This is a genomic window from Methylobacterium planeticum (assembly GCF_008806345.1).
Lineage (GTDB): Bacteria > Pseudomonadota > Alphaproteobacteria > Rhizobiales > Beijerinckiaceae > Methylobacterium > Methylobacterium planeticum.
The window spans coordinates 1-57,254 of sequence record NZ_VZZJ01000031.1 but is presented as its reverse complement, the minus strand read 5'-3'; the positions used below and the strand labels follow the sequence as shown (position 1 = coordinate 57,254).

The 57,254-nt window shown below is 68.1% G+C and carries 32 protein-coding genes and 1 tRNA gene; 12 read left to right on the top strand and 21 right to left on the bottom strand.

What is annotated here, in order from left to right:
• Nucleotides 1–75: 75 nt before the first annotated feature.
• Together F6X51_RS23650 and F6X51_RS23645 are read right to left on the bottom strand one after the other, a co-directional pair.
• Entirely contained in the window at nt 76–6,336 is a 6,261-nt protein-coding gene (locus F6X51_RS23650; protein WP_150966130.1) for a hypothetical protein, read from the bottom strand.
• Nucleotides 6,337–6,352: 16 nt separating this feature from the next.
• Nucleotides 6,353–13,567 carry a hypothetical protein gene (locus tag F6X51_RS23645; RefSeq protein ID WP_150966129.1) on the bottom strand — a complete coding sequence of 2,405 codons (7,215 nt, stop codon included), beginning with the start codon at nt 13,565–13,567 and terminating at the stop codon, nt 6,353–6,355.
• Nucleotides 13,568–13,734: 167 nt separating this feature from the next.
• On the opposite strand from F6X51_RS23645, the gene F6X51_RS23640 reads away from it, so the two are divergent.
• The gene (locus F6X51_RS23640) at nt 13,735–14,496 is read left to right on the top strand and encodes a hypothetical protein (protein WP_150966128.1); all 762 of its coding nucleotides are present in this window, start codon (nt 13,735–13,737) and stop codon (nt 14,494–14,496) included.
• On the opposite strand, the gene F6X51_RS23635 is transcribed toward F6X51_RS23640, so the two are convergent.
• Together F6X51_RS23635 and F6X51_RS23630 are read right to left on the bottom strand one after the other, a co-directional pair.
• Nucleotides 14,450–17,176: a hypothetical protein gene (locus tag F6X51_RS23635; protein WP_150966127.1), complete on the bottom strand. Its 2,727-nt coding sequence runs from the start codon at nt 17,174–17,176 to the stop codon at nt 14,450–14,452. The two genes, F6X51_RS23640 and F6X51_RS23635, sit on opposite strands and share 47 nt — an antisense overlap.
• 7 nt (nt 17,177–17,183) lie before the next feature.
• Nucleotides 17,184–18,476, bottom strand: a complete 1,293-nt coding sequence (locus F6X51_RS23630) for a hypothetical protein (RefSeq protein WP_150966126.1) — start codon at nt 18,474–18,476, stop codon at nt 17,184–17,186.
• A 497-nt stretch (nt 18,477–18,973) separates the two neighbouring features.
• On the opposite strand from F6X51_RS23630, the gene F6X51_RS23625 reads away from it, so the two are divergent.
• Entirely contained in the window at nt 18,974–20,386 is a 1,413-nt protein-coding gene (locus tag F6X51_RS23625; protein WP_150966125.1) for a hypothetical protein, read from the top strand.
• Between the two features lie 162 nt (nt 20,387–20,548).
• Here the strand turns inward: F6X51_RS23625 and F6X51_RS23620 are convergent.
• A tRNA-Ala gene (locus F6X51_RS23620) sits at nt 20,549–20,624 on the bottom strand.
• A gap of 115 nt (nt 20,625–20,739) precedes the next feature.
• Between F6X51_RS23620 and F6X51_RS23615 the strand changes: the two genes are divergently transcribed.
• Together F6X51_RS23615 and F6X51_RS23610 are read left to right on the top strand one after the other, a co-directional pair.
• Nucleotides 20,740–21,042, top strand: a complete 303-nt coding sequence (locus F6X51_RS23615) for a YggT family protein (protein ID WP_150966124.1) — start codon at nt 20,740–20,742, stop codon at nt 21,040–21,042.
• An 84-nt stretch (nt 21,043–21,126) separates the two neighbouring features.
• A complete protein-coding gene (locus tag F6X51_RS23610; protein ID WP_150966123.1) occupies nt 21,127–22,170 on the top strand; it encodes a MaoC family dehydratase in 1,044 nt (347 codons plus the stop codon).
• Nucleotides 22,171–22,198: 28 nt separating this feature from the next.
• Here the strand turns inward: F6X51_RS23610 and F6X51_RS23605 are convergent, their stop codons facing one another.
• Together F6X51_RS23605 and F6X51_RS23600 are read right to left on the bottom strand one after the other, a co-directional pair.
• Nucleotides 22,199–22,999, bottom strand: a complete 801-nt coding sequence (locus F6X51_RS23605) for a TSUP family transporter (protein WP_407658670.1) — start codon at nt 22,997–22,999, stop codon at nt 22,199–22,201.
• A gap of 289 nt (nt 23,000–23,288) precedes the next feature.
• Nucleotides 23,289–23,858, bottom strand: a complete 570-nt coding sequence (locus F6X51_RS23600; protein WP_150966122.1) for a L,D-transpeptidase — start codon at nt 23,856–23,858, stop codon at nt 23,289–23,291.
• A gap of 364 nt (nt 23,859–24,222) precedes the next feature.
• Here F6X51_RS23600 and F6X51_RS23595 point away from each other — a divergent pair, with 364 nt between their 5' ends.
• The 3 genes from F6X51_RS23595 to F6X51_RS23585 all read left to right on the top strand — a co-directional run bounded on the left by F6X51_RS23595 (nt 24,223) and on the right by F6X51_RS23585 (nt 29,496).
• Complete coding sequence (locus F6X51_RS23595; RefSeq protein ID WP_150966121.1) at nt 24,223–24,642, top strand: hypothetical protein; 420 nt, start codon at nt 24,223–24,225, stop codon at nt 24,640–24,642.
• A 338-nt stretch (nt 24,643–24,980) separates the two neighbouring features.
• A complete protein-coding gene (locus tag F6X51_RS23590) occupies nt 24,981–26,246 on the top strand; it encodes an efflux RND transporter periplasmic adaptor subunit (RefSeq protein WP_407658669.1) in 1,266 nt (421 codons plus the stop codon).
• 76 nt (nt 26,247–26,322) lie between these two features.
• The gene (locus F6X51_RS23585; protein ID WP_150966120.1) at nt 26,323–29,496 is read left to right on the top strand and encodes a multidrug efflux RND transporter permease subunit; all 3,174 of its coding nucleotides are present in this window, start codon (nt 26,323–26,325) and stop codon (nt 29,494–29,496) included.
• 3 nt (nt 29,497–29,499) lie between these two features.
• Here the strand turns inward: F6X51_RS23585 and F6X51_RS23580 are convergent, their stop codons facing one another.
• The 4 genes from F6X51_RS23580 to F6X51_RS23565 form a co-directional block, all read right to left on the bottom strand.
• A complete protein-coding gene (locus F6X51_RS23580; RefSeq protein ID WP_150966119.1) occupies nt 29,500–30,738 on the bottom strand; it encodes a cytochrome P450 in 1,239 nt (412 codons plus the stop codon).
• A 46-nt stretch (nt 30,739–30,784) separates the two neighbouring features.
• Nucleotides 30,785–32,065 carry an NAD(P)/FAD-dependent oxidoreductase gene (locus F6X51_RS23575; protein WP_150966118.1) on the bottom strand — a complete coding sequence of 427 codons (1,281 nt, stop codon included), beginning with the start codon at nt 32,063–32,065 and terminating at the stop codon, nt 30,785–30,787.
• Complete coding sequence (locus F6X51_RS23570) at nt 32,062–32,310, bottom strand: ferredoxin (RefSeq protein ID WP_150966117.1); 249 nt, start codon at nt 32,308–32,310, stop codon at nt 32,062–32,064. The genes F6X51_RS23575 and F6X51_RS23570 overlap by 4 nt, the downstream gene beginning before the upstream one ends.
• A gap of 209 nt (nt 32,311–32,519) precedes the next feature.
• A complete protein-coding gene (locus F6X51_RS23565) occupies nt 32,520–33,368 on the bottom strand; it encodes a Crp/Fnr family transcriptional regulator (RefSeq protein WP_150966116.1) in 849 nt (282 codons plus the stop codon).
• Between the two features lie 459 nt (nt 33,369–33,827).
• On the opposite strand from F6X51_RS23565, the gene F6X51_RS23560 reads away from it, so the two are divergent.
• Nucleotides 33,828–34,478 (top strand): hypothetical protein, encoded by a 651-nt coding sequence (locus F6X51_RS23560; RefSeq protein ID WP_150966115.1) that lies wholly within the window; start codon nt 33,828–33,830, stop codon nt 34,476–34,478.
• Nucleotides 34,479–34,827: 349 nt separating this feature from the next.
• On the opposite strand, the gene tcuC is transcribed toward F6X51_RS23560, so the two are convergent.
• Entirely contained in the window at nt 34,828–36,132 is a 1,305-nt protein-coding gene (tcuC, locus tag F6X51_RS23555) for an MFS transporter (RefSeq protein WP_150966114.1), read from the bottom strand.
• 136 nt (nt 36,133–36,268) lie between these two features.
• The gene (locus F6X51_RS23550; RefSeq protein ID WP_150966113.1) at nt 36,269–36,502 is read right to left on the bottom strand and encodes a hypothetical protein; all 234 of its coding nucleotides are present in this window, start codon (nt 36,500–36,502) and stop codon (nt 36,269–36,271) included.
• Between the two features lie 571 nt (nt 36,503–37,073).
• Here F6X51_RS23550 and F6X51_RS23545 point away from each other — a divergent pair.
• The 3 genes from F6X51_RS23545 (at nt 37,074) to F6X51_RS23535 (ending at nt 41,411) form a co-directional block, all read left to right on the top strand.
• A complete protein-coding gene (locus F6X51_RS23545) occupies nt 37,074–38,084 on the top strand; it encodes an NAD-dependent epimerase/dehydratase family protein (protein WP_150966112.1) in 1,011 nt (336 codons plus the stop codon).
• A 93-nt stretch (nt 38,085–38,177) separates the two neighbouring features.
• The gene (gene sseA, locus F6X51_RS23540; RefSeq protein ID WP_150966111.1) at nt 38,178–39,026 is read left to right on the top strand and encodes a 3-mercaptopyruvate sulfurtransferase; all 849 of its coding nucleotides are present in this window, start codon (nt 38,178–38,180) and stop codon (nt 39,024–39,026) included.
• 330 nt (nt 39,027–39,356) lie between these two features.
• Complete coding sequence (locus tag F6X51_RS23535; RefSeq protein WP_150966110.1) at nt 39,357–41,411, top strand: carbohydrate porin; 2,055 nt, start codon at nt 39,357–39,359, stop codon at nt 41,409–41,411.
• A gap of 52 nt (nt 41,412–41,463) precedes the next feature.
• Here the strand turns inward: F6X51_RS23535 and F6X51_RS23530 are convergent, their stop codons facing one another.
• The 8 genes from F6X51_RS23530 to F6X51_RS23495 are packed head-to-tail and all read right to left on the bottom strand — an operon-like array spanning nt 41,464 to nt 52,469.
• Nucleotides 41,464–42,384: an MJ1477/TM1410 family putative glycoside hydrolase gene (locus tag F6X51_RS23530; RefSeq protein ID WP_150966109.1), complete on the bottom strand. Its 921-nt coding sequence runs from the start codon at nt 42,382–42,384 to the stop codon at nt 41,464–41,466.
• 27 nt (nt 42,385–42,411) lie between these two features.
• Nucleotides 42,412–43,749: a polysaccharide biosynthesis/export family protein gene (locus F6X51_RS23525; protein WP_150966108.1), complete on the bottom strand. Its 1,338-nt coding sequence runs from the start codon at nt 43,747–43,749 to the stop codon at nt 42,412–42,414.
• 38 nt (nt 43,750–43,787) lie between these two features.
• On the bottom strand, nt 43,788–45,188 hold the full coding sequence (pelG, locus tag F6X51_RS23520; RefSeq protein WP_150966107.1) for an exopolysaccharide Pel transporter PelG: 1,401 nt from the start codon (nt 45,186–45,188) through the stop codon (nt 43,788–43,790).
• Between the two features lie 3 nt (nt 45,189–45,191).
• Nucleotides 45,192–46,733 carry a GT4 family glycosyltransferase PelF gene (gene pelF / locus F6X51_RS23515; protein WP_150966106.1) on the bottom strand — a complete coding sequence of 514 codons (1,542 nt, stop codon included), beginning with the start codon at nt 46,731–46,733 and terminating at the stop codon, nt 45,192–45,194.
• Nucleotides 46,717–47,718, bottom strand: coding sequence for a hypothetical protein (locus F6X51_RS23510; protein WP_150966105.1), 1,002 nt, complete (start codon nt 47,716–47,718; stop codon nt 46,717–46,719). Before F6X51_RS23510 ends, pelF begins: the two co-directional genes overlap by 17 nt.
• Nucleotides 47,706–48,800, bottom strand: coding sequence for a hypothetical protein (locus F6X51_RS23505; protein ID WP_150966104.1), 1,095 nt, complete (start codon nt 48,798–48,800; stop codon nt 47,706–47,708). The genes F6X51_RS23510 and F6X51_RS23505 overlap by 13 nt, the downstream gene beginning before the upstream one ends.
• A gap of 31 nt (nt 48,801–48,831) precedes the next feature.
• Nucleotides 48,832–50,208, bottom strand: coding sequence for a tetratricopeptide repeat protein (locus F6X51_RS23500; RefSeq protein WP_150966103.1), 1,377 nt, complete (start codon nt 50,206–50,208; stop codon nt 48,832–48,834).
• A complete protein-coding gene (locus F6X51_RS23495; RefSeq protein ID WP_150966102.1) occupies nt 50,205–52,469 on the bottom strand; it encodes a polysaccharide deacetylase family protein in 2,265 nt (754 codons plus the stop codon). Before F6X51_RS23495 ends, F6X51_RS23500 begins: the two co-directional genes overlap by 4 nt.
• Nucleotides 52,470–52,837: 368 nt before the next feature.
• Here F6X51_RS23495 and F6X51_RS23490 point away from each other — a divergent pair, with 368 nt between their 5' ends.
• The gene (locus F6X51_RS23490) at nt 52,838–56,989 is read left to right on the top strand and encodes a DUF4214 domain-containing protein (protein WP_150966101.1); all 4,152 of its coding nucleotides are present in this window, start codon (nt 52,838–52,840) and stop codon (nt 56,987–56,989) included.
• The last annotated feature ends 265 nt before the right edge of the window (nt 56,990–57,254 follow it).

Sequence of the window (57,254 nt, the reverse complement as noted above, 5' to 3'; positions counted from 1 at the left end):
CGTACCCAGCTTGCGAAGGGGTCCCAATTGCACGCCGATCCGGGGTCCCGTTCCAAAGCTTTTTGACATCCGCGATCAGGGAGCGTAGGTCCAATAGATCGGCTTCGACGTCCCGACGACACGTCCCTTCGCGTCCAGGGGATCACGCTCGATGTCCTCGCCGAGAACTTCGTTGAAAAAGTCGTCGGGGAAGACTGCCGGCTTGACCCGGACCAACCGATCGTCGGCTTCCTTTACCGTCACGTTCTGCAGCCTCTGCAGGGTCAGGAAACGGATGCGCCCCTCGTTAGCGGACGCGGGATCCGTCCGGTCATCGAGATTCGTCCAGACCGGGTCCGCCCCGACGCTCGCATCGAAGACACGCATGGGGAGCTCGCGTAGGCGATCGAACGCGTCATGCACATAGCGGGTCACGACGGCGGCGAGGCCGAACGCAACCTGAGCCCCGGCGGCGGTCGGGACAAGCGGGAGTATCTCCTTGAGCGGCGCCGATGCCGGGCCTGGTCCATCGAGCCTGTAGCGCGGCCGCCATCCGGGCCCGATGGTCACGGCAATGTCTTCGCACCGCACCTCTCGCACCTCATCGGTCCCGTCGATCACGACGCGCACGCGTGAGAACTGCTGGGCGAACTGGCACCAGACGGCCGGCGAGAAGGCGGACAGACGGACCGGACGAACCTTCACGTCCGTCTTCGGCCTCGGCTCGAATTGGATGCCGACGGCATCCAGCGGAGCCACCTCTACGACACCGGACAAGGGCAGGCATGCGATCGTGATCCAAGTGTTCTCGTGCTCGCGCACCAAGCCCTCCCCTTCACGCTGGATGAGCACGCGCAAGGCGAGGTCGAGAATCGGCTTGATCCGCGTGAGGCCGTCCGACGGGCGCTCACGCGGCGAGACGACGAGTCTGAAACGAAACGAGCTTCCTTCGGAAAGCGGCGCAATCCAGGTACCACTGCCGCCGAGGGTGGGGCCGAGCCTCACCGACAACCTATCGTCAGTCCTGGCCCAATCCACGGCAAGCTGCGATGCGCTCGCCTCCACGGTCGGAAGGGGACCGACACGGAGTACCAACCCGCCCTCGTCCGGCGGTGCGTCGACATCGAGCGCCAAGCCTTCGTGGACCGTTCCGAGCGCACGCCAGGGGGGGCGCCCCGGAGGAGCGGGCCTGCTCGCGACAGGATAGATGCTGCTTGCGTCACCCGCGACGGGCTCGGCTTCCAGCAACTCGGGATCCTCAAGGCGGCGGAAGCGCAGCTTTGCCATCATCCAGTCCGGCGCGGGACGCTCGGGGCTGACGACGCTGACGACGCAGCCCGAATGATTGAAGCGGGGCGCTTCCGCCTCCAAATCGTAGGTATAGCCGAGCGGACCGTCGATCCGGAGCGGGACCGGGCTTCCGTCGTGACCGCGCGCGCTAAGGACCGGGTCGGGCCCGATCTGGGGCCAGTAGCGCTGGGCAGGGCCGCCATATTCTTCCGGGATGGGATGACGGACGTAGTCGATCACCGCGTCGATCCCGTCGCCGATATGCGCGTTCGCGAACATGCCCTCCGCGAAGATGGCGAGGAGCGGCGGAACCGCCGTCTCGCTCATGAAGGGCTCCGTGAGCGGAAGCACGAGTGACAGTGGGGGCCGGGTCGGCACGCGTCCGGTGGGCCGGTCGAGCAGCGGGAGCAATGCCCAATCCGCCCGGGCCCTGGAAGGGGCGCGATGGCTGAATCGCGTAAGACCCGAGGCCTCGGGCCGCATGGCAGCGTAACGGCTCGTGAACCGCAGGCCGAACCGCCAGAGGTTGGCGCCGCCGCGATAGCCGAGATTCTTCTCGATGAGCGGGGAGCGCGTGGGCAGCGGCTCCCGCGAGAGATGGATGCGTCCGAGTTCGGCCTTCAGGACGATCCCGATGTCGTCGTCCCGTCGGCCGCTGAACAGGAGCCGGGTCGTGTCTTCGTCCACGTTGCCACAAGACGTGATCAAGGCCCTTTGGGGATGCGGGCGGCCCCTCCAAGTCCAGAGCTGGCTGAACAGGCCGACCCGATTGACGTAACGGAACAGCCGGTAGGCCTCGGCGTCGGTCGGACCAAGTGCCTGCCAGTTGAGCCTCACGAATGCGGCGTCATCCGTGAGTTCCTCCATTCCGCGACGCGCATGAATGGCGATCAGGTTGTGGCCGACCCGCTCGACGTCCGGCATTTCGTCGGTCGCGATCTCAAGGGTCAGGGACAGCGGAGCGCCGAGCCTGTATCCTGTCGTCCCGACGACGACCTTTCGAAGGGCATGCCGAACGGGTGCCGCGATCCGGTCAGCCGAGCGGCGGCCGGGGGCGATCGCTGGCTGTTCCTCCGGGACCGCGCCGTAGATCCGCAGTTCATAGATGCAGCCCGCGACGACCGTGACCGCATTTGGCGTCACCGTGGCCGCACCTCGCTTCACCACCTTGATCTCGACGTCGGTCCCGTTGCCACGCGAGGCGATGATGTCGGTGACGGTTTCCCGATTCGATCCGCCGAGGATCGTGACAGGATGGACGGTGGCGCCGGGGAAAATCTCGACGAGCTCGAACGCCAGGGCGACGACGGCGGGATCGTCGATCGTCATGTCGACCTGGTCGCCCGAAGAGCGCACCCGGGTCTGATGGCCGTGTTCCGCGTCCAGGCGCCCCCTGATCTCATGGGACAATGCCCAGTTGATCCATTGCGCATAGGTGCCGAAATCCGTGGCGGGCCTCCTGAGCCGCAGTTTGGCGGTCGGAAGGTTGCCTGGACCGATGCCGTCCAGGACCGCGACCGTGCGCTTCCGGTGGGCGACCTCGGGAGCGAGTTGGGGAAAGGCATCGAGGATCACGAGGTCCTCGGCCCGGGGCGGACTCGCGGGCGCATCGGGACCGCCTTGCCTGCTGCCGAACGCGACCGTCGGTGGCACCACATCGATCTCGGCGCTCGCTTGAAGCGCGACCGCGAAGGTGCCCCATCTGTCCAGGCTCTCCGCCGGCAGGCCACGAACAAGGTCATAGGAAGATGGTTCGTCCGCCATCAGGTCTGTTCGCGCGGCTTCGCGAAAAATCCCGATGCCGTGCGGCCCGACGGCGATCCTCAATCCCGCGGTCCCCAGCGGCCAGTCCGAGTTGTCGATCGAGATTTCGCAAAGGGGCGTGAGAAGGAACGCATTCTCAGCCACGCTTCCGACGATGCGAAGCGTCAGCCGGACGCCGGCGGCAAGCCCCACGCCTCCCAGATCGACCTGCAGGGCCCTCCGCGCCGGATCGGATGAGGCGAACTCGAGCGTCCCTTTAAGCGCCTCGAGGTCCATGTAGAACCGCGCTTCCTCATCAGCCGGTAGTGTGACCAGTGCGGGACGGATGGGCAGTTCGCCGGCGAGTGGCGTCACTTCCCCGGGCACGCCGAGGCTCGTCGAGGCCTTCGCGTCGAGACGCGGTGCGCCGATTGCGGCCGTGCGCAGGCAGGCAACCTGACGAATGGTGTCCCGGGTCTCGGCGTCGAGCGCGTCGTGCTCGATCTCGAAGGACTCCCCGGTTCCGACCCACCTAGGGCGTACCGGATCGAGGGGATCCCGCCGCAGGACGATCGGCAACGTCCCACCGTGCCCGATCAGGTACGGAAGCACGAAGAAGGCCTTGCCGAAGGACAAGGGCGGCAAGGCTCCGCCGGGAAGGCTTCGATCGCCGACCTGCAGCGCCCTCGGGAAGGCGTAGGCCTCCGGGCGGCGATAGGCCTGTAGGACGGCATCCTCGCTGTGCGAGACGTCGGCCGGCATCTCGCCGACCAGCGACCGGCTGTCGTAGACGAGGCTGGCGGCCCGCACGCCGCCGACCTCTGCGACCTGCATCGGGACCGGATCGACCCGGCGCGCCCAGTTGCCTGCGTCGAGCCGCTCCCGCCTACCGCCCGGCGCGGCCGGCACATGCAGGTCGGCGGCGTTGAGACTCCACCAACGGCTCCGGCTAGCGTCCGACCCATCCGGCAGCGCGGCGTCGAGCCGGTTCGCGCGCCCGATCAACGCTCCCACGCCGGCGAAGCGGCCCCAAAGATCATCTCCGACGGCGAAGGGCTGAACCTGGTCGATGGGCAGGACGATCGGTGCGGCGCGGGGTGTGATCCGCCCGCCGGCGCGCGTGATCGGCACGATGGAGCCGGCGCGGGACATGGCATCCGCGGCTGCCCGGAGGACGAGCTTCCCGAACAGGTCCACGACCGGGTCGGGCACCATGCCCTCTCCGCCCAGGGCAGCGATGGCGCGGTCCCGCAGATCGTCGTAGAGCGGTCCGACCAAGGCTGCGAAGCTTTTGACGACGCGATCGCGCGGATCTGCGTCGGCCATGCCGGAATCCGCACCCGACACGACATGCGGAAGGTAGGGCCCCGCGAATGCCCTGGCGATGGCGAGCCGCAGTGCGCCGGTCGTGACCCCCTTGTCGAGGTATGGGCGCAACGTATCCTCGATTTCCCCCGGGAGCGGGACCGATACGTCCGCAAAGGCGCCTTGGGTCGCGCGAACTCGGATCGTGGACCGCTCCGACCGGATCCGGGGAGCGTCCTCGCGGGGAGCGTGGTCGATGGCGCGACCGCCCTGCTCCGCACCGAGAACCAAGAGAGTCTCTGTCCCGTCTGGAACAAGAGTCAGGATCACGTCGACCGGCCGGGCCGCGTCGACGGGGCGCGGATCCCTCCCGCCCAAGGACAAGCCGTCCGCGTTTACGACGATCGAGACGGTGATCTCAGCGAGAGGCTGCGCCGCGACCTCGGGCGATCCGGGTACGCGTACCGCGACAGCGAGCGTCGAAGGGATCGCGGCATCGGCGAGGACCATCCGGACGCGGATCGAGGTGACGTCCGGCAGATGGGCCAGGTCGAGCTGAGGCCGCAAGCGCATGGCGAACCTGTTCGCGGCGTCTGGCGTCCACTCCACCTCCCTGTCGACGGCGATCCACCGGTCCGTCATCTCGGGCAGAGGCCGCTGCGACCGACCTTCCGGCTCCGACAGCCAACGGGCCAACAGCCAGGCCCGGAACGCGTCCTCCGTGTCGACAGGGCGAGTGTTACTGGCCTTGTCCTGTTTCCCTCCCTCATCGATCTCGTCCGCCGATGCGCCGACGAGTGCCGCAAGGGCGCCTCGCGAGCGCAGGCGGAACGTATCGGGCGCGGGCGCGTCCGGACGCCCGTCGCCGACCATGAGAGCCCCCTCCCGATCGCTCAGGGCCACGAGGACGGCGTGCATGGTCGCCGCGGCCGCAGCAACTCCAGGATCGTTCGGTGTTCCCGCTTGCGGGATAAGCGGAAGGAGCGAGGCCGGGGCCGCGACAAGCGGGGCCGAGGCGGTGGCGGGCGCCATGACCCGCCACGCAACCGTATCGATCAGACGAAGGAGTAGGGCGCGGCACGACCTGTCGCGCAAGACTTCGAGGGGGGCAGCTTCGGGACTCGTCGGATCGGCGCTCACCGCCCTGTGTATGATGGCGTCGAGCGCGGACAGGAGGCGCGGCGTCGGGTCGAGCGCTTCCGCGAAACGGTCGGGAAGCGCCGCCATCCAGTCCTCGTCGGCGGCGGCGGTCCAATCCTCCTGCCCGTCTCCGCGCCCCCTCGCAATCGTGAAGGCGGCTGTATCAAGTATCTGTGCGCTGGCCTTCTCGGGCGGGCGGGCACTGCGCACCTGAGCCGCCGCGTCCGGATGGGTGCCCGCAGCGGCCATGGATCGGTAGGGAATGTCCCAGGCGCCCGGTATGATCGTCCCATTGGCGTCACGGCCTGGGGTGAGCGCGTCCCCGTCGGCGATGGCAGGTTCAAGCCGGTAGGCTTCGCCGGCCGGGCCGAAGACCGGCAAGGCGAGGATCTCGCGCCGGTCGTCACCTGTAGAATGCGGTAGGTTCAAGCAAGACCAGACCTTGAAGGTGGCGGGATAGGGCGCCGGCAGCGCAGTCAGTCCCTCGACGAAGCCGAATAGCGTCGTACCCGCGACTTCACCCTGAGGGACCTCGAAGCGGCTCGGCTCGCCGATATCGTCGACGCGCCGCTCGGTTGCCGCCCATAGCCTGTCACCGCTGTCGAGGCGCTGAAGCCGGACGGGCGCGGCATCGGCGAGCGACGAGGCCTTGCCCCCCTCGACGGCGAAAACCTTCCAGGCTTCGGGTGCGTCGGGATCCCAGAAGCTGCCCGCGCCATCACTCCACCGCCAGGGGATCAGGTGGGCGCGGTCGGCCTCGGTGGCACGGTCAATGCCGTCGGGACGGATCGCGGCGCTCACCCTGACGCCCACCTGGCGATGGGTCGGCGTATCGGGCAGGCGGTCGACCTGGACGTGCAGGCTGATCGTGCGAGCCATGGATGCCCCCGCTCCGTCACTCGTAGGCTTCGGAGTAGGAACCGTCCGTGCCTTCACTACGCCCGGCGAAGACGTACTGCACGCGTTCCGATACCGAGAGCGTGAGGAACATGCTGACCCTCACCCGGATCGACAGCGTGCCGGACCCGATCATGTTGGCGCCGTCGTAGGCAACCTCGAGCAAGAGGTTGATCGAGGCGGTGATCAGGCCGGCGACGTCGACGTTGCCGCGAGCCAGGATGAAGACGCGGATCGTCGTGGCGGAGCCGCCGCCGGTCCGCCAGAGGAGTTGGACCGAGCAGCCCACCTGGAGCCAGACGCCGCCCGAAACGACGCCGAAGGAGAAGCCCAGGCCGACCCCTGCCAGGATGCCGATCTCGAGGCTGAAGGCGAGCAGCGGCGCCGGCCGCGCCGTGGGTAGAAATGACAGGCGCGAGGTGAGGAATCCGCCGCCGTTGAGGATCCAGACGTTCAGGGTGAACGGTGCCGTCTTGGTGGCGAGGAACAGTTCCGTGAACAGCTCGAAATCCGGAGCCGCTGCGATGCCGAACAGCACATGGAGCGATAGGTCGGAGATGCCGAAGGCGCCGGTCTGGATCGGCGGGATCGGCATGGTGAGAGACGCCGCGACACCCGCCGGCATGCCGCCGCGTAGAAAGGGGGTCACTTGTAGCCCACCCTTCTGCTTCGTGGCCTTCATGAAGTCGGTCAGGAACTTCAATGCATCCGCGAGTTCGACCCGGTCGGGCTGAATGCGAAAATCGAGTCGACCGGTTTCGTCGAAAAGAAGCCCTGTACGACGGAAAGTGAGGACGGTCTGGCCGCCCGCCATGACTCGCCAGTCGCCCGCGATGCGACCCGACATCCGACGCTCGCTGCCGTCGCGGCCGGCCGAGAGCCGCGCGGTCGATGTGAAGCGCGCGTCGTCGATCACGATCTTGACCGGGCCGTACTCGAGGAGGGTCGCCGCGTCGCCGAAAGGGATGTCGACGTCCGCCTCGAGCCAAGCTCTCAGTTCGGACTTGTCGTAGCCGTGCCGGATCTTGATCGCATCGGAATCGGGCAGGTCCGGGAAGGTGAGATTCTTGAACAGGCCATCGAGCTTGAGTCCGGCGAAATCGGGCAGAAGCCGCGAGACGTCGAGGTTGCGCAACTTGTCGGGAACGAGTTGGTCGGCGAGGCTTGAGGCAGGTAGGCGGACGCCAAAGGATTGCAGCAGCTTGTCGGCGGCCTCGGCGGCCGCCTCGGCCGCTGCGGCGGTGTCTGCGGCCCGGTTGATCAGGGCAACCGCCGGGGTCATGTCCACGAGCTTGTTCGCTTCCCTGAACAGGTAGGCGACCTCGGAACGGTTGAAGCCGAGACGGTCCGTCTTGGGCGGATCGCCGATCGCCCGGATCAGGCGGAGCGTGTCCGATCCCTGCTGGAACATGCGCGTGCCGTGGTCCGCCAGCTCGACAGGGTCCGCGCCGAGGGCGTCCCGAACGCCTTCCTGGATCGATCCGGCAAACTCCCGAGCCCGGCGCTCGACGTCGCCGGCGAGCTGCGCGACCCGCCGCTCCGCTTCGCGCCTGATCTCGCCCGCGCGCTTCCTGACGTCGTCGAGGTCGCCCTCGACCCGGTCGATCAACGCGTGAAGCTCGTGCCTCAAGTCTTCGCGATAGCCCGCGACATCGAGGTTCTCCTTGATCCAGTCCGCGGCCTTGCCAGCCGTCTTGCCAATCTCGTCCGCGAAGCCCTCGAACGTGGCGCAGGTCGCGTCCAGTGCCGGGACCAGCTTAGTGGCGAGCTCGGCCCGCACGGCCGTCTGCGCCGCGCGCAGGATGCTGGCCGAGATCGCCCCGACATCGCCGATGGCCGCGTCGAGGTCGGCACGGGCCGACCTGACCCTGTCCACGACCTCCCGCATCTTCTCCAGCAAGGGATCGCGCGGCTGCGTCGGGTCGATCGCCGTGATTGCGTTCCGCAACGGGGGCAGTGCCGTCCTGAGTGCCGCGCAGCCTTCGGCGACCACCATGCCGGCGCTGTCCAGGATGCCGTTGGTCAGACCTTCGATCTCGCGGAGGGCGGACCCGTCCGCCGTGGTGGCGAGCGCCTCGATGCGCGTTCGAAGGGCGTCCAGGAATGCCGAGAGCTTGCCCTTGGCCTCATCGATGGCCTGTGCAAGCCGTGCCCGGTCGGCATCGATGGCGACCGCGACGGCGGCGAGCGCCCGGTCGCCGCGGTCCAGGGTTTCGCCTGCGAGGACCAGGATGCGTCGCGCGACTGCGGGCGCACGGCCCGCGTCGACCTTCGCCAAGGCGTTGCGCGCCACCTCGATGTGCCCTCGGGCCACCTCCGCCGCTGCCTTGGCGCTGTCGAGCGGCTGTGACGCATCCTTGAGCACGGCCGAGGCAAGTTCGAGTTGCTCCCGCACCTCGCCGATCCCGCCCTGCAGATCGCCCTCGGCTTGGTCGATCCCTCCTGCGATCTGGTCGGCGATGCCACGCACGTCCGCCTGCGCGCGGGCGCGCTTGTCCTGCACGCTCCGCTCGATATCGTCGACGAGCGCGGCCAGTCCGTCGACGCCCGCCAGCAGGGCCTCCTTCAGCTCTCCCGCCTGCCTGTCGAGCACGTCCTCTGTGCCCACTAGGAAGGCTTGGGCCCGGCTCTCGATCGCCTGGAGCGGCTCCTTCATCGCGCCGACCGCGCCGGCGATCGCCGCCTCGCCCATTCGCCCGAATCGGTCGAGCTGCACCTCGACTTGCATGCGCACGCGGCCCTTGAGGGCCTCGCAGGCGTCGCCGAGCCTGAATTCCGGGATGGCGCGCAGGTCCGCGACCGCGTCGCCCACGCCCCTCTCCAGGTTCTCGACGAAGCTGTCTTCGAGCAGGCGGTCGACCGCGGCTTTCGCCTCTCCCTTCCAATGCCCTAGATCGCTCGCCCGATCGAGCTCGACGGTAGCAGCCGCAACTTGAGCGGCGGCGGCCCCTGCAGAGCGGTCGATCTCGCCGCGTGCACGAACGGTCGCCTCCGCCAGGGCCGTCCCCAGCCGTATGGCGCGCGTGAAATCGTCGTCCTTGGGCTTGATTTCCAGCGGAAGCGCGCGGCCGAGGGTGACATTGCGCAGGAGGGCGACCGGCCCATCCTCCTGTCGGCCATGGGTCAGCGCGGCCGCCTGCTTGGATTCCGAGAGACCAATGGTGAGCCGCTCGTATCCCGGCACATGTCTCGGCTCCGGGGGCTGGAGCGCATCGACGAGGTCGGCGTTGACCGGCTCGCGCTTTGGTCTTGCCGGAAGCGGCACGTCGACAAAATCGATGTCACGCACGGGGCGCCAGGCGTCGGTGTCGTCGCCTTCCCCCTTGAGCGTCGACGTGTAGAAGGCGAGCTTTTGAGGTTCGTCGATCTCGAGAGCGATCTCGCCGCCGCCCTCGCCGGCTACGAGAAAGCGAATCTGCGGCTTGGGATAGACGAAGGCGGGGTCGTCGGGGTTATCGGGCTCATTCTGAGATCCGGCGAAACGGGTGTTCCAGAGGGGAACCTGCCAGCCCTCGCGTCCGATGTCGCCGCCCCAGCGCGAGTCCACCCGGATGCGCTGGGTCCGGAAGTCGACACCGATCAGGCACCCGGCTGCCGAGACCGCGTTGCCGCTCTCCGGGTAGCGCCGGATTGGCTGGAGGATCTCGACGTATTCCTCCACCTTGCGCAGGATTGGGCGACCCAGAAGCTCGTCTTGCTCCCGTTCGACCGCGCCGGTTGGACCGACGTGGTAGAACTGCGTCGAGGGCACCACCGTCCGTTCGTAGATGATGACGTGCTTGGCTCGATTCCAAAGCGCACCGATCCGCCCGATCCGTTCGAGCTTGCAGCGGTGGACGCGACCCATGCCGGTCTCGGTCTCGATTGCCTGCCGGCGCTCATCGAAGAGCGCGCGCTGTCCACCCCAGGCGCCAAGTGCCGAGAGGTGAAGGTTCTGGATTCGCCCGCCGTCGGAGTCCGGGACTCCGTACACGGTCCTCAGGATGGCGGCCGATTCGAAGGCCCAGGACACGCCCCCGGGAAATGCCGTCTCGTCGTCCTCGTTCGCGGAGAACGCGGACGCGATGTCGGGGTGCAGGTCGCCAGGAAGGCCACCGGGAACCGGCCAGCGCAAGGGAGTGATCGGCCCGTGGTGTGTCGTGACCTCGGCGCCTGTCTCGTCGATTGTCTTGCGCTTGAAGGTTCGGCGCAGGCGAAACGTGATGCCTGCTTCCAGCGTGAGATCGCCGTCCGCGCGATCCTGCCAGAGCTTGTCGACGGCGAGCCGACGGCTCTCGAGGGCACGGAGGCGACGGAAGGCGCTGAGGTAAAGGCGGGCAGGCGCGTCGTCGGCGCCAGCCTGCTCGGCCGGCAGGCTCGCCGGCGCACCGATGGTGGCGCCGATCTCCGCCACCCGGACGCCGGCGTCCGGCCGCGCGCGCGCAATCAGCCCATAGGCGAGTTCAAGGCGTAGGTCCCGCAATCCGCTGCCCGGCGCCCGCTGCCCCGGCCAGCCCATCAAGCGGCGCAGGTTCCAGCCAGGCTCCACGTAGCGTGTGTCGAAATATGACGGATCGAGCGTCAGGACCGTGGCCGAGCCGAAGCGGGCAGCGGCCGGCACTTGCTCGTTCACGTCGGGGGGCAACCCCTGTACCGTCAGCCCGCCGTGCGGGTCCGCGGGGGCGGGCGGACCGATGTTTTTCTCCATGGCCTCGCCCAGCACCTGCGGCGGCAGCAGGAGGTGGACCGCCTCGCGCTCGTTGGCGAGGCGCCACGACAACCCGTTCTCACCCCCTGCATTCCAGACGGCGATCTCGTTGGAGCCGTCTGTCTGAAGCGCGGCGAACCGGCCGTAAGCGACGGCCGCGACCCGCAGCGGACGCGGGTCAAGGATGACGACACGTCCGTCGGGCTCCTTCGATTCGTTTCCGGCTCCTTCCTTGAATGCGCGCACCGCAAGGCCAAGCGTATGGTTGGCGTGGCGGGTAACGGTCTCGTCGGCGACGAGATGGTAGCGAGCGGTATCGCTTGGGGCAGCTGGGCCGACCGGAAACAGGAGGGGAGCATCCGGATCGGGATGACCTGACAATGCAAGAGGATCGCCTGCCCTCTGGTCAGCCTTGATCCGTGCATCGTCAGGCAAGTCGTCCTGCGCGCCGGGCTCGAGCCCGGCGAGCGGAAGCTTCAGCACCGCATCGATACCGGCCCGGCGCGCCGTGGGATCCCGCGCATCCGCGGCTAGCCGCAGGAGGCGAAAAAGACCCGTCTGGTCGGCGGGTGTACCAACCTCACCGACGATGTCCGCTGCCCCATGCGGGTTGAGCCCGCTGCGCTGCCTGAAGTCAGGAGCGAACCGCAGGCGCAGGGCGCCGATCTGGCAGAGGGGGGTGCGCGACCCCGAGACGGTCAATGCGATGACGCGGACGGAGAAGGTGGTTCCCGTCGGCGCTTCCGACGGATCCAGTTCAGAAATGGCGGGCTGCCAGCTAGGCGCATCCGTGCAGAGCGCCGGCTTGTCGGCGCGCGGGTTCGCCCTGAGCGGCGCAGAGATCGCGACGCTCAGGGCAGCCCGGTCTCTCCCAAGCAGCGCGACCCGCGACAGCTGTCCCGTTCCACGGGCCTCGAGGCTGCCCGAGACCCCATGCCCGAGCCACATGTCGGGAATGAAGCGTGGCTCAAGCGTTCTGAACGTCGCGACGACGTCGCCCCTGGCACTGAAGGCCCGCCGCGCTGGCGCAACATCGATGAGGAAGCCGACGTGGTGCCAGGGGAGAGCCGGGCCGTCACCCGTGAGAAGCGGAAGGAACGAGAGCGGGCCAGCGTCGCGGACCTCTCTCAGGGAGCGATGAACTCCGGCGACGGCTGCACGGCTAGCCTCCAGGATTTTCGGCGTGACCCGGTCGTTCGGTGTGGTTCCGAGACGGTCCGCCCGGGCAGTCAGCACCCAGGCGCTGCGCGTGCTTGGTTCGAGCGAGTCATTCACCGTGCCGCGCGGCTGCTCCTGTGCCAGGATGTAGCCTGGGTCGTCCGCCGGAAAGGCAAAGCCCGGTGGCACGGTGGGCTCCAGGATGCCCGATTGCAAAGCCTGCCCTATGGCGGCGAACGTCGTCTCAAGCCGTAGGATAAGCCTGACGACGCGCTTTTCCTTCATCTCCGCGGCCCGGAATCCAAGCTCGCGGGTCACGTGGTGGCGACGGTCTCGAGGCAGGCCGAGGGCGGCGCCGGCCGGGATGTAATTCGCCAGGGCAGCGGGATCGTTGCCGCTCCTCACGGCTTGCTTGTAAGCTCGCCGCTCGCGCCCGTACGAGGCCTCGTCGGAGGGCAGGAAGCCGCTCAGGTCCGCGTCCTTGATGAGGCTGCTGAAGACGCGATTGGGCCCCGCGTCGTTCCCGCCATGCCCTACGCTGAACCCGATGCGCAGACGGTCAAACTGGGCGCCGCCCGCAGCCCAATGTCCATCCATGTTCCAGAGACTACGAGGCGTCTTGTCGCTCGCCAGCTTTGGGCGGACGGCAAGGAGCCGCAGGAAGCCGAGCGTGTCGTTGGCCTCGTCGGCGGTCTCCGTATGGCTGCTCAGATCCGAGTTGTGCCCGTTGAGGGCGAGGCGAACCTGTCCCATGACGGCGAAGCCGTCGAGCAAGCCAGGATCGTCCTCCGGGTTCGCACGATTGCGGAACAGGATGACGCGAGAGCCGAGATGGACGAAGGCGGACCTCTCCGGCACCGGTGACGGCGGTGTGGGCTCTGGCGAAGACGGATTGGGCTCGTCGTGGCAGGTGTCCAGGGCGGCCAACGGCACGACCCGCGACCGACCGGGCTGATCGTCCCGTCGGTAGAAGATGAGTCGTGCGACGCTCCGGAACGGGAGGGCGAAGTCGATCCGCGCACGTTCCCCTGCGTCAGCTGGATCTGCCGCATTCAGGAACCTGCGGATGTGGGTGCCCGCGTCATCGAGCACGTCCTCGCGCTCGTTCGGGCGCAGGAGGCCGGTTTCCATATCCGGGTCGATGTAGAATCGCGGGCCGTAGGCTTGAAGATTCGCCGGCGCATCCAATGGATGTCGCGCGTCCGCGAGAAGCTGCTTCAGGTCGCCCAGATCGAAGATGACGTAGCGCCAGCGGGTGTCGTCGCCAAACGTGCCTATGACTAAAACGTGGCACCGCGAACCGGCTTTCTCGCCGCCGCGAACCGCCATCAGTGCGATCCGCCCGCCTTCCTGAGGCGTCGTCTGCATTGGCAGCTCCCGTCTCGGTAAGAACATTGGCAGCGTTGCACGCCGGCGGAGACTTGACAATTGCCGACATGCGAAAACTACTCAATATGGCCGTCGCTACATGGCGCCCGGAGTGACCCATCCGTTTTGTCGCACGTTCCGGCCCGATCAACTCTCAGGACGTTGCTATGTCTCCCGCCAAGACTGCTGCAAGGAGCGAGGCCGAGCTGTGGAGGGCGCAGCAGGCTGTCGCCGAGGCGGCCCTCAACTTCGTCAACGACTATCTGGGTTGCGGCATGGGAGCGGACGACACACCACTGACGTCCACCGGCAAGGCGCGCTTGCTCGCGATGCTGCGGGCGGTGTCGTTCGTGGAGAGCCGTCATGGGACCGCAGGTGCCAATCAGCCGGCACGGGATCCCATTCAGTGTGGGAATCCGAGGGACGCTTGGTGGAAGGAACTGACCGGTCAGTCCGGGACATGCTCCCGCTTGATCCGGGGGCAAGGCCTGAGCGCGGTGTGGGCCAATCAGGTCGCCGCGGCGGCGGAAGGGAGCGCCGGCTTCCCGGATGCTGCGGCGCTTGGCAAGCTCGCCGAGGCGAAAGCAGGACATCGGGATCCCGGCTTCTCGCCCATGCACAGCTATCTTTGGGGGGCGATCTATCTCATCCATCGAACGAACACGACCGCCGGCGACAGGACGTTCCAGTGTCGCGATCTGTCCTGCTCTCGGCTCGTCGATGGCGCGGTCGCCTACAATGGGGGCGGGGATCCGGCCTATCGCACAAAGATCGACGCGGCGCTCACTTCAGGCTGGGCTGGATCGCCACGTGGGGATCGTCCGAAGCGTCAGGATCGAGGCTTCATCGACTTGGCACGGGCGGTCGCTGCCCGTCGTCAGATCAACGCGGCACCGGTCTGTCCGATAGCTTTTCCAGGAGCGGGGTGAGGGATTGCCGCAGGTCCCGGTCAGCTTGCGCACGCTGTAGGTAATCGTCGCGCGTCCCGGCCGGGATGGAGCTTCCCAGTTTGGCGGCGGTGACGAGGATGGCCGCGTCGAGGCCGTGCGGTCCCAGGACTAGACAGCGTTCGAGGAGCCGGTCGACGAGTTCGGAGGCCTTGCCCGGGGGCAGTTCGTCGAGATGTGCCATTCTGTCGCCCAGCGCACCGTAGAAGACCAGGCGGCTCTCGCTGCGGATACTCTCGACATCGATTTCGGGGGTGTCCCGCGCGAGGGCGCGGGTGAGGAGCGCTAGCTCGATACCGTCTCGCAAGAGTGGGTTCGAAGCCGCGAGATGGAGCGCCGAGATCATGTCCTCGGTTCGCCCGAGACTCGCTGCCAGCATCTCACAGGCGTAAGCCCAGTTGTGGACCGTCGCTGGGACCGGCTCGGCCGCACGCGGAACCCCGATCGAAAAGGGGGCGAGGACGGAAGGGCGCTCCAGGAGCCGGCGCCAGAAGTCCAGGGCATCCTGAAAAAGCGGTGCCAGCCAGGTCTCGAATTCCTCTTCGTCGAGCGAGAGTCCGGCTGCCAGGGTCTCCTTCTCCGCTGCCAGGAGAATGAGAGGTTCGTAGGCCTGCGAGATGGCAATGCTTGGCTGGGCGGTGGCGGATGAGCGAATGACTTCCCGCAATCCGGACAATGCATCCTGCACTCCGGACCTGCCCGATGCGGCTGGTGCCAGGAGAAGCGCGACGATCTTGTCGACGACATCACTTCGCCGAATGTTCGTTGCTACCTCGCGAAGGTCTTCGATCGCTGGGCGAAGCCTCGTCACGACTTCCGGCTCGTTCAGGAGCGGTGGGTCGAAATCCCGGAGCGCAAAGATGAGGGTCGCGGCTTCGGATTCTTGCCCGAGGCCGAAACGGAGCACCATCTCGGCGATGCGGCGACGCAGCGTCGCATCGTGCCGTGCTGCTTCCTTGGTGTCCTTCGATACGAGCAGTTGCACCGCCGGGCGAACGATCACCCATGCGCTTGCTTCCGGCGTGAGGCGGTCGAATGCATCGAGGACGGCACGTACGACATCCCGAAGCGCATCCGGGTCGAACGCGCTCGCGAACGCTAGGGCCACGCCGAAGAGGGTGTGACCGTCATGGATGCCGAAACCCGAACGCATTGCAGCAGTGATGAGAGGGACCACGTCAGAAGCCGCGAGCTTTCGGAACTCGGGACGCCGGAGCGCCAGCCCGGCCAATGCCTCCCGGCTCTTGTTCGCGGTTCGACGGGCGGCCGCCGAGCCTCCCTCCCCGCCTCTCGCCCGTGAGAGGAGATGGCCGAGGATCGCCCGTGCGAGGCCGGTTCTGTCCGGTGGGATCAGATCGAGCCATTTCTCGAGGACGACGACCAGGACCGCCTCCCGGTCCTCGGCGGCCCCGGGAACGCCCCGGCTTGTCGACAGGGCTAGGTCCAGGGCCCCGTCATCGAGGTACGCCTCAACGGCGGGCCGAGGCCAGTCGACCTGTTCGGCAACGATGGCATCGCCTCCCTCAATGAGCAGTCGTGTTCCGGCATGGAATGCGGGGCGGCCGCTGCCGGAGGGGGCGTCGGTGCTGCCGATAAGGAACTTGCCGAATTGGGCCCGCGTGCCATCGCTCGCCGCAACGACACCCAAGGCGATCTGGCGCCTGAGTGTCTCCCAGAACATCAGCTGCGCGTGGTGGAGGTGGTTGCGGCTCGATGCTGCCAGGACCGCCCGCGAGACCGAGTGGGTCGGGCCGAGCAGGGGTGGTTCCACCACGACACCCCGGTTGTCCACCAACCCGGACCGGTCGTCCCCGGCCTTAAGGGTGAGTGCCAACGAGTCCGGAGCGGCGTTGATCGCCCTGAGCGGCTCGTGCGCCAGACCTAGCGAGGCGATCTCGCGCAATCGCACGCTCGCCTCGCGGGCGCCGAGCGTCTTTGCCTCGGCAGCGGCGATGGATTGCTCGAGGATCCCGCGGAATGTCGACACAAACCCGCTCCAGCACTCGCCGACGGATTCGGATGGGATGTGGCATGCTTGGGCGTAGAAGTAGCGCGCGCGGATCCAATCATCCGCCGATGCGAAGAGGTCGCCGATGTGTTTGACGATGACCGCTCGAAGCGGCTGATCGACCTCGGATAGTGCGTCGAGCGCTGAGACCGCCTGAGGGAACTCCGCGTCGCGGCCTTCGCCCGCCCTGCGCATCGCCTCGAGCAGTGCCCGGAAGCTCGGCTGGGACGCGATGCAATCCAGGGTATCGGCGGACCATCGCCGTCCGAGGTCCGCGCCGCCCAATTCGATCGCGACCCACAGGTCCCGCGGGGAGAGGCTATCGGACCTCTCTGCAGCATCGCGACCGCTGACCTGCCCCGACATGGTTCCGCCGGTGCGCACGAGGGCGAGGACGCATGCCTGCAGGTCCCTGTCGCGCCCGGAGCTGACCCGCTTCGGGCGGAGGATCCAGGTGCCCAGCTCGGCTGGCCCGCTGGGGACGACCTCCTCGAACAACCTGTCGAGGGAGACCTCGCCACCGCCGACTGAGCCAACGGCGGTCTCCGCGAGCTCGCGCAGCAGGCTGGCGTCGAGGAAATGCCGCACGACCGCCCAGGCCAGGCAGTTGCTGGCGAAATGACGCGCCCTCTGGTCTTTGCCGGATGAGCTCACTTCGGTCTCATGCCTTCCTGAACACGATGCGGCCGTTCTCGACCCTGCCCGTCAGGAGCCTGCACTCGGTCAGGCCGCCCGGCATCGTCCATGGTGTCAACTCCCGCGGCAAACGTGGCAGGGTGAAGCCGAACATCCTGGCGACGCCATCGCCGGTAGAATGGGGCTGGAGGGCCGCGAAGAAGCCGTCGGTTCTCCAACCAAGTGGCATGCTGCCATCCTCGCCCGCATATCTCCAGGCTCGCTCGGCGCCCCTGGGCTGGTCCGGTCGCCCGTAGGCCTGCGTCCACACGAAATTCGGATGCGCAATGGCTGCGGCCGTCGGCTGGAACAGGCCGGACAGGCCGGACAGGCCTCCGGCGGAGCCTAGCACGTCGAGGAAATTCGCGACGACGAACACCGATCGATGGTGCCGCTCGAATCCACCCGAGGAGGCGGCGCGAATGAAGGCTTGCCGGAATTCTGGGTGCCAGTTCCGCCGTCCGCCTTTGTGGACGTCAAGGGATGGTTGCGGCGTGCAGGTGGCGAGCGTCACGACGTCGACGTGATCCGGCGGATCCTCCCCGAGAACGCTGGCCTCCCTGTTGAGGGCGACGAGGGGGGCCGCGTCGGGCCGATCGGTCTGCAGGTCCAGCGCATCGGAGCACAGGATCGGCTGAAGCGTCAAAGAGGGTAGCCGCTTGTCGCGTGGGCGCAGGGTGATCACGCTGAGGAGTGAGCCCTCGGCCATGTGGTTCTCGGCTAGCACGTCGACCTCGAAGCGTGAGCGCACCGCCTTCGGATGGAGGCAAACCCGTAGTGCGTCGTCCGCGTCCCTTGCTATTACGCAACCGAGGTTCAGCGGCGCAGGCGAGTGCCTCGCCCGAAACCAGCGTTTGAACGCCGCGAGGTCGCTTCTCACCAGGGCCGGGACTTGGCTCAACGCCTTGAGCAGACGTCTCACCTCGATGGCCGTGAAGAGGTGGCTGTTCTCGACCGATGGGCGCAGGCCGACATGAATGCAGCCGAGCGAACCGGATGCCCGGGCTATCGCCGGCATGAGTGACACGAGGTCGTCCGTGGGCAGGAAGGCTTCCGGGAAGGTCACCAAGTCGAAGGCGATCGCCGGCGAGCGGGCGATCCTGCCGGTAGTCTCGCTTGGATTATGCCCGAACAGGGCAAGAAGAGCGGCCCGGAAGACATCGCCGTGCTGGACGGGCAGGTAGGCACCCGGCTCGACGGTGAAGGCTCTGAAGGGCCGGCCCGCACGGTCGACCGGCCAAACATGCCGATTGCCCACCCACTGCGATGTTGCCTGCACCGCGCCTCTCGCCCTCTCCTCGCCCGCGCGATGCCTGACCGTCGCGCCATCAAGCCAAGCCGTGGCCGTTGGGTTCCGCGGGCCTATCCAACATCATCGCGCGGAGCGCAAATCTGGCTTGCCGCGATGGCTCGAGCCGTACCATTCGCCCCGCACTGGGTTCGCCTCGGACATAGGACCCGATACGATCCCGACCTGAAGGCGGAATGACCAAGCCATGTGCCTCAATTCCACGACAGGCGATCCGCACTTCCAGGCATTCGTAGCCACCCGGCATACCCTCCAGACGGGCATGCATAGGCACCTCTCCTGTGCGCCAGTGGGATTCCCACGATTCGTAGATTCCCTCGCCTGGCACCTCGTCGATGACATGCCCGCCACATATGCGGATGTCGCTGGGGACCGGACGCACAGATCCGTCCACATCCCGGCATACCCGGCCGCAGCGACAAGCTTACACACGAGCGGCTCAGCCTGAGCACTGAAAGGGGGGGACGATGAGCGGGCAAGCCGACCTGGGTTCGAGCACACGGAGGCCTGAAGCGAGTCTCGTCGCAGAGCTGGAGCGAAACCTGTCGCGCGTCGAGCGAGCGGCTGCCGCTGTCTCGATCGCCATCCTGCTTCTCGTCGTCGGATATTCGATCGGAGTGACTCCGGCCGGGGCCTCGGTGCTGGTCCCGGCCATGATCATCGGCGCCGTCGCCCTCGCAAGCGCCCTGCTCGGGGGTCTCGCGGGATTTCTCTTCGGGATCCCGCGATTGCTCGCTCGTGATGCGCCGGCGGGAAACCCCTCGGACCCGCAGCCGTCCGGCGAGGCGGTCGCGAACCGTGCGGGTCGGGCGGACGGCGCGCGTCTTACCAAGCCGCTGCAGGCGAACTCCAACCTGGAGGAGATTTCCGACTGGATCACCAAGATCCTCGTCGGTTTGGGATTGGTGAACGCCGGCAAGGTCACCGATGCGGTCAGGGAGGGGGCGTCCCACGTTGCCTCACAGGGACTTGCCAGCGGGGCGGGTGCCGACATGGTGGTCCTGTCGATCGGGCTTGCTTCCTTCCTGCTGGGATTCCTCTTCTTCTATCTCCAGACCAGGACCCGGATCACGCTGATGTTGTTCGCCACGGAGGGGATGCAGGAGAAGTCCGCGTTGCCGCTGCTCTTGGTGGAGGCAGCGAACAAGGCATGGATCACCTCCGGCGACGGTGCGACGGTCGCGACCGCCATGTCCGCACGCATCGGTTGGGTGAAGAGCGCGGTCGAGCCGGTGCCGGCCGATCGAGAGATCCTCCGGGTCGGGTTCGATGACCTTCGCCGCCCTGAGGAGTTCGCTGCCTGGGGAGCGGCCCAGGCGCGCGCGGGCAACCTGGAGGCCGCCGAGACCTCGTTGCGGCGCGCCAACGCCCTCGCGCCAAGCGATCCGCGCATCCTGCGGCGAATCGCCGAAATCCGAGCGCTCCGGGGCGACCGCCGCGGCGCCGTCGAGACCTTGGGGGAGGCGCGCGAGAAGGCACCCAACAACTGGCGCATCAAGCGCCAGGAACTGTTGCTCGCGCTCTACCTGCCGGTCCCGGAAGGGTTCCGACGCGCCGAACCCCTCGCCGACGCGTTGGCCGGCCACTCCGAGGCGGGCAAAGACCCGATGGTCCATGTCTGGCGGGCCTGCGCGTACGGGCAGAAGCACCGCTGGCTCCGCGAGGGCGCCGCGGATGAGGCGAGCCTGCGACAAGCCCGCGAGGCGGCCCTCGCGTCCGTTGAACGGGCGGTCGAGCTGTCACCGGAGCCGACGAGCACGCCGAGGAAGCTTCTCCGCCGGCTCCTCGACCCGAAAGCGGAGCAAGGCGATCCGACCGAGAACGACCTCGAGGACTTCAAGGACGATGACGCCTTCCGGGCCATCGTCCGCGGCCGGTAGCCATGGAGGGCCGGGGGCACCCCTTGCTACTGGCGACGGGAGGCCACGAAATATTCCACAGGTCCCGGGTACGGAATTGGGGTACGTTCAGGGGTACGCAGGAAACCCAGCGTGGCCACCAACTCCTTCATAACAAACAATGATTTTGCTTGTTGAAGGTCCTGGTGGAGCTGAGGGGATTCGAACCCCTGACCTCCGCAGTGCGATTGCGGCGCTCTCCCATCTGAGCTACAGCCCCGTCGAGGCGCCGGCCTTGTAGGCTTAGGCCCCTCAGCCTGTCAATTCCCGAATCCCGCTGCCGACGCGCGTCCGCGCGGATCCGGCATGGGCCGACGAGGACATCAGATCCGCGCATGAATGCCTTCATCTGGCTCTTCGACACCGTTGTTCAGCTCTTCATCTACGTCCTCATCGCCAGCGCGGTCCTGAGCTGGCTCGTGGCCTTCAACGTGGTGAACGTGCGCAATCCGATCGTCGCCCAGATCGGCGAAGTGCTCTACCGGATCACCGAGCCGGTGCTGCGCCCGATCCGCAACCTGCTGCCCAATCTCGGGGGCGTCGACATCTCGCCGATCATCCTGATCCTGCTGCTGCTGTTCGTCAGCCGGCTGCTGCACGAGTTCGTGCCGGCCCAGACCTACGTCTACACCCGCTGAGGCCGGGGCGGCGCAGGGCCGCGAGCCCTGGCGCGTTCCGTTCCCGAGCCAGACGATCCCCGAAGCACGAGACGACCCGCGCCCATGAAGACCAATCCCGGCCGCTTCTTCGAGGATTTCCGCCTCGGCGAGACCATCCGCCACGCCACGCCCCGCACGGTCACGACCGGCGACGTGGCGCTCTACACCGCGCTCTACGGGCCGCGCTTTGCCGTGCAATCCTCCGACGCCTTCGCGCGGGCCATCGGATACCCGCAGAGCCCCCTCGACGATCTGCTGACCTTCCACGTGGTGTTCGGCAAGACCGTTCCGGACATCTCGCTCAACGCGCTCGCCAATCTCGGCTACGCCGAGGGCGGGTTCCGGCGGCCAGTCTATCCGGGCGAGACGCTCTCGACCGTCTCCGAGGTGATCGGCCTCAAGGAGAGCTCCAACCGCCAGACCGGCGTCGTCTACGTCCGCTCCGTCGGGTCGGACGCCGCGGGCGAGACCGTGCTGAGCTATTGCCGCTGGGTGCTCGTGCGCAAGCGCGACCCCGAGGCCAGGATTGAGCAGGAGCACGTGCCGAGCCTCGCCAAGGTCGTGGCGCCCGCCGACCTCGCCGGGGCCCTGCCCCGGATCGACGCGTCCGCCTACGACCCCGACCTCGCCGGCAGCCCGCACCGCTTCGGCGATTATCAGGTCGGCGAGCGGATCGACCACGTCGACGGCATGACGGTGGAGGAGGCCGAGCACCAGATCGCCACGCGCCTCTTCCAGAACACCGCCAAGGTGCATTTCGACGCCTTCGCCACCAAGGACACGCGCTTCGGCCGCCGCCTCATCTACGGCGGTCACGTCATCTCGCTGGCGCGCTGCCTCAGCTTCAACGGGCTCGCCAACGCCTTCTCGATCGCCGGGATCAATGCCGGGCGCCATGTCGGCCCGCTCTTTGCCGGCGACACGGTCTATGCCTGGAGCGAGGTGCTGGAGACGGCCGATGCGGGCCGCGACGATGTCGGCCTGCTGCGCCTGCGCACGGTGGCGACCAAGAACCAGCCCTGCGGCACCTTTCCCGACAAGCAGGGCGAGGGCTACGACCCCGCGGTGATCCTCGACCTCGACTACTGGGCCTTCATGCCGAAATGACGGGGAGCGGCGTCCCGGCGCGGCGCGCTCACCCGGCCGCGAAGTAGCCGAGAACTGCCTGCCGCAAGGGGTTGGCCGGGTCCGATAACAGGCGCAGCGCCATTCCGCAGGCGATGGTGACGAGGAGCGGACGGATCAGGCGCGCGCCCAGGCGCATCGCCAGGACCGAGCCGAGCTGGGCGCCGAGAAACGCGCCGACCGCCATGGCGATGCCGATCGGCCACAGGACATGCCCGGACGCCGCGAACAGGGCGAGGCTGCCGAGATTGCTCGCCGCATTGGCGAGCTTGGTATGGGCGGTCGCCCGCACCACGCCGAGCCCCAGCAGGGTGACGAAGCCCACCATGTAGAAGGCCCCCGCGCCGGGGCCGAACACGCCGTCGTAGAAGCCGACCGCCGGCGCGACGGTGACGGCGAACAGGCCCGCGCTCATGCGGGCGGCGGCGTCCTCGTTGCTCATGCGCTTGGCGGTGGCGAAGTAGAGCGCGATCGCGACGAGGAGGACCGGCACCCCCGCATCGAGCACGGCGCGCGGCAGCAGGCTGACGCAGAGCGCGCCGAGGATCGAGGCGAGGCCCGCCACGAGGGCGATCGGCCTTGCCTCCGGCCAGCGGATCAGGCCGCGCCGGGCGAACGCGTAGGTGGCCGAGCAGGCCCCCGCGCTGCCCTGCAGCTTGTTCGTCGCGATGGCGCTCACGGGATCGAGGCCCGCCAGGATCAGCGACGGCATCGTGATCAGGCCGCCGCCGCCCGCGATGGCGTCGACGCAGCCCGCCGCCACCGCGACCCCGAACAGGGTGACGATCAGGCTGAGTTCGATCCCGCCGATCACGCGGACCTCGCCGGACGCTCTGGGTGCATGCTCAGATCTGCCAGGACCGTGCCGCGGCGACCGGTGGCATGAGGCGGCCTCGGATCATGAGCGGCCTCGGCCGCCGGGAGCCGGCGGCTCGCTGAAGGGACAGGACCGCGTCGCCGCGAGGGGGAACGAGGGGCGCGACGAGCCGGCCGGCGCGGATCCGGATGGAGGGCGGGAGAGCGAGCCTCGTCCTTCGATGGGCAGGCCGCGTCCGCCATCGTCTCGCGCCGCGCCCCCTCCCGAGGGACGGGCCGACGGGTCAGTTGCGCACGATCACGACCGTGCCGATGCGGGCTCGATCGTAGAGGTCGACCACGTCCTTGTTCGTCATGCGGATGCAGCCGGAGGAGACCGCCGCTCCCATGGTCTCGGGCTCGTTCGAGCCGTGAATCCGGTAGAGCGACGAGCCCAGATAGAGGGCGCGGGCGCCGAGCGGGTTGTCCTGGCCGCCCGCCATGTAGCGCGGCAGGTCCGGCCGGCGGGCGAGCATCTGCGCCGGCGGGCGCCAGGCCGGCCATTCCTTCTTCATGGTCACGGTCTTCTGACCCGACCAGGAGAATCCCTGCCGGCCGACACCGACGCCGTAGCGGATCGCCGCGCCGCGCCCGAGCACGTAGTAGAGCCGGCGCTGGCTCGTCGAGACCACGATGGTTCCGGGCTTCTCCGAGCCCGTCCAGGCCACCGTCTCGCGCGGGATGGCCTGGGTGCGGAAGATGTTCATGAAGTCGGCGATGGGGCCGCTGTCGAACGGGTTCGCAGCCTCGGCGGTGCCGACGGTCAGGGTGAAAGCCGCAAGCGCGGCGGCCGCGAGAGAGCGACGCCTCGTCATGGATCGTGTCCTCCTGGGGCGTCGGACGGGACCGCGGCCCGCGGCGGAACCTGTCCGTCGAGGGCTGGGGGCGGCGCTGTCCGACTCGTCCGTTCCAGGCTTGGCGGCGCCGTCCGGACGGGTCAACCCGGCCGGTACGGTCCGTGCCCCTTTGTGGGAAATGCGCAACGACCCCTTGACAGGGCGCGCCTTGAACGGGCCTGCGCCGGGCGCCCAGGATGCGCGATGGATGCGCGATCGGCGGAAAATGATGCTCCGGTCGCGCCTTACCGGGAAAATGGTTCCAACACGTGTTGCCATTTGGCCGCGGTCAGGATGTCGCAGGTGATTGCGGTCGCTGCCGCACTGCACCTAATGTCCCGATGTGATCGCCAGTTTTGCCATAGATCGGCTGCGCCGCGGGGTTGCCCGCCGACCTGCGTCAGGCTCGGTTCGTCCGGGTCGTGCCGGCATCCTGGCTGGCCTTCTGGCGCTCCTCATCCTCGTTCTCGTTGGTCTGCCTGACGACCGTTTCGCGGAGCTGATGCCGCGCCGCGCCGAGGCCGGCATCACCAACGTGGCGGTTGCAACCTCCGCGACCCTGAGCCTCCTGGGTGGGCGTCACGCAGCACTCCTGGCCTCCGTCGACGCGGACGACCCGCCCGCCGACGATCGCCGGCTCGCGCCCGATCCGCCGCGCTGCCACCGCCTGCCCGCGTTGTCCGGCTTTCCGCCGAGCGCCGACGGAGCTGTGCCGTCCGCGAGCGTGCGTCTTCTCGAGCGGCCACCCAAGCGCATCGGCTGAACCACCTCCGCGGCTCCCCGGCTCTCGCGGGGACGTGAGGCTCATGGCGGCGAAAATACGCGGATGTCACGGGATCGCTCAGGTTTTCCCGATAGACTGGCCTCCGGTGGACCCGTGCCGCGTCATGCGATCGTCCCATGGCGCGTGCGGTGTTCTCCCGCCTCTTGAACGCCTCCGGATCGCGCGCGGGGCGTCCATGGTCCGGCGCATGCCATGGTCGTCCGATCCCGCAGGGCGGGCCGGCCCGGCCCGGCCGGAGCTGTAAAACGGATCCGTCCGGTCCCGAAAAGAAGGCCGGCCGTCCACACCGTATCGTGTGTCTCAGGAGCGAATTGATCGTGACGTCTTCCCGCAACCCCGTCCGCTGGCCCAGGGCCGCGCTCACCTGGCCGGTCTCCCTGACCGCCGGTGCGGTGCTCGTCGCCCTCTCGGCTTGCAATCAGAAGCAGCAGGCTGCGGCACCGATCCCCGCGCCGCCGCCCGAGGTGAGCGTGGTGACGGTGGCGCCGCAGCCGATTCCCTACGTCCGCGACCTGCCCGGCCGCGTCGCGCCGATGCGCATCGCCGAGGTGCGCTCCCGGGTCTCGGGTCTCGTGGTCAAGCGCCTGTTCGAGCAGGGCAGCCAGGTCAAGGAGGGCGACATCCTCTACAAGATCGACCCGGCGCCCTACGAGGTCGAGCTCGCCAGCGCCGAGGCGGCCCTGGCCCGCCAGGAGGCCGCCCTCGTGCTGGCGAACCAGCAGGCCGAGCGCCTCGAGACGCTGCTCACCCGGCAGACCGCGAGCCAGGCGCAGTACGACACCGCCTACGCGGGCAGGAAGCAGGCGGAGGCCGAGGTGGCCGGCGCCAAGGCGACCCGCGACAGGGCCAGGCTCAACCTCAGCTGGACCGACGTGCGGGCGCCGATCTCGGGCCGCATCGGCCGCGCGCTCCTCACGGAGGGAACCCTGATCGAGTCCGGTACCACGGGGGTCCTCGCCACGATCCAGCAGCTCGATCCGATCTACGTGGACATCACCCAGTCGGTCGGCGAATTGAACAAGCTGCGCCGGGATCTCGCCAGCGGCGAGCTCTCGCGGCTCGAGAACGACACCGCGAACGTCCACCTGATCATGGACGACGGCGCGCTCTACCCCCTCGCCGGCCGCCTCCTGTTCTCGGACGTCACAGCCGATCCGAGCACCGGCCAGGTGACCTTGCGGGTGCAGTTCCCGAACCCGCACGACGAGCTGTTCCCCGGCATGTATGTCCGGGCGCGGATCAAGCAGGGCATCGACTCGGACGCCATCGCGGTGCCGCAGCAGGCGATCCAGCGCACGAATGACGGCAAGTCCGAGGTCTGGGTCGTCAAGGCCGACGACAAGGTGATGCTCCAGCCCGTCGAGGTCGGTCCGGTCGTCGGCCAGAACTGGCTGATCCGCGACGGCCTCAAGCCCGGCGAGCGCGTCGTGGTGGAGGGCTTCCAGAAGATCTCCGCCGGCATGCAGGTGAAGCCCCTCGATCTCAGCCCCCCGGCCGATCAGGCCGAGCTGAAGCCGCGCGACGCCGATGCCGAGGCTGAGGCGGCCGCGCAGGCCGCCGCGCAGGCGGGCAAGAACCGCTAAAACCCCCGTCGACGCCCGCCGCGCCCCCGTCCGGTGCGCGGCGCCCGCAGTGCTCCGAGGTCACAAGAACTCCCGCATGGCTCGCTTCTTCATCGACCGGCCGATCTTCGCCTGGGTCGTCGCCCTGTTCATCTGCCTCGGCGGCGCGCTCTCGATCCCGCAATTGCCCGTCGCGCAATACCCGATCATCGCGCCGCCCTCGATCGCGCTCTCCACCGCCTATCCGGGCGCCTCCGTGGAGAATCTCTACACGGGCACGACGCGCCTCATCGAGGACGAGCTGAACGGCGCGGCCAACATCCAGAGCTTCGAATCGGCCAGCGATTCCTTCGGGGTCGTGGAGATCACCGCGAGCTTCCAGCCCGGGACGGATCCGGGCTACGCGGGCGTCGAGGTGCAGAACCGCCTCAAGCGCGTCGAGGCGCGCCTGCCCGCGGAGGTGCGCCAGCAGGGCATCCTCGTGGAGGAAGCCTCCGCGGCGACGCTCAACATCATCACCCTCGTGTCCACCGACGGCTCGATGGACGAGGTCGGCCTCGGCGACTTCCTGATCCGCAACGTCATCAACGAGATCCGCCGCATCCCGGGCGTCGGACGCGCGACGCTCTACTCGACCGAGCGCTCCCTGCGCGTCTGGATCGACCCCGACAAGCTGCGGGGTCTCTCGCTGAACGCCTCCGACGTGACGAAGGCGATCCAGAATCAGAACGTCCAGATCGCCTCCGGCGCGGTCGGCGCCCAGCCGAGCCCCTCGAGCAACCCGGTCAACTTCCCGATCATCGTGAAGGGCCAGATGACGGCGCCCGAGTCCTTCGGCGCCGTCGTGCTCAGGGCGAACCCCGACGGCTCGAACGTGCGCCTGCGCGACATCGCCCGGATCGAGCTCGGCGGCGAGGATTACAAGTTCACCACCCGCCTGAACGGCGGCGAGGCGGCGGGCATCTCGGTGACGCTCGCCCCCGACGGCAATGCGCTGCAGACCGCCAAGGCGATCCGGGCCAAGATGGAGGAGCTGTCCCGGTTCTTCCCCGACAACCTGAAATGGGACATCCCCTACGACATCACGCCGGCGGTCGAGGCCTCGATCGAGAAGGTGCTGCATACCCTCGTCGAGGCGGTGGTGCTCGTCTTCCTGGTGATGTTCCTGTTCCTGCAGAACATCCGCTACACCCTGATCCCGACGATCGTCGTGCCGATCGCCCTGATGGGCACCGTCACGGTGATGCTGCTCGCGGGCTTCTCGGTGAACGTGCTGACGATGTTCGGCATGGTGCTGGCCATCGGCATCCTCGTCGACGATGCCATCGTGGTCGTCGAGAATGTCGAGCGCATCATGAACGAGGAGGGCCTCTCGCCCCGGGAGGCGACCAAGAAGGCCATGAGCCAGATCACCGGCGCGATCATCGGCATCACGCTGGTGCTGATCGCGGTGTTCATCCCGATGGCGTTCTTCCCCGGCTCGGTCGGCATCATCTACCGCCAGTTCTCGATCGCGATGGTGACCTCGATCGCCTTCTCGGCCTTCCTGGCGCTGTCGCTGACCCCCGCGCTCTGCGCCACGCTGCTGAAACCCGTCGAGAAGGGGCACGCCCACGCCAAGGGCGGCGTCTTCGGCTGGTTCAACCGCTTCGTCGACCGCGAGACCGCCCGCTACGGCCGCGGGGTCTCGCACTTCATCGCCAAGTCCGGCCGCGTGATGCTGGTCTATCTCGTCCTCGTCATCGGCGTGGCCTACGCCTTCGTGCGGATGCCGGAGGGCTTCCTGCCCGTGGAGGACCAGGGCTTCTTCACCGTCGACGTCCAGACGCCGCCGGGCTCCTCCTTCAACCGGACGCTCGCGGCCGTGAAGAAGCTCGAGGACCATCTGCTGGCGCAGCCCGGCGTCGCCACGGTCACGATCGTCAACGGCTTCTCGTTCTCGGGCCAGGGGCAGATGACCTCGCAGGCCTTCGTGACGCTGAAGCCCTGGGGCGAGCGCGACGCGGAGAACTCGGCGGCCAAGCTCGTGGCCGGCACCAACAAGGCGCTCGCCGATTATCGCGACGCGACCTTCGATGCCCAGGAGCCGCCGCCGGTGGACAACCTCGGCAACGCGGCCGGCTTCAGCTTCCGCCTGCAGGACCGGGCCCAGAGGGGCTACTCGGCGCTCCTCGCCGCCCAGGAGCAGCTTCTCTCCCTCGCCCGGCGCAGTCCGGTCCTGCAGAAGGTGAAGATCGAGGGCCTGCCCCCGGCCCCGGAGGCCGAGCTCGTCATCGACCGCGAGAAGGCCGCCGCCCTCGGTGTCAGCTTCGAGGACATCAACGACACGATCCAGGTCAATCTCGGCTCGGTCTACACCAACGATTTCCCGAACCGGGGCAAGATGCAGCGCGTGATCGTGCAGTCGGAGCAGCTGCAGCGCCTGAAGACCGCCGACATCCTGAATTACGGCGTCAAGAACGCGCAGGGCACGATGGTGCCGATGTCCTCCTTCGCCGACCTGAAATGGAGCGTGGGGCCGACCCAGATCGTCGGCTTCAACGGCTACCAGACGGTGCGCATCACCGGCGAGCCGAACCCCGGCTACACGTCGGGCGACGCGATCGCCGAGATGGAACGGCTGATGACGCAGCTGCCCAAGGGCTTCGGCCACACCTGGACCGGCCAGTCGCTGCAGGAGAAGCAGGCCGGGAGCCAGGCCTCGCTGCTGCTCGCGCTCTCGGTCCTGATCGTGTTCCTGTGCCTCGCGGCGCTCTACGAGAGCTGGTCGATCCCGTTCTCGGTGCTGCTGGTGATCCCCCTCGGGGTCATCGGATCGGTGGCGGCGGTGTACCTGCGCGGCATGCCGAACGACGTCTACTTCAAGATCGGCCTGATCACGATCATCGGCCTGTCGGCCAAGAACGCGATCCTGATCGTGGAATTCGCCAAGGACCTGTGGAAGCCCGGAACCTCGATCATCGACGCGACGGTGCAGGCCGCGACCCTGCGGTTCCGCCCGATCGTGATGACCTCCCTCGCCTTCATCTTCGGCGTGGTGCCGCTCGCGATCGCGAGCGGGGCGGCCTCGAAGAGCCAGCAGGCGATCGGCACGGGCGTGATGGGGGGCATGATCTCCGCCACCGTCCTGGCCGTGTTCTTCGTGCCGGTCTTCTTCGTCGTCGTGATGCGCCTGTTCAAGCGCAAGAAGGTCGAGGCCGGCCTGAAGAGCGAGGCGGAGCCGGGGGCGGACAAGGCGCCCGAGGGGCACCATGGGGTCGCGGCGGAATAGGCTCTAGGCGATCCCGTCGATGGCGAGCCGCAGATGCTGCGGCCCGCGCAAGGCCGCGCCCGGCCGGTAGGGCGGGTCCTCGGCGAGGCGCGGGTTCTGCAATCGCCCGGCAAGCGCCGCGAGGGCGGCTTCGGTCTCGAACCGGGCGAGCGGCGCGCCGACGCAGTAATGCAGGCTGCCGCCGAAGCCGAAATGCCGGTTGTCGTGCCGGTCCGGGTCGAAGCGGTCCGGATCGGCATAGGCCTGCGGATCGCGCCCGGCGGCGGCGAAGAGCAGCACGACCGGGGCGCCCTCGGGGATGGTCGTCCCCTCGATCGCGAGATCGGCGAGGGCCTTGCGGGTCCGGAACTGCACCGGCGGATCGAAGCGCTGCACCTCCTCCAGCACCCGGGGCGCCCAGCCGGGCTCGGCCCGCAGGCGCTCCAGCGCCTCCGGGTGGCGCATCAGCGTCAGCATGCTGTTGGTGATGAGGTTCACGGTGGTCTCGTGGCCCGCGACCAGCATCAGGATCGACGTGGCAACGAGGTCGTAATCGCCCATCCTGCCGATGCCCGGCGCCGATTCGTTGGCGAGACCCGAGAGCATGTCGTCCCCCGGATGGCGGCGCTTGTCCCGGATCAGGCCGGCCATGTAGGCGGAGATCTCGTCGAAGCAGCGGCTGTTCTTGGCCCGGACTGCGTCGTCGTCGAGGCTGTCCGGCTCGAGGGCGGTGGCGAGCTGCGTCGCCCAGCCGTGGAATTTCGGCTCGTCCTCGCGGGGCACGCCGAAGAGTTCGCAGATCACCGTCACGGGAAGCGGGTAGGCCAGGTCGTCCACGATGTCGATCTCGCGCGCGCCGCACTTCTCGTTGAGGAGGTCGGCCACCAGCCGGTCGGAGCGCTTGCGCATGGCCTGCACCCGCTCGCGGGTGAACTGGTGCATCACCGCCCCGCGCAGGACGTCGTGGTCCGGCGGATCGCGGAAAATGAAGGGCCGGTGCGTGTCCGTGATGTGCTGGCGGATCGGTTTCACCACCCAATCGGTGAAGGGATTGCCGGTGAGCGGACGCTTCGAGGGCGGCAGGGTCTCGGAACTGATCCTGGGGTCGTAGAGCAGGCTCGCGACGGCCGCATGGGTCGCCGCCACGTAGGTTCCGTCGTGCTGGCGTGAGACCGGCGTCTCGCGCAGGCGCGCGAAGAGCGGGTACGGGTCCGCCCGGTTCTTCCTGTCCTTGACCTGGTCGAGGAGCGTTGCGTCGGCCATCGAGATCCTCGGGCGGGGGAGCAGCGGTGAGAGGGCGGGGACGGTCTTAAGAAAAGCCCGGCGGGAGCACCGGGCGGTGCTCCGGCTGATCGATGGCCCCGTGGATCGGCGGGAAGGGCGCGCGGGCCGCGACCTGCGCCGCGTAGGCCGGAAGCCATCGGGCGCAATCGACCGAGAGCGCGGCGATGCAGCGCCCCTCGCGCCCGTAGACCGCCAGGAAGCGGCCCTCCTTCGGCGACCCTTGCGCGATCACGAGGCCGTCCGCGCCCTCCGTGAGGCCCACCGACTTGATGTTGATCCCGTGCTGGGTCGACCAGAAGGTCGGGACCGCGGCATAGTGCGAACAGGCTTTCCTGTCGGCGAGCAGGCGCCCGGCATGCTCCGCCTGCGCGACCGCGTGGCTCCAATGCTCCAGGGCGACGCGGCGGCCGTCGTAGAGTGGATGGGGAAAGCGCGCGACATCCCCCGCCGCGGCGACCCGGGCGTCGACTCGCCCCTCCGTATCGAGGGCGTACCCGTCCGCGTCGCAATCGAGGCCGCCCGCGTCGGCGCTCAGCCCGGAACCGGCGAGCCACTCGGTGTTGCGCACCGCGCCGAGGGCGACGACCACGAGGTCGGCCTCGATCCGATCTCCGCCCGACAGATGCGCGCGGACGACGCGCCCTCTGCCGTCATCCTCAAGCCATTCGACCTCGGTGCCGCAGCGCATCTCCACGCCGCGCGCGGTGTGCAGGGCGCCGATCACGTCGCCCATGTGAGTGCCGAGCACCCGCGCCAACGGCGCAGTGGACGGTTCGACCAGCGTGACCGGGATACCGAGGGTCCGGCAGGCCGAGGCCATCTCGCAGCCGATGAAGCCACCGCCGATGACGAGGACGCGCCGCGGACCGGCCGCGAGCGCTGTGCGGAGCGCCGTCGCGTCCTCGCGGCTCCGGATGCTGTGGACCCCCGCGAGCCGGCCCTCGTGCGGGTTCGGCCAGGCGCGGGCCCGGGTACCCGTCGCGATCAGGAGGCGGTCGAAGGCGAGGCTCGATCCGTCGGCGAGGCGGACCCGGCCGTTCCGGCGATCGAGGCCGGTCACGGCCGTGCCGAGACGCCACTCCGCCTCGAGCGGCAGGAAGCTCGGCAGGGTCGTGGCGTCCGCCGCGACCGCGCCGGTGAGGACATGCTTCGACAGCGGCGGCCGGTCGTAGGGCCGGTGCGCCTCGGCCCCGACGAGGGTGAGGGACCCTGTGAACCCGGCCCTCCGCAGGGCCTCGGCGCCGCGCAGGCCCGCGAGCCCCGCGCCGACCACCACGGCGCGCTCCGCGACCACCGATGCGCTCACAGCACGCCCCGTTCCGGATCCTCGACGCGGATTGCCTGAACCGGGCACGAGATGCGGGCGCGCTCGATGTCGGCGCGAGCCTCCGCCAAGGGTGCAGGATCGTAGAACAGCGCTTCCCGGCCCTCGATCGTGAAATGCGCGGGCGCCGCGTAGCAGCACTGGGCGTAGGCTTGGCAGCGATTGAGATCGACGAGGACCCGGAGCGGGCGGGAATCCGGGGCAGCTTGGCGGTCGGGCTCGGGCATGGTTGCGGAAAGCCCGAGCGGCCCCGACAGTTCCCGCGCTCCCCCTGCGGCGAATGCTGGGGCCGTCTCAGGGTCGGCAGCGCCGCGGGGCGCGCACGCGGCGCGCCCGATCGTCGCCCAAGCCCGGAGCGGGCCCGGCGATGATCAGGTACGTTGCGCATCGCGCGGACGGGCGCCTCTCCCGAGAGGACGCCCGCTCCCGCGTGCGCTCAGCAGGGCGTGCAGGAGGGGGCCGCGGCCCGTTCCAGTCCGCCGTCGAGGCTCAGCACCCGGCGGTTATGCGCGATGGCGCCGCAGCAATCGCAGGCGGCGTTCTGCAGGCGGGCGCGGTCGAGCAGATCGACGCGGCCCCGCGTCGAGCGGATCAGGCGCTCGCCCTCGATGATGTGGAGGGCCACCGTGACGCTCGCCCGCCGCACCCCGAGCATCTGCGCGATATGATCGTGGGTGAACGGGAGGGTGTCGCTCTCGAGGCGCTGGTGGGCCTGGAGCAGCCACCGGCACAGGCGCTTCTCGAGGGAGTGGCGGCTGTTGCAGGCGGCGATCTGATAGGCCTCTTCGAGGCTCATGCGCACGTAGCGCAGAAGCAGGGCCCGGGCCGGGGGGCAGGATTCCATCAAGCGCCGGATCGCGGCGGCCGAAACCCGGTAGGCCGGCGCGCCGACCTGGACGACGGCCCGGTGGGAGGCCGGATCGGTTCCGAGGAGCGCTGAGGCTCCGACGAGATCATGGCGGCCGACCATCGCCACCTCGACCTCGGCATTGGCCGCGGGGCCGCTGCGCACGAGGACCGAGACGAGGCCGCCCGTCGGGAAGGTGACGTAGGCCGGGGTGGCGCCCGTCTGGACCAGCGTCTCGCCCGCCGTCATCGTGACGGCTTCGAGTTCCTCGGCCCAGCTCGGCGGCGCGCCGCGCAGAAGTGCATCCAGGAGGCCGTTGCTCCCCGGCGGAGGCCGGTGCGCGACGCCCGGCACGTCCCGCGGAGCGACCAGTGCGGCACCGTTCAGGAGCGTAGCGCTCACCTCCGGGATGCACAACCTGATGTTGGTCTCGTTCATCTCACTGTGACTCCCGTCCCCACAGGCACGCATCGGATGCTCGAAAGCATCCACAGAGCACGCGTGGCCAGTCGATCGGAGCCCCTGCAGTTCAGCCTGTGCAGCCCGCGGGTGGTTGCCGATCTCCCTGCTCTTCCTCAGCGTGCGATTTCGGCGCAGGTCGGGCGTTACGCCAATAACATATGATGGTACTAATGATTCAAGCTTGATTTCTAGTACTTTTTCATGCGCGAACGTTTGCGTTTGTACATCAGGCCGCTCGCGAAAAGATGGGCATAGTGTCGGTTCCAGGGCGAAGACTCCACCCTGGGCTGCGTTCGGACGCCCATCCGGTCCGCTGCCGTTCCCAGGCTCCTGAGATTTGTGGACGCCCGGGGTCCGCTCGGTTACGCTTGTGCGAAGGCAGCCGCGATCCCGCCGAGCGGGGATCGCGCTGCATCGAACTGCCGGGAGAGCGTCATGCTGATCGGAGCGCGCAGCGGCCTCGGCGCCGTCCTCGTCCTGGGTCTCGCCCTCGGTATTCCGGCGAGCCGTGCCCAGGATTCCAACCCGTCGAATTCCACGCCCCAGGCCGCGCGGCCCTGGACCGATCCACCGGTCCGCGGCAGCACGAATCCTGCGGCCCCGGCACCGGACCGTCCGTCCGCCGCCGAGACGCCGGTCGTGCGTGCCGAGACCGCGCCGCGGTCCCGCGGCGCGCGCCGGACCAGCCGGCGGACGGTGACGGCCGAGGCTCGTCCGCGGAGCCGCGCGGTGCGTCGCCAGGAGAACCGTCAAGCGAGCCGTCAGGCGAGCCGCCAGCCGAGCCGGCGCGTCACGATGTCGACCCTCCACCCGACCCGCGCGCGCGCCTCCGCCGCGCCGCGGTCGGGAGCCTACGCGGCCACGGCCCTGCCCGGCCGCTATGCCGCGCCTTACCCGGGCGCGTACCCGGCCGGCATCTTCGCGCGTCCGGTCTACGGCTACACCTTGGCCGATGATCGGGCGCGCCGGATCGAGGCGGCTCAGCGGGCCGGCTACATCGTCGTCCACAGCCGGTCGGTACAATTCCCGGATGGGCGCAGCCTGCGCACCTACCGGCCCTACGAGGCGCCGGACGAGGAGGAGTGAACCGGGGTTGGCACTCAGGCCGCTCGGTCCTCGGCCACTGCCGAACCAGGGCGATTCCCGAACCAGGGCGAGTCTTCGGGTGATTGTTACGGAGCGGCGCGTGCCATAACGGTGGGCGGGCGGACCGGGCATCCGCCTGCCCTGGGTGTCAGGCATGGCTTCGCGCGCGGCGTCATCGCCGATTTGTTCCGGGCGTCTCGCAACGCGCTGATGGCCGGAACGCGTGCGCCCGCGGGCGCCTCGCTCACCTCGATGGCGTGATCCGCGTCGTCCCGACCTGGCCATCCCCGCTCGGCGACCTCCCGTGGGGAGAACGCGACAGGCGACGGCCGCGGCGTTCCGAGCGCCCTCACTCGGCCGCGGCCGCCCGCGCCGGAATCGGCACCGCCTCCCCGCGCGCGAGCCAGGATGCGGTGAGCCCGATCAGTGCGGCGACCGAGAGCCAGAGGCCCGGCATCGCCGGGTTGCCGGTCCACTCGATCAGGCCGGTGCAGATCACCGGGGTGAACCCGCCGAAGATCGCGGTGGCGAGGCTGTAGGCCAGCGAGAATCCGGCGCTGCGGACCTCCGGCGGCATGATCTCGGTCAGGTGCACCACCATGGCGCCATTGTAGCTGGCGTAGAGAAAGGACAGCCAGAGCTCGACGCCGAGGAGCCGCCCGAAGCTGGGCGCCGAGGCGAGCCAGGAGATCGCCGGATAGGCGGTGAGCAGGGCGAGGGCCGTGAACAGGATCAGCAGCGGGCGCCGGCCGACCCGGTCGGAGAGCGCGCCCATCACGGGCAGCCAGAACAGGTTCGACACGCCGACGCAGACCGTGACGATGAGGACGTCGACGGCGCCGAGACGGAGCGCCTGGCGGCCGAAGGTCGGCGTGTAGACGGTGATCAGGTAGAACGACACCGTCGTCATCGTGACCAGCATCATGCCGATGAGCACGATGCGCCAGTTCGCCAGCATGGTGCGCCAGATCTGCGTGAGCGAGGCCGGTGCCTTGCGGTGCTGGAACGCTTCCGTTTCCTGCAGCGAGCGCCGGATGACGAACAGGAACGGGATGATCAGGCAGCCGATCAGGAGCGGGATGCGCCAGCCGAAGCTGTCCATCTCGGCCGGGGTCAGGCTGTTCTGCAGCGCGAGGCCCAGCGCTGCGGCGAAGATCACCGCCACCTGCTGGCTCGCCGATTGCCACGCGACGTAGAAGCCCTTGTTGCCGGGCGTCGCCATCTCGGCGAGGTAGACCGAGACGCCACCGAGCTCGGCCCCGGCCGAGAAGCCCTGCACGAGGCGTCCCAGCACCACGATCACGGGGGCGATGACCCCGATGCTGCCGTAGCCCGGCGCGATCGCGATCGAGAGGGTGCCGATCGCCATCAGCGCCAGCGTGAGGAGAAGTCCGGAGCGGCGGCCGTGCCGGTCGATATAGGCGCCGAGGACCAGCGCGCCGAGGGGCCGCATCAGGAAGGCGGCGCCGAAGGTCGCGAGAGAGAACATCAGCGAGGCGACCTCGCTCTCGCTCGGGAAGAACACCCGACCGATCGCCGCGGCGTAGTAGCCGAAGACGAAAAAGTCGTACATCTCCAGGAAGTTGCCACCCGTGACGCGCAGCACCGTGGCGAGCTGCGATCGGCGCGCCGGGGTTCCCGCGAGGTCGGTCATGGGGGTCACTCGCAGATCGGGCCCCGATGCGCGGGATTACGCCGAGGGCTTCATCCGTGTGACCATACGACAAGAACCCCGCCGGTCCAGACCGGCGAGGCTCACATCCTGACGATCCCGGGATTGTGACCGGATCTTAGCGGATTCGTCCGGGCCGGGCCGGCTCGAACACGATGCGGCGGTGGAACGCGCACCAGCTCTTGCCGTCGGCGACCGGCGCGCCGCAGCAGACGGCCCGATCGTTGGGCTCGCCGATGATGAACTTGCAGACGAAGGCGCCCGACTGCGCGAAGGGCACGCGCAGTTCGGCGGACGGCTCTGCGACCTGCTCGGCGTCGCCGATCTGAGACATGCGGACGAGTTGATTCATGAAGGGACGGCTCGTGAATTGTTCTGGGTGCGCGGGTGGGGGGCCCGGCAGGCGTTGCGGTCTTGCGCGTGGTGCGTCCGGCGAGCCGGCTCCCGATCGCGTGAGGGGCACGCCGCCGGAGAACCAGACCCGTGCGACCCTCGCGGGAACGAGGCGCAACAGCGTCATCGTGCTGTTATAACTGGGGTTCTTCCTCCGCGAAACAAGTCCCGCATGCACAGGACGCAACCGCGCACAGACATTTTCGTCGTCCGAGCTTGCCGGGACTTGGGTTTTGCACGCCGAGGCTCGAAATTTGCCGGGCCTGGGTTCGGCTGTACGAGGCGCTCGTTGCTCAAGTCCCGGCTACGGGGCCTGTTCCACGGCGCGTGCCCTCGATTCTCTGCGTATTCGTCCGTGCCGATCCGAGGGGCTTCCTTGAGGCTGTCGGCCGCAGCGTGTAGTGGCGGTCACGCGTTGCGGACCCTTCTGCCATGAACGTGGAAGCGGCTCTCTCACCAGCGGGTCGTCGCGTCCCTCCGGCATCCTGCGGGTCCGACGATCCGAGCTCGCTCTGGCAGAAGGGAAGCGGATGCGTGTCCTCGTCACCGGCTCCGCCGGATTCATCGGCTACCATCTGAGCCGGCGGCTCCTCGACGAGGGCCACGCCGTCACCGGGCTCGACGCGTTCTCGGATTACTACGACGTCGGGCTGAAGCGCGCCCGTCATGCCGATCTCGAAGCCGATCCCGCCTTCGAGGCCGTCGAGGGGCGCCTGGAAAGCCCGGGATTGCTGCGCGACCTCCTCGCGCGGATCCGGCCGGACATCGTCGTCCACCTCGCCGCGCAGGCGGGCGTGCGCTACAGCCTGGAGAACCCGCAGGCCTACGCGGATTCGAACCTCATCGGCAGCTTCAACCTGCTCGAGGCCGTGCGGGCGCATCCCGTGCGCCACCTGCTCCTGGCCTCGACGAGCTCAGCCTATGGCGGCAACACCGCCCTGCCCTTCCGCGAGACCGACCGGGCGGTGAGCCCCCTCACCTTCTACGCGGCCTCGAAGCTCGCCATGGAGGCGATGGCCCACTCCTACAGCCACCTCTTCGCCATCCCGACGACGGCCTTCCGCTTCTTCACGGTCTACGGTCCTTGGGGCCGACCGGACATGGCGCTGTTCCTGTTCACCCGGAAGATCCTTGCCGGCGAGCCGATCGAGGTCTTCGCCGGAGGGGCGGCCGAGCGCGACTTCACCTATATCGACGACCTCGTCGACGCGATCCGGCGGCTCGCCGACGCGCCGCCCTCCGCGCCCGGCGCGGGCGGACCGGTCGGCCCCTTCGACACCCTGAGTTCGAGCGCCCCTTATCGCCTCGTCAATATCGGGGGTGGGCGTCCGGTGCGCCTCGACGCGATGATCGATGCGCTTGAGCGGGCGCTCGGATGCCGGGCCCAGCGCATCCTGAAGCCCCTCCCCCCGGGCGACGTGGCCCGCACCGAGGCCAGCACCGAGCTTCTGCAGGCTCTCGTCGGCCACGTACCGGAGACCCCGATCGAGACCGGCATCCCGGCCTTCGTGGCGTGGTACCGGAGCTATTACGGCGCCTGAGCGGATCCGCCTTCCCCTCCTCGCCCCTGCCCCGTGCAACCGCGCGCCTTATGTGATTGAGTGCCGCCCCCGACGCCGCAGGACGGATCCCACATGGCGACATCACCCCTGGTCACGCCCGCATGGCTCCATGAGCGCCTCGACGCACCGGATATCATCGTCCTCGACGGGTCCTGGTACCTGCCCGCCGCCGGGCGCGACGCGGCGGCCGAGTACCGCGCCGCCCACATTCCCGGCGCGATCCGCTTCGATATCGACGCCATGAGCGACGAGGGCTCGTCCCTCCCCCACATGCTGCCGCGTCCCGAGGTCTTCGCCTCCCGGATGCGAAGCCTCGGCATCGGGGATGGCATGCACATCGTCGTCTATGACGGCATGGGCCTGTTCTCGGCCCCTCGGGTCTGGTGGATGCTGCGCACCTTCGGGGTTCGCGACGTGGCCGTGCTCGACGGCGGCCTCCCGGCTTGGGTCGAGGCCGGCTATCCGACCGAGGACGGCGAGCCTCACCCGCGCGACCGGCGCCACTTCACCGCCCGCCTCGATCATGGGGCCGTGGCGGACGCGGGTGACATCGCGCGCGCCCTATCCGCCGGCGCGACTCAGGTGGTCGACGCGCGCTCCGCACCGCGCTTCCGCGGCGAGGAAGCCGAGCCTCGACCCGGCGTCCGCCCCGGCCACATGCCGGGCGCCCGCAACCTTCATTATGCAGCCCTGCAGGAGAACGGGCGACTGAAGGACACGGAGCAACTCCGCGCCATCTTCGCCGAGAACGGTGTCGATCCCGACCAGCCCGTGATCACGACCTGCGGCTCGGGCGTCACGGCAGCCATCATCTCCCTGGCGCTGGAGACCCTCGGACGCCCGGCCCGCTCCCTCTACGACGGGTCGTGGTCGGAATGGGGCGCCGACGCGCGCCGTCCGGTCGCCACCGGCCCGGCCTAAGGCGGCCCGAGCGCGCCGAAGCAGATCCAGCGCCTCGGAGGGGCATCGATGCGCCGGGAGCACAGCCCCGCGCGCTTGCAAGCCCGTCCTACGATTTGTCCTCCGGGCGTCATCCTCCTGTTGCGCAGACAACGTCGGGTCATTTTTGCAACGCGGAGCCCGCAACGGCTCCGCCAGCGAATCCGACGATTGCCGGAAATATAGCACTTGCTATATCTCGCTCGGGATCGAGCGCGGGAGCGGGATTTGGGGTGGCACGGCGCGAAGTGCGAATCGACGGTGACGCCGCGCTGCGGGTTGCTGGGTGCGGCCGCTCTGGGTCTCGCTCTCATGTCCCCGTCTTCTCACGCTGCCGATCCTGCCGCGCCCCGCGCGGTGCCGGCTTTCGTCGATTGGTCGGGGCCTTATCTCGGCCTGCAGGGAAGCGCCGGTGCGTCCTTCGGCGCCCTCGCATTCGGCCCGACCACCATCGGCGGGCGCACGATCCCGGCCTTCAAGACCGGTGATGCCACCGGGCGCTCGGACAGGGGCCGCGATGCCACCACGGCGGTCGGAGGCGCCTTCGGCGGCTACAATTGGCAATCCGGCCCCTGGCTCTACGGACTCGAGGCCGACCTCTCCGGGGCCAACCTGAAGCGCCCCGTCGCCTCGACGGCGCTCGGCTTCGGCTACGGGGAGGCCGATCCCGTCTTCAGCGTGATCCGTGCCAAGACCGATCTCTACGGAACCTTGCGCGGCCGCCTCGGCTACAGCTTCGAGCGATCCCTGGTCTACGCCACCTTCGGCCTCGCGGGGGCCGAGACGCGGCTGCTCGCGAGCTATCCGGACCTGACCGGCGGGCCGCTCGCCACGCAGCGCCGCGACCTCGGCCGCCTCGGATTCACCCTCGGCGCCGGCGTGCAATATGCGATCAGCGACAGCCTCGCCCTCGGCCTTGACTATCGCTACGTCGATCTCGGGCGGAGCGGCCGCTTCGACCTCGGGAGCGTTCCGGGGCCTGCGGGCGGCCTGGTCTCGACCCGGGTCGGCTTCACCTCGAACCAGATGCTGGCGCGCCTGTCCTGGTATCCGGGCGGGCTCGGCCTCCCGGCGGAGGCCGACGAGGCCTCAACCCTCGGTCCCGGCAACGGCGAGACCGGCCGGTTCTCGCTCCATGGCCAGACCACCTTCTTCAACCAGGCGGTGCCCCGCTTCCGATCGCCCTACAGGGGCGAGAACAGTCTCGTGCCGAACCAGGCGCAGGCGACGACCACCGCCACGGCCTTCATCGGGTTCAAGCTCCTGGAGGGCACGGAACTCTACTACAATCCGGAATTCTCGCAGGGATTCGGCCTCAGCCGCACCCTCGGCATCGCGGGCTTCGTCAACGGGGAGGCCCAGAAGGCGGGGGCGCCCTTCCCGAAGCTGCGCTCGAACCGCTACTTCGTACGCCAGACCTTCGGGCTCGGCGGCGAGTCCGAGGACGTGCCCGACGGGCCGAACCAGGTCGCGACGCGGCGCGACATCGAGCGGATCACGGTCGTGGCCGGCAAGTTCGCCCTCGGCGACTTCTTCGATGGCAACGCCTACGCCCACGACCCGCGCATCGATTTCATGAACTGGTCGCTCTGGGCATCCACCGCCTGGGACTTCCCGGCGAACCTCCCCGGCTTCACCCAAGGCCTGATGGTCGAGTACAATCAGGCCGCGTTCGCGATCCGCGCCGCCTACACGCAGGTGCCGAAGGAGCCCTCGAACGACGTCCTCGATCCCCGCGTCTTCCGCCGGGGCGGGGCTACCATCGAGGTCGAGGAGCGCCACGTGCTGCCCGGGCTCGATCAGCCGGGCAAGATCCGGCTCGGCCTGTTCAGCAATGTCGGCAATTCCGCCAATTACCGCGAGGTCGTGACGCTGACCCAGGCCGGGCTGTTTGCCGACATCAACGACGCGGCCGCCGCGACCCGGCGCCCGCGGCGCAAGAGCGGGCTCTACCTGAACCTCGAACAGGCCCTCACCGCCGATCTCGGCCTGTTCGCGCGGGCGAGCGCCGCGGACGGCCGCAACGAGAACCTGTCCTTCACCGACGTGGATCGCAGCGTCTCGGGCGGGTTGTCGCTGAAGGGCACGGCCTGGAACCGGCCGGGCGACACGGTTGGCCTCGGTGCCACGCTCAACGGCCTCTCGCCGGCGCACCGCGCCTATTTCGCCAATGGCGGCCTCGGCCTCCTGATCGGCGACGGGCGCCTGAACTATGCCCCCGAGCGCGCCGTCGAGGCCTATTACGCCCTGAGCCTCACCAAGGCCGTGACCGTATCGCTCAATTACCAATACGTGGCCAATCCCGGCTACAACCGGGACCGGGGTCCGGCGAGCTTCTTCGGCACCCGCATCCACGCGGATTTCTGAGGCGGGCGGTCCCGCGCGGGGCCGCGTCGAGATCCCGCCCGAGGGCCGTGCCTCAGGCGGGCAAGCGATCGAGCAGGCGGTTGCCGAAGAAGGGAACGAAGCCGAGGCGGCTCAACCGTGCCCTGGCTCTCAGGCGGCTCAACGTATCGTCGAGGTACTCGATCGCGAGGATCGGCAGCCCGCGGGCATGCGCCTTCTCGAGATAGGTCAGGCTCCAGCGGACATCCTCGTCCGAGTTGGCGACGCCCTCGCCATGGAGGTTGTAGAGAAGGCTTTCCTTGCTGACGGCATCGATCGCCGCGCAGTAGGTTTCGTTCGCCAAGAGCGGTTCGGCGTTCTGTGCGACGAGCAGGAACCCCGCATGACGCGCCTTCGCGGTCGAGGAGAGCGTCGTGATCAGGTCGATCATGTCGCGCCGAGCCTGCACCTCGCGGCCCCGCCAATCCCCGTAGGCATCGACGCGGTCGAGGAAGACGCCGTCGAACCCGGCCGAGAGGATCGCGTCGAACATGCCCCCTTCCCCGAGGAGCAGCCTCCGCCATTCCGGCAGCCAGTAGCGGACCGCGAAGCTGCCCGGCCAGCGCGGGTTCTCGGGTCCGAGCCAAGCCGGCGGAGCGTCGCGCCAGCCGGGCTGCCAGTACGCGCGGTAGCTCTCCGCTTCCCCGACGCTCAGATAGGCCAGGACGAGGCGGCGCCCGCCGTCGGGCTTGGTTCGAAGGGCCGAGACCCCGGCCGGCCCGAGCCGTTCGCCCTCCACGATCGGATCGATCACGATCAGGTCCAGATCCGAGGCCGCGATCGAGTCCAGCGCGATGCGCTGATACTGGCAGCCCCAGTTCGCGACCTTGACGCCGGCGAGGTTCGCCGACGCCCGTGAGCTGAGCAGAGGGGCCGCCCCGAGACCGCTGACGAGGCCCGCGATGCCGAGGAGGCCGGTGAGGATCAGGGGTCTGCGTGTCATGAGCTTCGCCATGGTGCCTCCCGTCCGGAGCGCGCGCTCCTACTTTTCGGCGACCTGATCGGTCGCCTTCACCCGCTCCGCCGGCGCGACCCGGACGCGCAGGACGTCGCCCGGCTCGAGCGCGTCGAGCTCGGCCGCGCGGAGGGATTCGGTGACGTCGCCCGTGCGCCGGACCACGTCGTAGACGAGGGCTCCCGCCTCCCGGCTCGGCGCCGGGCCCGTGCGTGCCATCAGGGCCGTCGTCGCGTTCAGCGCAGCGTAGGCGCGCTCGGCCTGCTGGATCTCGCCCTCGACCTGCGCGAGGTCGCGCTCCAGGTTGAGGCGGCGCTCAAGCTCGCTCTGCTCGAGGGCCTTCTTGGCGTTGTCCTGGCGCTGCTCGGCCTGCAGCAGGCTGATCTCGATGTCGCGGCGGCGCCCTTCCATGTCGACGTAGTCGCGCCGCACGTCGGCCACGCGCTCGTTCTCGACGACCTGCCGGGCGAAGAGCGCCTCCATCATCTTCAGGCGTTCACCCCGAACCTTGATCTGCGCATCGAAATTGGCCATGCGCTGGCGCAGGAGATCGATCTCGTCCTGAACGGCCACGATGGCCCGCTCCTTCGTAGCACGCGCGCTGGCCTGGTTCTTCGCACGCAACTGCGCCATCCGCTGCTCGCCCGCGAGCAGCGCCGTCGAGGCGTCCGCTCCGATGAGGTCGCGCAGGGCGGGCGCCTGGGCCACCGCTGTCCCATCCCGCTCCGCGATGAGGACAGCCTTGCGGACGAACAGCCCTTTCAGCCGATCGCGCGCTCCGTCCCGGCGCTCATGCTCGCGCGTCGTCTCGATGGCCTGCGCGGGCGTGCCGTTCTCCATGTCGCCGCCAGCGAGCGCCACCGCCTGGATCACCATCAAGCCGGGCGCGTAGGCGAAGGAGCCGGGGTTGCGGACCGCGCCCACGACGTAGATCGGCGCCCGCTGCAGCATCGAGATCGTGATGTTGCAGCGCCGGTGGAACAATCGGTCGAAGGCCTCGCCGAGATCGGCCTTGAAGGCCGATGCCGGCCGGCCGACGGCCTCGATCGCTCCGAAGAGCGGCAGAACGACCGTTCCGCCGGGCTCCACGGTGTACTCGCCCGAAAGATCGACCCGTGGGTAGACGGTCTGCAGGAGGGGCGACGGCGCCTCGCGCTGCGCACCCTTGTCGGCCTCGGAGGTGTCGGGCACCTCCATCATCTCGAAGATCGTCACCTTGAGCCGATCCCCGACCCGGAGCAGGGGCTCGGTTCCAGCCCGTGCGGCCCCGGGCGCCATCGGCGAGATGGCCAGGAGCAGGGCGGCCAGGACGCCGAGGCTCCGAGGGCGGCACCGTCTGGCTTCGAACCGATCGTTACGCGTCATGATCCGTCTCCCTGCACGGCGTCGCGCCGTGCTGCTGCTCAAGCCCGTTGCGCGCTCGTGGCACTGCCGACGAACACGCGGAAATCGATGGATCTCAGGACCCTCATCAGAGCGAGGAGGGAGGCGAAGCCCGCGGCGATGCAGGTCACCATGTAGCCGGCACCGAGCGTGCCCGGCTCGAGATGGGAGAAGACCAGCGTCAAGCCGGCAAGGCTCGCCAGGAAGGCGACTTGCAGGGCGGCGTAGATGCGCGTCGCATCGAAGAAGATGAGCAACGCCGAGCAAGACATGAACAAGTATTGGAACAGGGCGCCGACGGTGCCCATCCGCAGAACGCCGATCTGACGGAACTGCAGGCTGACGGCCTCGACGATCGCGGGCGCCGTCAGCACGACGATGATGCAGAGCGCCGTCTGCACCATCATGATGCCGGCGAGGGTCCGCATCGTCTCGCGCTCGAGGATCTGCGCCTGCCGCCGGATCGTCTTGAGCGTGGCGTGGTTGTCGATCGAGTGGAAGTAGGTCTGGTAGCGGTCGAAGAAGGTGGTTTCCAGGCTGGTCACGAAGAGCGCCAGTGCCGGAACCACGGTCAGGCTCGCGATGAACATCGGACCGTCGTAGATCGGGGCGTGGATGAGGCCGGCCTCGACGGGCTCACCGTAGCCGCTCATCCAGATGATCCACTTGTCGACCCAAACGCTCAGGCTGCCGGCCAGGGCGCCAACGGCGAGGGAGGGGCTGCAGCGCAGGCGCTGGAGGAAGGCCGAGCGCGCCGCCGCGAGGGTCCGGCACGGTGCCGGGAAGGTGGCGGCGAAGCTCGCCGTCAGCCAGAGGAACACCACCACGAACCCCGCCGCGAAGCCCCACATCATGGCGACAGGGCCGAGATCGACGAGAGCCGCCGATACCGCCAAGCCGACGGCGGTGAGGAGCCCGGTCGCGAAGGCGAGCGTCACCTGAAGGTAGTCCCGCACCGCGCCGCAGAACGCCAGGCCGACCCAGACCATGCTGACGACCTGAGAGGCGGCGATACCGACGGCCGCGACATCCGGGGCCGTCGGGAGGAGGACGAGGAAGACGAGCGCCGAGAGCACGAGGGTGGCGGCGCCCCCCGCGAGCAGCGTCAGCGCGAAGAGCGCCCGCACGTCGCCGTACTGGCGCCGGTAGAGGGCATCGGCCAGGACGCGCGTGCCTACCATGGCGATCGGCGCCGTGCCGACGAGGGACAGCGAGAAGACGTAGACGACGAGAACCCGGAAGGAGGCGAGCGCTTCCTCGCTCATCACCGGGGCCGCCGCCTCGCCGATGACGAGGATCGCCATCACGGTGTAGAGCCAAGGCCCGGCTGCCACGATCGCCGCGTGGGCGACCGCCGCGACCGGTCCCAGGATCTCGTCGCGTCCGCCGAGGCGGCGCAGTTCGAATCCGATCCCCGCCATCGTTCAGGCCTCCACCAGCTTGGCGTCCGCACCGGCGGCATCGAGGAATTCGGCGTAGGTATCCCGGTAGGCCGCGAGGGCGTCCTCCGAGGCGTAGTAGCGTCGCACGCGCGCCCGCAGGGCCTCGCCGGCGGCGTGCCGGCGCTCGGGGTCGAGAAGAAGCCCGGCAATCGCCGCCGCCGTCGCGCCGGGGTCCACGAGGGGCGTGACGACACCACCCGGCCCGAGCCGTGGGACCTCCGAGGAGCGGCCCTCGAGGATCTCGCGGCAGGACCCGACATCGGTGGCGACACACGGAATGCCCGCCGCGCCGGCTTCGAGGATGACGAGCGGCTGCGCCTCGCTCAGGCTCGTCAGGACGACGACGTGGATTTCCGCGAGGTAGTCGACGATCCGCACGGGCCCGGTGAACTGGACGATCTCGGACATTCCGAGCTCCGCCACCAGCGTCAGGCATTCCTCGTAGTAGCCCTGATCCTCGTCGGTCGGTCCGAGAACCAGTGCGCGCAGGTTCGTGACGTCGCGCGCCAGGATCGAGGCGGCCTCGATGTAGGATTTCACGTCCTTGATCGGCACGACCCGGCCGATCAGGGCGATGGTCGGGGTCGCGTCGCACTCCGCCCGGGCAATTCCGGAGAATTTCGCGAGGTCGATCCCGTTGGCGATCACGGCCAGCCGCTCCGGCGGCGCCCCGAGCGCTCGCTGAAGTCGCTGGTTGTCCTCGTAGAGCGTGATGATCCGGCGGCAGGCCTGATAGCAGATCAGTGCGTGCGCATCGAAGATCTGCATCCAGATATCGCGCAGATCGACGCGCTCGTCGTGGAGGCTGATGCCCTTGTCGACGGTGTCGCAGATCCATTCCGCCATCAGGATCTCGATGCGACGCTCGTTGGTGTAGATCCCGTGCTCCGTGATCAGGGCCGGACGACCGGTCTCGATCGCGGCCCGCGCCGCGAGCAGCCCGGCATAGCCCGTCGAGATCGTGTGATAGATCCGGGCCGGCGGAAGCGGTGCCTTCAGGACCGCGAACAGGCCGCCGAACAGGGCGCGCCAAGCCCAGAAGAAGTGGAGGAACGAGGCGTGCGGCATCAGCCGCTCGTACATCTGGCAGGTGACCTGCCAGGAGAGCCGCGACGCCATCAGGCTCGGCAGCGACAAGCCGCGCGCCGGGTCGTTGACCAGGCGCACGAGATCCTGGAACGCGGGTAGACCTCCGCTCTTCACCAACTCGATCAGCGTCTCGGACAGGGCGTTCCCGACATCGCTCGCGGTGTCGCCGTGCTCTCGCCAATCCGTCGAGCCGAAGTCGCCGTGAAGCTGGAGCTCCTGCAAGCCGACGACGTTGTCCGGCAGGCGGTACCGCACCTCGCGGGGCTCCGATCCCGCGACGATGGCCACCACGCTGAACGTCAATCCGGGATTGCCCCGGATCAACCAGTCGATCCAGGACGAGACGCCCCCCGCAACATACGGGTAGCAGCCCTCGACGATGAGGCAGATATCCGCCTCGGCCGGCTTCGGTCGTTGCTTAGGCCCCAGGCGCATGACGCACGTCCCCAATGCTCAAGGTCTTGGCCGGAAGCGCGAGCCGCTTGGCGACGTCATGCAGGTCACGGGCGCGGCGCAGCTTCATCAGGCTCTCCGCCACCGTCGCGGCGGCGCCTCGGTCGTTCAGTCCGTGCGCCGCCCGCAGGGACAGCACGTCGTCCCAGCGCCGCAGATCGGAGAGGAGGCGGCAGAGCAGGGTCAGCGACGGGCCGTGCTCGGGATCGAGCGCGCGGGCGCGCCGACAGTGGTCGAGGGCCGTCTCGCGCGCCGTCCGCGTGTCGGCTTCGTCGAGGAAGCCCCCTTCCGCGAGCCGCACCAGGCGCGTTGCCCGGACATGGAGGTCATCGGGGGATCCGCTCGCGTTCTCCTCGCCGGCGAGATCCTGGAAATCGAGACGCGCCCGGGTGCGCAGCTTGACGGAGACGGCCGCTGCGTGAACGCGGATGCTCGGCTCCGCACTGTGCAGGGCCTGTCTCAGCAGAACCCTGTAATCCGGGTGATAGGCGAGACCGATCAGCCCGAGCAGGGCCTGCTGCGGCGCGAGCGGGCCGCCGAGGACGCTCGGGAAATGGGATTGGGCCTGGGATCTGCGCGCGCGCCCGTCGACGATCCTGTCATACAGGGCGACGGCCGGATTGGCCTCGGTGACACCGGAGATCTGCCGATACCAGGTCTCCAACTCATGCGGTGAGACGCGTGTGAGGGACAGCATCAGGTAGAGCGCCAGGACACCGACCGTTCCCAGGGGGCCCGCGCATGCCGTGAGCAGAAGGGCCAGGACGAAGAGGGTGAGATCCTCCGCGAATGCCCGCCGTGCCGCCGTGAAGGCGACGAGCACGATCGCGTGCCCCGCGAGGGCAGCCGGCGCGGTCAGCAGGTGGGACAGTGCGCCGAACAGGAACCCGGCCTCCGCGACGAGCAGCGCCGAGAGCGCGAGAACCGGTGCGGCGGAGAGGCGAGCGGCGTGGCTCAGGACCTGCACGACATGTCCCCCGTCAGAGCATCGGACATGCGCGGCTCCTCGAACGCCGCGCGTGTCCGGGCGGGATCGCGGTGGCTCGTCGCATCGTCCTGCGAACGCTGAACTACCGTCTCCGGCGTTCCATTGGCGCGGTCGAAGGCTTCACCGAGGGCGTGCGCGATGGCCAGCACCGCGCCGACGGTCGCCGGCACCAAGCGATCGGGCGGAACCGACTCGATGACCAGGAGGCCATGGTGCGGGCCGCCCTCGATCGGACGCACCGGGCAGGCGAAGATGCCGACGCCGTCGAGCAACCGGGCATCCGCCTCGTCGAAGACGCTCAGGACCCTCGGCCTGCAGCAGGCGACCGCGTAGACCATGGCCGTGCGGACGATGTCGACCGGAGCCCTGGTCTCCGGATCGCCCACCGCGTCCCGCGCCGCGGTGAGCTCTCCGTCCCGGAGCGGATAGAGCGTCCAATGCGCGTGTCCGAGCCATTCCGTGACAGCGGCCTGGATCAGGGGCCGCACGGTATCGAGCGCGTCGGTCGTGCGGATGCGCTGGAGGCTCGCGAGCCCGGCCTCGATCGATCCGGTGTGCGCCGTGGCGGCCTGACGTTCGTGAGCGGTCAGGTCTTCCTGGAGGTCGTGGCAGAAGCCCGCGATGGTGTCGCGCTGGTGCTCGGTCTGGTGCAGGCGCTCCTCCAGGGCGAGCCGCTCCCGGATCTGCCGATTGCGCAGGCCGCCGATCACGATCGCGGCCCCGATCCAGAGGACCGGCTCGCGCCAGACCCGCATCGAGTAGGTGTAGAAATCCTCCTGCGAGGTCTGAGCCGGCCACCCCGCCAACCAGCTCAGGGCGGTGGCGAGTGCGGCCACGATGAGGCCGGTGCCGCTGCCGTACTGCACGCTCATCAGGATGATGGGCAACCAGAAGGGGTGCGGTGTGATCTGCGCCAGGGAGGCCGGTCCCGGGATCAGCCACTCCACGATCATCAGGAGGAGGAACAGGAAGCAGGCTTCGTACTTGCCGCGCAGGCCCGAGAGCTGGCGCGCGAGCACGTCCGCGCCGTTGCCGAGGGTTCTGGGGAGCTGCCTGAGCATGATGCTGTCCTCTCGGTCCTCTTGGCCGTGCTCAGTGGGCGTTGTTGGCGAGGCGCCGCGTCCCCGCAGGCACGCTCTCCGGTCCGACAGGATGACCGAGCTGTGCCGCGAGGCCGCGATAGGCTGGCATCAGCTTGCTCGGGAGCAGACGGCGCTGCCGCAGGCTGCCGAGGATCGCGAAAGCGCCCTGCTGCGTGTCGGCCCGCAGGAGGAGTTCGAGCCAGGCCTCCAGATCGGGGTCCGGCATGGTCATGAGGTCCGCCGCGGCCAGGATGCGACCGGCACTCGAACCTTCGCCGCGGGCGATGGCGAGGCGCGCCGCAAAGACGGGCCGGGTACGCAGGACACCGGGAGGCAGCGGCGGCTGGAGAAGCGCGATGGATTGCAGGCCGAATTGCACGGCCATCGCCTCAGCAAAGATCGCCTGGAATTCCGGCGACACCGGCCGCGTGCGCAGCCTGGCGAATGTGGCCCAGACGGCCCCCGGATTGCCGACCGCGACAGATGCGGCGACGTACCCCTCGATCTCGACCTTGGTGAGGGGCTGGTCGGGAAACGGCCATCCCGCCAGGAGCGTCGCGGCGATGCGGCGGTTGCCCTGGTCGGCGAGGGTTTTGGCGAGGTAGAGCCGCGCATCCGGATGCAGGGCGGCGCTGGCGGCCGCCAGGGATTGGGCGGTCTCCGGCGGAGCCTTTGCGGCAAGGCGCAGCGTGAACTGGGTGGCGAGCCACGGCTTGTTCCAGCGCTCCAGCCAGGCCTGGGCCCGCTCGGACGCCTCCGCGTAGAGGCCGCACCCGATCAGCAGCTCGAACAGGAGCCGACGCGGCTGCTCGGCCTCCGCCACCGACCTGGCATCAACCTCGCGCAGGACATCCAGGGCGCGCGGGATCCGATCCTCCGCGGCGAGGAGCGCGCCGAGCCGCTCCAGCAGCCGCGGCTCGAGTTTCCCCGTCGATGCGGCCTGTTCGAGGACCTTGCGCTCCTCGTCGTAGCGGCCGGCGTAGCGATGGGACGTTGCGAGGCGGGCCACATAGGCGGGGGCCGGATCGACCGCGATGAGTCTGGTCAGGGCCTCGGCGAGGCCGGCCGCGTTGTCGGAGGCCTCGTACGCCTTCACCAGCCAGGTGAGCGCGTCCCGGTCATTTGGGCGCGCCAGGACATAGAGCTCCATCATGTCGGTCGCGCGTGATGGATTGCCGATGCCCTCCTGCAGCAACGCGAGTTGCATGAGCACGCGCGGCTTGGCACGGCCGGTCTGGAGCATGCGCTCGATCTCCGTCACCGCTTCGGCCTGCCGGCCATCGCGGATCAGCATGGCGATGCGCTCTTCCGGACCCGATTGGAGAGCGTAGCCGGCGACCGCGCAGATCACGACGGCCACGGCGATGAGGATCCGCGTGAGGCTCACCGGACACCTCCCGCGGCATCCTGCTGCCGCGCGATGGAGAGGGACAGGGGCTCGATGGCCGCCGGTGCGACCGAGAAGGCGAGCTGCCCCCGTGCGTCCGGCTCGACATCGACGCTCCACACGAGCTTGTCGGCGCGGTGCGCCTCGACCCGATAGCGGCCCGGGGCGACGCCTTCCCAGGTGAAATCGCCAGGGCCGTATCCCTGAGCGGAGAAGCGCCACGCGAACGTGTCACGGCTCAACCCCGATACCTGCCAGCGGCTGTCCCGGAGACCGACAAGGTTGCACGGCTTGGATCCGGCCGCCCCGAGAGCCAGACGCACCGTCGCCACCGCCGGATCGAGCGAGACGTAGAGGACGCTGCCCTGCCGGGTGCTGCCGAGCACGCCTTCCGACCGCGCGAGGTCGATCTCGACCGTGTCGGCCTCGTCGAACCGCAGGGTCTGCACGGCCCCGCGATTCCGGATCGACCAGCTCGACGGACCCGTCGCCACGATCTCGACGCGGAAGAAGTCGTCGGCCATCGCGGCATAATCCGAGGTTCGGATCGGGATGACCGGGGCGTTCCGTGCTTCGTCCAGGTAAGCCTGGATCAGGTGCAGGGCCTCGGAATTGCCGATCGTCATCAGGTGGTAATGAAGGTTGAAGCCCTTCAGGCGGCGGGGCGCCTCGGTGTTTCCGAGCGTCGTGCGAAGGCCGCGCAGGGCCTCGACGGCGGGCCGCCACATCCGGACGAGGGGAACCTCGTCGGCTCCGACGGCGTAGATCTGGCGCTGATTTCCGACCGGGCGTGCGATCGGCGGCAGGTGGGCAGCCGAGGGATAGAGCTGATCGAAGCGCGCCTCGCCGCCATTGATGTTCAGGAGGCCGAGACCACGTGTCGCCGCAATCATCTCCTCCGAGGGGCGCGCATCTCCGGTCCATTGATAGAGACGCGGTTGCTTGTCGCTCGGCGATAGATCACGGACGATAGCCGCGGCGCCTTCGGTTTCCTGAACGAGATCGAACGGCTTGAGCAGGTAATTGCGCGGATACTCGCGTGCCTTGGCGACGAAACGATCGGTGCGCGTGCTTCCATTCACATAATCCGCCAGGCGCCGCAGCCCGAACCGGCCCGGCGTTCGCGCATGCGCGATCAGATCCTCTTCACGCGCACGATCGTAGGTTTCGAAATATTCCCAACGATAGGGCCTGGTGTAGGAGGCGACGCTCGGTTCCACCTGCGGGGAGGACCAGATCGCCTGCACGAACTCGCGCGGCGTCTCGTTGCCGCCGATGGTCGGATCGAGATCGCCGGGTGTCAGGGCGAAGGTGACCGGCAGGTCGGTGTATCGATTGACGATCTCCTCCTGGAAGATCTGGGCGACGAGAACCTGCTCCTTCGCCTTCGTCAGAACGACGTTGTTCAGCCCTTCGCTCTCGACGTGGCTGAAGAAGATCCGGCGTCCCGAGAGGGTGGTGACATCGGGAATGGGCGACGGCTCGTCCCGCAGAGCGCGCGCGAAGAACGTGAACGGATCGATGAGCCAGCGGGCGCGGCCGAACGCCGGGTCCTCGACGATCTCGTATCCGGACGCCGCGTAGCCTCCTCGGCTGCTCACCCCGACGACGACGCTATGGCCGCCGCCCTCGCGCTCGGGCACGGCCAACTCGAGCCAGGGTTCGAAATCCGGTCGCAGCTTCTCGACGACCTCGAAGGCCGGAAGGACAGGGTCGCGCTGTCCTTCGAATGCCACGAGGGCGCGGTTCGGAGCCCGGAGGATCGTTCCGAGCGTCAGCTCGACCGCGCGACGACCATGCCGCAGCCCGATCGAGCCGAGGACGGCATCGACCGCGACGGCGTCATCCGTCCAGTAAGAGCCTCCGCTGGCGCCCAGAACCACCACCCGACGCGCCGATCGCAAGGCGATCCGCGCCCAGTCGAGGTAGGCCCGGCGGTCAGCCGGAGGCGCCGAGAACCAGCTCAGAACACCGGCATAGCGTGAGACGTCGCCGGCGCTCGGCAGGGCTTGGCGGACATCCCGGTATTCGACCACGAAGCCCAGGTGATTGAGCGGAAGCTCGGCGTAGCGGTGGATCCGGGTCTCGGCCGCAACATGCTCGACATCACCATCATAGAGAGCCAGGACGGTGCGGCCGACCGCGGAGGATGCGACCGCTGCGCTCCCGGGCAGAACGATCAGCAGGCCGAGCCAGCACATCCAGATGCCCATGCCGCACGCCGTGAGCCCGGTCCGATGCGGTGTGAAACCTGAGCTCATCAATGCTCTCACGTCCTGGGCGATGCGCTCGACAACGAAGCGGGGCCGGTGCGTTCGCCCCGACATAGCGGCTTGGCTCCAGAGCGTTTCATCTCTCAGCGAACCAAATATGTCTGAGGTTTGTCGCAGCACCAGAAATCATATTGGCTAACTCATTGTAGCACCAAAGAGCTAGATTGCCTTTACTTTGCAATTGCAATTAGGATTGCATAGAGAAATCCGCGATTGATTGAGACCGTACCAAGACAATAATCGCGCGAAATCTTTGTCCTGCTAATGAAAATTGCGCAACGCGCCACTGAATTCAAGAATCCTCAGCGCTGATCACGTCAGCGGATTGCAATCTGCAAAGTATAGGAGAAACAGCCGTGTCAACAATTTCCATCGACGGGAAGCTGGACGAGTGGACGGCTGCCGACCGGATTGACACGACAGCACCTGTGCCGGGGTACAGCGTTTACGGGAAATTCGACACGACCACGAGCACCTATTACCTTGCTCTTCAGCTGGGTACCGGAGCAGAAGCCACGATTGGACCGAAGACGACGATCTGGCTGAACACGGATAAGAATTCTACAACGGGATATCAGGTGTTTGGCTTCGGGGTTGGGGCTGAATACAAGATTGAATTTGGCGCTGACGGAAATCCGGGCCTTTACGCAATTGATTCAACCACAGGTGTCGAGACTCCCGTTGCCGGCACGCTTCAGTACAAATTTTCCGATAATAAACAAATCGTCGAGTTGGCGATCCCACAGAGCAGTCTGGCACAGACCAGCTCATCCTTTTCGTCAGGTACGATACCCGGTATCGGCCTCGCCGTGGACGTCAACGATGCTGCGGCCGCGTATCTCCCCGGCAATTACGCGCTGCAATACGGGATTAACGTTCCGCCAACGCATATCGATGACGGGCATCTGAAGGTTGGCATTGTTTACTCGGAAACGAGCGCAGCAAAGTATTTCAACACGACGGCCTACTCCGACCTCTTCATGGCTGCCCAGAATCAAGCGACGATGGCAGGCGTTCCGTATGACGTACTCTCGGAGGCAGATCTCACCAACGTCGACACGCTGAAGAAATACGATACCCTGATCTTTCCGTCTTTCGCCAACGTCAAGTCGGCAGATGTCAGCGCAATCCAGAACACTTTGACCGACGCCGTTTACAAATACGGTGTCAGCCTGATCGCGGCTGGCAACTTCATGACCAACGATGAGGCCGGCAATGCCCTTGCGGGAGATTCCTACGCACGCATGAAATCGCTGCTCGGCGTGGAGCGAGTGAATGGTGACAGCGTTTCGTCCGTCACGGTAACGGCATCCGGAAACAGTGCACCGGTCATCGGCTATGCCGCAAACGAGGCAATCCATACCTATAACGCGAACGCGACGTCGCAGGTGGGTACCGCTTATTTCTCCGGTGTTGACGGGGCGAATACGCAAGTCGTCGCAACCCAAACCTCTACGGGAGGAACCATCCCCGGGACTTACAACGCGATCCTCGCCACACATACCGGCGGCAGCAACGTCTTCTTCGCGACCGAGGGCATGTTGGCTGATAGCAACATGTTGAGCCACGCTCTGGACTATACAATCCAGACTCAAAAAGACAGGGGACCCGAGTTAAGCCTGCAGATGAGCCGTTTTTCGTCCATAGTCGCGACGCGCGTCGATATGGACCAAGTCATGAACCCGGAGGACGTCAGTCCGGGCGCCGGCAAGCAAGGAATCCTGGATAAATTTCAATCGATTGTCCAACAGTGGCAGAAAGACTACGACTTTGCCGGATCGTACTATGTCGATATCGGCAATGGAAACGGTACCAACGGCACTGGGACCAATTGGTCCGTCTCTGCGCCGTACTTCAAGCAGTTGATTGCTATGGGTGGCGAGATCGGCAGCCACTCCATCACTCACCCGGAGGATCTCGGTGCAATTCCGGCCACGCAACTCGCGACCGAGCTGCAGGATTCGGAAAAGCAGATCGAGCTGAATGTTGGCAACAATGTCGTGGGGTTTGCGGTCCCCGGGGCGCCCGAGACGGTGGATCTCGACGGGAAGATTTTCGCCGATCCGTCGAATTACACGTATGTGACGGGAAGATATACGGGCGTGGGGGCGAATTACCCGGGAGCGTTCGGGTATGCCACCCCGGCTGCGGCGACGGCGCAGCAAACCTTCTTGGCTCCGAACATGAAATCGGACTTCAGTCTCGTGGAGGCTTTGCCTCAATTTGGAGGCGGACTGACTGCTGCGGCGGCGGCCGTGGAATGGCGAAGTGAATTCGACGCCCTCAGCCTGCATTCGGATCTTCCCGTCGCGCTCTGGACTTGGCACGATTACGGAGCGACGATGTGGCCGACGGGTGGCGCCGGTAGTACGTCTCCCTATACGACGGATATGTATACGAGTTTTATCCAGTATGCTTATCAGAAGGGCGGCGAGTTCGTCACGTTGGCCGATTTGGCTGACCGCATTGCGGCGTCCAAGAACGCGACCTTCGACTACAGCTACGACAGCAGCAGCAGCACGGTGACGGCGAATGTCGGTGGCGGAAATTTAGGAAATTTCGCCCTCGACCTCGGAACGGGCTATCACATCGCGAGCGTGTCGTCAGGCGGCAAGGGATGGTACGCCTACGATGGGGATAGCGTGTTCCTCCCGGCTTCGTCGACCGGCACGAGTACGAGTTACAGTATTCAACTCGGGACCAGTACGAAGCCCGAGACGCACATCACCTCCCTGCCGATGCGCGCAGATCTACTCTCGCTGTCGGGGGACGGGCGCAACCTCTCGTTCAAGGTGACGGGCGACGGGCAGGTTACCCTCGATCTGGCGGAGCTCAACGGTCAGATCGTCGCGGTCACCGGCGCCACGGTCGTCAAGCAGGTCCAGGATGCGACCGGAACGCACCTGACGTTGGATCTGGGAGCAACGGGGACCCACGACGTCGCCGTCAATCTGGTGGCGCCTCCGACGAGCGGGACGGGACCGACGGTCGCGTTGTCTGCCTCGCCGACCAGCGTCAAGGCGGGCGGGACGGCGACGGTCACGTTCGCGTTCAGCGCGGCGGTGAAAGATTTCGACAGCGCGGACGTGGTGGCCACCGGCGGAACGCTCGGCACATTCACGTCGGTGGATGCGACGCACTACACGGCCTTGTTCACGCCCACGGCCGGTATCGACAACTTGACAGCGTCGATCCAGGTCTTGGGGAGCGGGACGGGAACGGCCTTATGGACCGACCTGACAGGCAAGGCCGGGACCGCCAGCACGGCCCTGACCCTTACGGGCGACACGAAGGCGCCGAGTGTGAGCCTGGCGGCTGCTCAATCGGTACTCGAGGTGGGAAAGTCGGATGCCATCACCTTCACCTTCAGCGAGGCCGTGTCGGGCTTCGACAATGCGGATGTGCAGGTGACCGGCGGAACGTTGGGGACGATCACCCCGACGGATGCCACGCATTACACAGCGTTGTTCACGCCGGCTGGTGCCAGCACTTTATCGGCTTCGATCCAAGTTCTCGGTAGCGGAGCAGGATCGTCTGCCTGGGCGGATACGGCAGGCAATGCCGGCATCGCGAGCTCGTTGCTGAATCTCACCGGCGGCACGGGCGGGACTGGCGGTACAGGCGGTACAGGCGGGACTGGCGGTACAGGCGGGGGCACCGGCGGGACTGGCGGCGGCACAGGAGGCACCGGCGGCTCGGGCGGCACGGGCGGCGGAACCGATGGAGCGCCGCAGCCTCTGAACGCGCACCATTTCGGGATGGTGAGCCATGATGTCCACACCCCTGCCGGAACAGTCTACGCCCTTTACGACGCGGCTTTCGATCGACCCTCGGATGTCGGTGGGCAAAGTTACTGGACCGGTGCCCTCAACAGCGGCATGTCGCTGCACGATCTCGCGGAGATGCTTCTGCAATCGCCGGAAGGTCAAGCACTCCTCGGGATCGCCGACAACAAGTCCTTCGTCGAGGCACTCTATCACTCCGCCCTGCATCGCGCCGGCGAAGCCGATGGGGTGCAGCACTGGACCAGCGCCCTCGATCAGGGCATGAGCAAAGCCGACGTTGCCGTGCAGTTCGCTCTCTCGCCAGAGAACGTGGCGAGCATTCAACCCGCGCTCGATGCGGGCATCTTCACGGCCGACAACCACGCGACGGACGTCGCACGCCTCTATTACGGCCTGCTCAACCGGGCGCCGGATGCGTCCGGACTGGACGCCTGGACGGCCATGTCCACAGGAGGTGTGTCGCTGCAGAGCATCGCCCAGAGCTTCCTCGGATCAGGCGAGTACTCCGCTCAATTCGGCACTCCGACCGATGCCGCTTACGTCGAGGCGCTGTATGAGCATGCCCTCGGACGACATGCGGAAACCGGAGGCTTGGCGGGCTGGACGGGGCTCCTGAGCAACGGGGTCTCGCGCGCCGACGTCGCCCTTGGCATCGCGGAGAGCCCGGAGGCCCAAATGCACCTGCTGTCGAAGATCGAGGCCGGCTGGCACCTCGTCGCCTGAGCCGGCACCCAGCCCGCCAAGCCGGACCGGCTTGGCGGGCTGGATCCGAAACCAACCATCCTCGGCGGGATCGCCCGCAGGTCGCCACTGACGTCGGCCGCGGTCCGAGACACGCGCGCAATTCATCGTTGGAGCATCAAGTCCATGTGCGGCATCGTCGGCATTGTCGGGCAGAAATCCGTGGCGGCGCAGGTCACCGAGGCGCTGCGGCGGCTGGAGTACCGGGGCTACGACTCGGCCGGGATCGCCACCCTGGAGGACGGTC

Bases quoted from the DNA above. Each gene is read 5' to 3' on its own strand.
- F6X51_RS23650 (WP_150966130.1), bottom strand. From the start codon at position 6,336: ATGGCTCGCACGATCAGCCTGCACGTCCAGGTCGACCGCCTGCCCGAT.
- F6X51_RS23645 (WP_150966129.1), bottom strand. From the start codon at position 13,567: ATGCAGACGACGCCTCAGGAAGGCGGGCGGATCGCACTGATGGCGGTT.
- F6X51_RS23640 (WP_150966128.1), top strand. From the start codon at position 13,735: ATGTCTCCCGCCAAGACTGCTGCAAGGAGCGAGGCCGAGCTGTGGAGG.
- F6X51_RS23625 (WP_150966125.1), top strand. From the start codon at position 18,974: ATGAGCGGGCAAGCCGACCTGGGTTCGAGCACACGGAGGCCTGAAGCG.
- F6X51_RS23615 (WP_150966124.1), top strand. From the start codon at position 20,740: ATGAATGCCTTCATCTGGCTCTTCGACACCGTTGTTCAGCTCTTCATC.
- F6X51_RS23610 (WP_150966123.1), top strand. From the start codon at position 21,127: ATGAAGACCAATCCCGGCCGCTTCTTCGAGGATTTCCGCCTCGGCGAG.
- F6X51_RS23600 (WP_150966122.1), bottom strand. From the start codon at position 23,858: ATGACGAGGCGTCGCTCTCTCGCGGCCGCCGCGCTTGCGGCTTTCACC.
- F6X51_RS23585 (WP_150966120.1), top strand. From the start codon at position 26,323: ATGGCTCGCTTCTTCATCGACCGGCCGATCTTCGCCTGGGTCGTCGCC.
- F6X51_RS23580 (WP_150966119.1), bottom strand. From the start codon at position 30,738: ATGGCCGACGCAACGCTCCTCGACCAGGTCAAGGACAGGAAGAACCGG.
- F6X51_RS23570 (WP_150966117.1), bottom strand. From the start codon at position 32,310: ATGCCCGAGCCCGACCGCCAAGCTGCCCCGGATTCCCGCCCGCTCCGG.
- F6X51_RS23565 (WP_150966116.1), bottom strand. From the start codon at position 33,368: ATGAACGAGACCAACATCAGGTTGTGCATCCCGGAGGTGAGCGCTACG.
- F6X51_RS23560 (WP_150966115.1), top strand. From the start codon at position 33,828: ATGCTGATCGGAGCGCGCAGCGGCCTCGGCGCCGTCCTCGTCCTGGGT.
- tcuC (WP_150966114.1), bottom strand. From the start codon at position 36,132: ATGACCGACCTCGCGGGAACCCCGGCGCGCCGATCGCAGCTCGCCACG.
- F6X51_RS23550 (WP_150966113.1), bottom strand. From the start codon at position 36,502: ATGAATCAACTCGTCCGCATGTCTCAGATCGGCGACGCCGAGCAGGTC.
- F6X51_RS23545 (WP_150966112.1), top strand. From the start codon at position 37,074: ATGCGTGTCCTCGTCACCGGCTCCGCCGGATTCATCGGCTACCATCTG.
- sseA (WP_150966111.1), top strand. From the start codon at position 38,178: ATGGCGACATCACCCCTGGTCACGCCCGCATGGCTCCATGAGCGCCTC.
- F6X51_RS23535 (WP_150966110.1), top strand. From the start codon at position 39,357: ATGTCCCCGTCTTCTCACGCTGCCGATCCTGCCGCGCCCCGCGCGGTG.
- F6X51_RS23530 (WP_150966109.1), bottom strand. From the start codon at position 42,384: ATGGCGAAGCTCATGACACGCAGACCCCTGATCCTCACCGGCCTCCTC.
- F6X51_RS23525 (WP_150966108.1), bottom strand. From the start codon at position 43,749: ATGACGCGTAACGATCGGTTCGAAGCCAGACGGTGCCGCCCTCGGAGC.
- pelG (WP_150966107.1), bottom strand. From the start codon at position 45,188: ATGGCGGGGATCGGATTCGAACTGCGCCGCCTCGGCGGACGCGACGAG.
- pelF (WP_150966106.1), bottom strand. From the start codon at position 46,733: ATGCGCCTGGGGCCTAAGCAACGACCGAAGCCGGCCGAGGCGGATATC.
- F6X51_RS23505 (WP_150966104.1), bottom strand. From the start codon at position 48,800: ATGCTCAGGCAGCTCCCCAGAACCCTCGGCAACGGCGCGGACGTGCTC.
- F6X51_RS23495 (WP_150966102.1), bottom strand. From the start codon at position 52,469: ATGAGCTCAGGTTTCACACCGCATCGGACCGGGCTCACGGCGTGCGGC.